General features: G+C 68.6%; 49 protein-coding genes and 3 pseudogenes (1 of these 52 only partly in view). 19 read left to right on the top strand and 33 right to left on the bottom strand.

Annotated features, from left to right (window positions below):
- The coding region (locus EOINJALH_RS32845; protein WP_310732320.1) for a TrbI/VirB10 family protein at positions 1-711 on the bottom strand (711 nt) is incomplete at its 3' end.
- Positions 712-763: 52 nt separating this feature from the next.
- Here EOINJALH_RS32845 and EOINJALH_RS32850 point away from each other — a divergent pair.
- A pseudogene (locus EOINJALH_RS32850) lies at positions 764-988 on the top strand (hypothetical protein); the annotation flags it as partial.
- A 274-nt stretch (positions 989-1,262) separates the two neighbouring features.
- Here the strand turns inward: EOINJALH_RS32850 and EOINJALH_RS19175 are convergent.
- The 14 genes and pseudogenes from EOINJALH_RS19175 to EOINJALH_RS19235 form a co-directional block, all read right to left on the bottom strand.
- Positions 1,263-2,177, bottom strand: coding sequence for a TrbG/VirB9 family P-type conjugative transfer protein (locus EOINJALH_RS19175; RefSeq protein WP_234413929.1), 915 nt, complete (start codon positions 2,175-2,177; stop codon positions 1,263-1,265).
- Between the two features lie 23 nt (positions 2,178-2,200).
- Positions 2,201-2,971, bottom strand: coding sequence for a virB8 family protein (locus tag EOINJALH_RS19180; RefSeq protein WP_088283017.1), 771 nt, complete (start codon positions 2,969-2,971; stop codon positions 2,201-2,203).
- Positions 2,972-3,008: 37 nt separating this feature from the next.
- Positions 3,009-3,704: a type IV secretion system protein gene (locus tag EOINJALH_RS19185; RefSeq protein WP_088283019.1), complete on the bottom strand. Its 696-nt coding sequence runs from the start codon at positions 3,702-3,704 to the stop codon at positions 3,009-3,011.
- A 26-nt stretch (positions 3,705-3,730) separates the two neighbouring features.
- Entirely contained in the window at positions 3,731-4,780 is a 1,050-nt protein-coding gene (locus EOINJALH_RS19190; protein ID WP_088283021.1) for a type IV secretion system protein, read from the bottom strand.
- Positions 4,781-4,794: 14 nt separating this feature from the next.
- Positions 4,795-5,223 carry a hypothetical protein gene (locus EOINJALH_RS19195; protein WP_088283023.1) on the bottom strand — a complete coding sequence of 143 codons (429 nt, stop codon included), beginning with the start codon at positions 5,221-5,223 and terminating at the stop codon, positions 4,795-4,797.
- Positions 5,220-7,715: a VirB4 family type IV secretion/conjugal transfer ATPase gene (locus tag EOINJALH_RS19200; protein WP_088283025.1), complete on the bottom strand. Its 2,496-nt coding sequence runs from the start codon at positions 7,713-7,715 to the stop codon at positions 5,220-5,222. Before EOINJALH_RS19200 ends, EOINJALH_RS19195 begins: the two co-directional genes overlap by 4 nt.
- The coding region (locus tag EOINJALH_RS32855; RefSeq protein WP_255407133.1) for a VirB3 family type IV secretion system protein at positions 7,699-7,875 on the bottom strand (177 nt) is incomplete at its 5' end. The genes EOINJALH_RS32855 and EOINJALH_RS19200, both read right to left, overlap by 17 nt.
- A 1-nt stretch (position 7,876) precedes the next feature.
- Positions 7,877-8,082, bottom strand: a pseudogene (locus tag EOINJALH_RS32860) (TrbC/VirB2 family protein); the annotation flags it as partial.
- A 50-nt stretch (positions 8,083-8,132) separates the two neighbouring features.
- Positions 8,133-8,627, bottom strand: a complete 495-nt coding sequence (locus EOINJALH_RS19210) for a lytic transglycosylase domain-containing protein (protein ID WP_088283027.1) — start codon at positions 8,625-8,627, stop codon at positions 8,133-8,135.
- Positions 8,628-8,645: 18 nt separating this feature from the next.
- Positions 8,646-9,008, bottom strand: coding sequence for a hypothetical protein (locus EOINJALH_RS19215; protein ID WP_088283029.1), 363 nt, complete (start codon positions 9,006-9,008; stop codon positions 8,646-8,648).
- 491 nt (positions 9,009-9,499) lie between these two features.
- Positions 9,500-10,579: a fatty acid desaturase gene (locus EOINJALH_RS19220; RefSeq protein WP_088283031.1), complete on the bottom strand. Its 1,080-nt coding sequence runs from the start codon at positions 10,577-10,579 to the stop codon at positions 9,500-9,502.
- 31 nt (positions 10,580-10,610) lie between these two features.
- Positions 10,611-11,393: a helix-turn-helix transcriptional regulator gene (locus EOINJALH_RS19225; protein ID WP_158219811.1), complete on the bottom strand. Its 783-nt coding sequence runs from the start codon at positions 11,391-11,393 to the stop codon at positions 10,611-10,613.
- A complete protein-coding gene (locus EOINJALH_RS19230; protein WP_144290092.1) occupies positions 11,350-11,655 on the bottom strand; it encodes a hypothetical protein in 306 nt (101 codons plus the stop codon). Before EOINJALH_RS19230 ends, EOINJALH_RS19225 begins: the two co-directional genes overlap by 44 nt.
- Positions 11,627-11,920 carry a hypothetical protein gene (locus EOINJALH_RS19235; protein WP_088283037.1) on the bottom strand — a complete coding sequence of 98 codons (294 nt, stop codon included), beginning with the start codon at positions 11,918-11,920 and terminating at the stop codon, positions 11,627-11,629. Before EOINJALH_RS19235 ends, EOINJALH_RS19230 begins: the two co-directional genes overlap by 29 nt.
- A 215-nt stretch (positions 11,921-12,135) precedes the next feature.
- On the opposite strand from EOINJALH_RS19235, the gene EOINJALH_RS19240 reads away from it, so the two are divergent.
- On the top strand, positions 12,136-12,435 hold the full coding sequence (locus EOINJALH_RS19240; RefSeq protein WP_088283039.1) for a hypothetical protein: 300 nt from the start codon (positions 12,136-12,138) through the stop codon (positions 12,433-12,435).
- 3 nt (positions 12,436-12,438) lie between these two features.
- On the opposite strand, the gene EOINJALH_RS19245 is transcribed toward EOINJALH_RS19240, so the two are convergent.
- The 3 genes from EOINJALH_RS19245 to EOINJALH_RS19255 form a co-directional block, all read right to left on the bottom strand.
- Positions 12,439-12,681 (bottom strand): AlpA family transcriptional regulator, encoded by a 243-nt coding sequence (locus EOINJALH_RS19245; RefSeq protein WP_088283041.1) that lies wholly within the window; start codon positions 12,679-12,681, stop codon positions 12,439-12,441.
- A 208-nt stretch (positions 12,682-12,889) separates the two neighbouring features.
- Positions 12,890-14,875, bottom strand: coding sequence for a KGGVGR-motif variant AAA ATPase (locus EOINJALH_RS19250; protein WP_088283043.1), 1,986 nt, complete (start codon positions 14,873-14,875; stop codon positions 12,890-12,892).
- Entirely contained in the window at positions 14,868-15,449 is a 582-nt protein-coding gene (locus EOINJALH_RS19255) for a toll/interleukin-1 receptor domain-containing protein (RefSeq protein WP_158219812.1), read from the bottom strand. The genes EOINJALH_RS19250 and EOINJALH_RS19255 overlap by 8 nt, the downstream gene beginning before the upstream one ends.
- Positions 15,450-15,789: 340 nt before the next feature.
- Between EOINJALH_RS19255 and EOINJALH_RS19260 the strand changes: the two genes are divergently transcribed.
- The 4 genes from EOINJALH_RS19260 to EOINJALH_RS19270 all read left to right on the top strand — a co-directional run bounded on the left by EOINJALH_RS19260 (position 15,790) and on the right by EOINJALH_RS19270 (position 24,939).
- Entirely contained in the window at positions 15,790-17,193 is a 1,404-nt protein-coding gene (locus tag EOINJALH_RS19260; protein WP_158219813.1) for a toll/interleukin-1 receptor domain-containing protein, read from the top strand.
- A gap of 65 nt (positions 17,194-17,258) precedes the next feature.
- Positions 17,259-18,245 carry a hypothetical protein gene (locus EOINJALH_RS31885; RefSeq protein ID WP_158219814.1) on the top strand — a complete coding sequence of 329 codons (987 nt, stop codon included), beginning with the start codon at positions 17,259-17,261 and terminating at the stop codon, positions 18,243-18,245.
- The gene (locus tag EOINJALH_RS19265; protein WP_158219815.1) at positions 18,229-21,420 is read left to right on the top strand and encodes a TIR domain-containing protein; all 3,192 of its coding nucleotides are present in this window, start codon (positions 18,229-18,231) and stop codon (positions 21,418-21,420) included. Before EOINJALH_RS31885 ends, EOINJALH_RS19265 begins: the two co-directional genes overlap by 17 nt.
- A 120-nt stretch (positions 21,421-21,540) precedes the next feature.
- Positions 21,541-24,939 carry an SUMF1/EgtB/PvdO family nonheme iron enzyme gene (locus EOINJALH_RS19270; RefSeq protein ID WP_144290094.1) on the top strand — a complete coding sequence of 1,133 codons (3,399 nt, stop codon included), beginning with the start codon at positions 21,541-21,543 and terminating at the stop codon, positions 24,937-24,939.
- Between the two features lie 73 nt (positions 24,940-25,012).
- Here the strand turns inward: EOINJALH_RS19270 and EOINJALH_RS19275 are convergent, their stop codons facing one another.
- Positions 25,013-26,212 (bottom strand): reverse transcriptase domain-containing protein, encoded by a 1,200-nt coding sequence (locus EOINJALH_RS19275; protein ID WP_158219816.1) that lies wholly within the window; start codon positions 26,210-26,212, stop codon positions 25,013-25,015.
- Between EOINJALH_RS19275 and EOINJALH_RS31890 the strand changes: the two genes are divergently transcribed.
- A complete protein-coding gene (locus EOINJALH_RS31890) occupies positions 26,199-26,471 on the top strand; it encodes a four helix bundle protein (RefSeq protein ID WP_158219817.1) in 273 nt (90 codons plus the stop codon). The genes EOINJALH_RS19275 and EOINJALH_RS31890 overlap by 14 nt on opposite strands.
- A gap of 134 nt (positions 26,472-26,605) precedes the next feature.
- Here the strand turns inward: EOINJALH_RS31890 and EOINJALH_RS33525 are convergent, their stop codons facing one another.
- The 3 genes from EOINJALH_RS33525 to EOINJALH_RS19285 are packed head-to-tail and all read right to left on the bottom strand — an operon-like array spanning position 26,606 to position 30,789.
- Positions 26,606-26,884: an SUMF1/EgtB/PvdO family nonheme iron enzyme gene (locus tag EOINJALH_RS33525; RefSeq protein WP_404872778.1), complete on the bottom strand. Its 279-nt coding sequence runs from the start codon at positions 26,882-26,884 to the stop codon at positions 26,606-26,608.
- Positions 26,885-26,908: 24 nt separating this feature from the next.
- Positions 26,909-30,274, bottom strand: coding sequence for an SUMF1/EgtB/PvdO family nonheme iron enzyme (locus EOINJALH_RS19280; protein WP_144290095.1), 3,366 nt, complete (start codon positions 30,272-30,274; stop codon positions 26,909-26,911).
- A gap of 38 nt (positions 30,275-30,312) precedes the next feature.
- A complete protein-coding gene (locus EOINJALH_RS19285; RefSeq protein ID WP_088283057.1) occupies positions 30,313-30,789 on the bottom strand; it encodes a hypothetical protein in 477 nt (158 codons plus the stop codon).
- Positions 30,790-30,956: 167 nt separating this feature from the next.
- Here EOINJALH_RS19285 and EOINJALH_RS19290 point away from each other — a divergent pair, with 167 nt between their 5' ends.
- The 5 genes and pseudogenes from EOINJALH_RS19290 to EOINJALH_RS19310 all read left to right on the top strand — a co-directional run bounded on the left by EOINJALH_RS19290 (position 30,957) and on the right by EOINJALH_RS19310 (position 37,940).
- Positions 30,957-32,147: a toll/interleukin-1 receptor domain-containing protein gene (locus EOINJALH_RS19290; RefSeq protein WP_158219818.1), complete on the top strand. Its 1,191-nt coding sequence runs from the start codon at positions 30,957-30,959 to the stop codon at positions 32,145-32,147.
- On the top strand, positions 32,144-33,103 hold the full coding sequence (locus tag EOINJALH_RS19295; RefSeq protein ID WP_088283061.1) for a hypothetical protein: 960 nt from the start codon (positions 32,144-32,146) through the stop codon (positions 33,101-33,103). The genes EOINJALH_RS19290 and EOINJALH_RS19295 overlap by 4 nt, the downstream gene beginning before the upstream one ends.
- Before the next feature lie 15 nt (positions 33,104-33,118).
- The gene (locus tag EOINJALH_RS19300) at positions 33,119-34,093 is read left to right on the top strand and encodes a CBASS cGAMP-activated phospholipase (protein WP_088283063.1); all 975 of its coding nucleotides are present in this window, start codon (positions 33,119-33,121) and stop codon (positions 34,091-34,093) included.
- Between the two features lie 90 nt (positions 34,094-34,183).
- Positions 34,184-34,432 (top strand): annotated as a pseudogene (locus EOINJALH_RS33530) (hypothetical protein); the annotation flags it as partial.
- Positions 34,433-34,469: 37 nt separating this feature from the next.
- On the top strand, positions 34,470-37,940 hold the full coding sequence (locus EOINJALH_RS19310; RefSeq protein ID WP_158219819.1) for an NACHT domain-containing protein: 3,471 nt from the start codon (positions 34,470-34,472) through the stop codon (positions 37,938-37,940).
- A gap of 182 nt (positions 37,941-38,122) precedes the next feature.
- Here EOINJALH_RS19310 and EOINJALH_RS19315 read toward each other — a convergent pair whose 3' ends face one another.
- The 5 genes from EOINJALH_RS19315 to EOINJALH_RS19335 all read right to left on the bottom strand — a co-directional run bounded on the left by EOINJALH_RS19315 (position 38,123) and on the right by EOINJALH_RS19335 (position 42,910).
- Entirely contained in the window at positions 38,123-39,301 is a 1,179-nt protein-coding gene (locus tag EOINJALH_RS19315; RefSeq protein ID WP_088283068.1) for a tyrosine-type recombinase/integrase, read from the bottom strand.
- 674 nt (positions 39,302-39,975) lie between these two features.
- Entirely contained in the window at positions 39,976-40,359 is a 384-nt protein-coding gene (locus EOINJALH_RS19320) for a VOC family protein (RefSeq protein ID WP_088283070.1), read from the bottom strand.
- 330 nt (positions 40,360-40,689) lie between these two features.
- Positions 40,690-41,793 (bottom strand): oxidoreductase, encoded by a 1,104-nt coding sequence (locus EOINJALH_RS19325; RefSeq protein ID WP_088283072.1) that lies wholly within the window; start codon positions 41,791-41,793, stop codon positions 40,690-40,692.
- 89 nt (positions 41,794-41,882) lie between these two features.
- Positions 41,883-42,482, bottom strand: a complete 600-nt coding sequence (locus tag EOINJALH_RS19330) for a DUF5655 domain-containing protein (protein WP_088283074.1) — start codon at positions 42,480-42,482, stop codon at positions 41,883-41,885.
- A 23-nt stretch (positions 42,483-42,505) separates the two neighbouring features.
- Positions 42,506-42,910 carry a DUF1761 domain-containing protein gene (locus tag EOINJALH_RS19335; protein ID WP_088283076.1) on the bottom strand — a complete coding sequence of 135 codons (405 nt, stop codon included), beginning with the start codon at positions 42,908-42,910 and terminating at the stop codon, positions 42,506-42,508.
- Between the two features lie 78 nt (positions 42,911-42,988).
- Here EOINJALH_RS19335 and EOINJALH_RS19340 point away from each other — a divergent pair, with 78 nt between their 5' ends.
- Positions 42,989-44,056, top strand: a complete 1,068-nt coding sequence (locus EOINJALH_RS19340; RefSeq protein WP_158219820.1) for a sensor histidine kinase — start codon at positions 42,989-42,991, stop codon at positions 44,054-44,056.
- Complete coding sequence (locus EOINJALH_RS31320; protein WP_158219821.1) at positions 44,053-44,823, top strand: LytTR family DNA-binding domain-containing protein; 771 nt, start codon at positions 44,053-44,055, stop codon at positions 44,821-44,823. The genes EOINJALH_RS19340 and EOINJALH_RS31320 overlap by 4 nt, the downstream gene beginning before the upstream one ends.
- Positions 44,824-44,889: 66 nt before the next feature.
- Here the strand turns inward: EOINJALH_RS31320 and EOINJALH_RS19355 are convergent, their stop codons facing one another.
- Together EOINJALH_RS19355 and EOINJALH_RS19360 are read right to left on the bottom strand one after the other, a co-directional pair.
- Complete coding sequence (locus EOINJALH_RS19355; protein WP_088283081.1) at positions 44,890-45,921, bottom strand: zinc-binding dehydrogenase; 1,032 nt, start codon at positions 45,919-45,921, stop codon at positions 44,890-44,892.
- Between the two features lie 240 nt (positions 45,922-46,161).
- Positions 46,162-46,749, bottom strand: a complete 588-nt coding sequence (locus EOINJALH_RS19360) for a hypothetical protein (protein ID WP_088283083.1) — start codon at positions 46,747-46,749, stop codon at positions 46,162-46,164.
- Between the two features lie 180 nt (positions 46,750-46,929).
- On the opposite strand from EOINJALH_RS19360, the gene EOINJALH_RS19365 reads away from it, so the two are divergent.
- The 5 genes from EOINJALH_RS19365 (at position 46,930) to mgtA (ending at position 53,054) form a co-directional block, all read left to right on the top strand.
- Entirely contained in the window at positions 46,930-47,928 is a 999-nt protein-coding gene (locus EOINJALH_RS19365) for a DnaJ C-terminal domain-containing protein (protein ID WP_088283085.1), read from the top strand.
- On the top strand, positions 47,925-48,233 hold the full coding sequence (locus EOINJALH_RS19370) for a chaperone modulator CbpM (protein ID WP_088283087.1): 309 nt from the start codon (positions 47,925-47,927) through the stop codon (positions 48,231-48,233). Before EOINJALH_RS19365 ends, EOINJALH_RS19370 begins: the two co-directional genes overlap by 4 nt.
- Before the next feature lie 112 nt (positions 48,234-48,345).
- Complete coding sequence (locus EOINJALH_RS19375) at positions 48,346-48,807, top strand: CBS domain-containing protein (RefSeq protein ID WP_088283089.1); 462 nt, start codon at positions 48,346-48,348, stop codon at positions 48,805-48,807.
- Positions 48,808-48,911: 104 nt separating this feature from the next.
- Positions 48,912-50,321 carry an OmpP1/FadL family transporter gene (locus EOINJALH_RS19380; RefSeq protein ID WP_158219822.1) on the top strand — a complete coding sequence of 470 codons (1,410 nt, stop codon included), beginning with the start codon at positions 48,912-48,914 and terminating at the stop codon, positions 50,319-50,321.
- 105 nt (positions 50,322-50,426) lie between these two features.
- Positions 50,427-53,054 carry a magnesium-translocating P-type ATPase gene (gene mgtA, locus EOINJALH_RS19385; RefSeq protein WP_088283093.1) on the top strand — a complete coding sequence of 876 codons (2,628 nt, stop codon included), beginning with the start codon at positions 50,427-50,429 and terminating at the stop codon, positions 53,052-53,054.
- A gap of 19 nt (positions 53,055-53,073) precedes the next feature.
- On the opposite strand, the gene EOINJALH_RS19390 is transcribed toward mgtA, so the two are convergent.
- The 4 genes from EOINJALH_RS19390 to amrB all read right to left on the bottom strand — a co-directional run.
- Positions 53,074-53,502, bottom strand: coding sequence for a universal stress protein (locus EOINJALH_RS19390; protein WP_088283095.1), 429 nt, complete (start codon positions 53,500-53,502; stop codon positions 53,074-53,076).
- 25 nt (positions 53,503-53,527) lie between these two features.
- Positions 53,528-54,844, bottom strand: a complete 1,317-nt coding sequence (gene glgC / locus EOINJALH_RS19395; protein ID WP_234413931.1) for a glucose-1-phosphate adenylyltransferase — start codon at positions 54,842-54,844, stop codon at positions 53,528-53,530.
- A gap of 172 nt (positions 54,845-55,016) precedes the next feature.
- Positions 55,017-56,117 carry an AmmeMemoRadiSam system radical SAM enzyme gene (amrS, locus tag EOINJALH_RS19400; RefSeq protein WP_088283097.1) on the bottom strand — a complete coding sequence of 367 codons (1,101 nt, stop codon included), beginning with the start codon at positions 56,115-56,117 and terminating at the stop codon, positions 55,017-55,019.
- Positions 56,101-56,368 carry the 3' portion of an AmmeMemoRadiSam system protein B gene (gene amrB, locus EOINJALH_RS19405; protein ID WP_088283099.1) on the bottom strand. Its footprint extends 1,175 nt past the window's final position, so only the last 268 of its 1,443 coding nucleotides appear in the window; its start codon lies beyond the right edge, outside the window — the gene reads right to left on this strand; the stop codon is at positions 56,101-56,103. The genes amrS and amrB overlap by 17 nt, the downstream gene beginning before the upstream one ends.

Below are 56,368 nucleotides of genomic sequence, written 5' to 3' on the forward strand. Positions count from 1 at the left end.
CTTGCTGGTGTTGGCAGTGGTCGAGGGCAGCACGATGGTGTCGGCCTTGGTGTCCGTGGCCTGGTTCTGGATGACCAGCCGCACCGCGTCGTCGATCAGCGACAGCAGCATGGCTGCACCGATGCGTTCGCCCCAGCGCTTGTCGACATGGCCGTCGATGCCCGATTCGCCGAGCGGGCCGGTGGCGGGCGAATCGATGTCGACGGTCACGCCATGCGGCGTGCGGATCCGCGTCCACAGCACCGGTATGCGCACCATGCCGGGCCGGACCGAGGCGATGCGGTACTCGCCGTCGAGGTGCGAGCCGCGCTCGACCAGCAGCACGCGGCCGTCGTCGCCGAAGACGTTTCGCTGCACCTGGCAGCCGACCAAGCCCGAGGTGGCGCTGATGACGCGGGTCTTCAGCGCACAGGTGAAGGCCGTGCCCTTGGGCAGGGTCAGGCTGCGGTGGCCGAGCATCGAGGCGGCGACGCGTGGGGTGGAGGAGGCCAGGAGCTGACCGCCGAAGAGGCCGGCGGTGGGGGAGGCAGCGACACTGGCGGCGTGGGAACCGGTGGCCTGGCCGCCCAGCAGTTGCGAGCCCAACGCGGCGCCCGATGCCAGCGGCTCGGTAGGCTGGCCGCTCACCGCGGCCGCGCTGCGGGTCAGCGAGTCCAGCAGTCCCTGCAACTGGTTCTGGTAGTCCTGCAGGTTGCGCGCGGTGGCGGCCATCGGATCGTTTGGGTCGATGGGCTCGGGTCGCGCGTCGACCTCCGCCTTCGGAGTGGCAGCAGGCGACTGGGCGATCGCAGCGCCAGGCCGGGTCGACACCAGCAGGACCGGCGCGTCCTCCGGCGCGATGGTCTTCGACCCACTCGATGTCGCAGAGCCTTGCCCGCTGCGCCGCACGCCGATCGGCTCGGCGACCTCGTCGGCAGTCGGCACCAGTGCCGGGATGCGCGGCGCAGTCGGCATCGCCGCGCTGGCCGCCACGGCGGCCGGCATGGCTNCGACGCGGCTCCGCCGTGGCGGCCGCAGGCCGGTCACGCGACAGCTTCGATTCGTCCGGCTCACCCGGCGTCTGTCTGCTGATCGCGAACCGTTGGAGGCCATAGGCCGCCATGGCGATCAGCGCGAGCGTCGGCAGCGCAACCGCCAGCAGCCCCTTCCTCGACATCGAGGCGCGCTTCGGCACGGCCACGTTTGGGATACCGGGCTCGCCGGGCAGCGGCGAGATCGCGTTGGGGTCCGGATCCGGTTCGGGGCTTCGGTCGCTGGTTCGCTCAGTCATGGCGTTGCTCCAATGCTGGCGCCGCGCGGCGCGGCAAAGCCCCGTCGGCCTTCACGACGCGCTCGACGCCCGGCACGGTGGTGCCACCACCAGGCGGCACGCCGTCGATGTCGAAGGCTTCGTTCCACAGGCCCACGACCGCAGAGCCGGCGCGCAGCATCAGCCGACGGCTGACCCGGTCGACGACCAACAGGTCGTCTTCCATCCGGGCGTTGACCAGGGTCTCGCTGCCGTCGCCGAGCACGTGGAACACCGCCGGCACCTCGCGGTTGCCCGGAAAGCGCAGGTAGGTGAACCGGCCGTCGTCGAAGACCAGCGTCGGCACGATGTCCTGCGATCCCTTGCCTTCGGCGATCGTGTAGTTCGTGTTCATCACCTGCGGGCTGGCCTGCAGGCGTTCGGCGACGAGTTCCTGGGAGGAGGGTGGTGGTGGCAAGGCCGGCAGCGCCCCGAGCGGCGCCAGGTCCCTGAGGCTCGGCCGCAAGGGCGAAACAGTCCGGACCTCGGGCGCCTTGACCCTCAGCCGGTACACCGGTGGTTTGGGATCTCCGTCCGCGAGCACCACGAACCGGAACGCATGCGTGCGCCGGTCGGTGACGACGGCCAGGTTGTTCGGTGCCGAGGCCGCGCGCTTGGCCTTGACGAAGAGGTTGCGCCCACCCGGCTGCGCGGCGATGCACCAGGCGGCGTCGGGCTTGCTGCAGTCGCCGCCCAGGCCCGCGGCGACCTCGGTGATGGCCTCGTCAGCGCCGAGCATCACCAACGTCACGACGCCGCGCTTGACCGGCACGGTGACGACGGCCTGCGGGTCGTAGGTCACTTCGCGGAGGCGAGGATCCGGAGTCGCTGGTTCGGCCGCTGCGGCCAAGGCCAACGCCATGGCGACGGTGCCGAGCGCGATCAGCACGGTCCATCGACCAGCGATCGCGTTCATGGCTTCGCTCCCGGCGCGGCCGTGTTGATCTCCGGGTCGGACCGGTACGCGGTGACGACGAACCCGAACGGGTTCTCCATCCGGTCGCGCTCCTTGGCCAGCACCTTAGGCTGGTACTGGTAGACGATGCTGGCCACGTGCCGGGTAGTCGCCTCGGGCAGATGGCGATCGGTGAGCCGCACGGCCTTGTCGTAGGTGACGGTGGCCTCGCCGCGGTTGCCGTTGCGGCCCGACGCCGCCAGGCGCACGCCGACAATGTGGATGCGCCAGTCCTCGCTGCCGGCGAGCCTCTTCTGCAGCGCCGTGTCGCCCTCGAACTGGCGGTTGTAGTCGGCAAACACCGCCGGCACGGCCATCCGCGCGACCTGGTCGAAATCGCGCTGCAGGAACATCCAGCTGTAGCCCTCGCGGGCGCGCACGAAGGTGGCCAGGTTGTGCTTGTCGAGTGCCTCCATTGGCGGGATGGTTTCGACGCTCAGCCGCTGCTGGATCGTGGCCTCGCCGGTGACGCGGTCGACGACGATCGGGATCTCGACGACGCGGCGCAGTGGCCCCTGGACGAAGACCGCGGCGATGCCGACAAGGCCCAACGCCAGGCCGGCAACGGCGACAGTCCATGCGCGTCGCTCGGAGCGTTCGAGCATCAGCGCGCGGTCGATCTCCCAGGCGCGGTTGCCTTCGAGCGTGTTCGGTTCCGCGGCATCGGCCTGGTCGCGCGGGCGATCGGGCCATGCAGCGGCTCTTCCTGGCGTCAGGACGGCATTCATGGGGTGACCTCAGGTGGACTGGGGGATCGGCGCCTGGCTACGGCAGGAAGTCCGACAACTTGCCGTGGCGGGCCAGCATCTCGTACTGGCGCTCGCGTTCGCGCGAGCGGGCGATGCGCTCCTCGCTGTCGGCCATGCCCTGCAGCATCTGCACCTGCGAGATCTCGTGCGCGAGCAGCGCGTTCTCGGCGCCGATGCGGGCCTGGATCTCCTGCACGGCCTTCTGGTCGACGGTGGCGTCGATCTGGCCCATCAGCGCCTGGATCTGCGCGAGGCGTCCGGCGGCCGACTTCATCGCGTCCTGCAGCAGGCCCTTCTGCTGGTAGGGCTGGGCCAGCACGGCCTGGCACGCGGTGCGGGCGCGTCCGGCCAGGTCGAGGCAGTTGTAGACCATGCCCGCATCGCGCAGTGCCTTCGCGGTGCCGTTCAGGCCCCCATAGCCCGCGGCGTCGACGGCGTTGAGGAAGGCGTAGGCCTCGGGGGGCACGTAGTTGCGCAGCAGCGGGTTGTTGAAGACATTGCCCAGGTTGCGCACGCCGTTGATGCTGTCGAGGTGGGTCTTCAACTGGGTGATCTGCTGCACCTGGTTCTTGATCTTGGTGACGTCGTGGATCACCTGCTGGATGGTCTGGATCAGGTTGGCGGTGTCGATGACCGGGATGCCCTGGGCTTGGGCAGTGCCGAAGGCGAATGCCACAGCGATGGCTGCGGAGGATTTGAGGATCGTGGGCATGGTGACGCTCCTGTGTTGAGTGAGGATCACGACCGGCGGCCCCGCAGGGCGGCCAGCTTGTAGGCAGCGATGCGGGCGGCGCCAGCGCCCTGGCGGGCCATCGCGCCGGTAGCCCGACCGGCGGCATAGGCAGGGCCGGCGCCGGCCTGGATGACGCCACCCGCCGCGGCACCACCGGCGGCTCCGCGCGCGGACGATGCCGAGCGCAGCCCCGACACCATCATCGCGTTCTGGATCATCTGGATGCCCTGCTGCACCGCCGCGCCGCCGGTCAGGGCCGAGGCCAGGCTCGGCGCCTGGAAGCAGATGACGGCCATCAGGGTCATCAGCACGCAGTAGCGCGTGGCTTCGCCGAGGACGTTGAACGCCGCACCGAGGAACCCGCCGCCCGCCTGGATGGCCACGAACATCTGATTGCCCACGAACGCGCTCAGGCCCAACGCGAAGAATGCGAACCAGGTGAGCACGACGGCGTTCAGCACCATCGACAGCCAACTGTCGAAGAAGCGCTGCGTTGGCCGCCACGCCAGGCAGAACACGAACAGTGGCCCGACGGCGATCACGAAGGTCAGGAACAGCTTCGACAGCGTGACCACGAACAGCGCGATGCAAAGGAAGACCATGGTGCCGAGCGAGAAGATCGCCGCTGCAAGCAGCAGATCGAGTCGGAACATGCCGGCCTCCTTCATGATGTCGGCCACCTGGGTGTTGGCGTCGTCGTTGAACTTGTCGAGCAGCGCGTATGGCGTGGCGATAGTGGCGGGGTCCATCCCGTCCGGCAGGAAGGTGCCGGCAACGCCCATCGCCAGCGCATCGGCCGAGTCCGCCACGTTGGCGATGTAGAAGCCGGACTGCAGCGCGAAAGCCAGGATCATCCCGAGCTTGAAGACCTTCCACAGGAAGCTGGGCACCGTCTCGGGCACCTCGTTGCGCAGCACGGCCCAGCCGTAGAGGGCCACCCACAGCGTCATCGCTGTCAACGCGATCGGCGTGATCGCGGCCATCAGTGCCGTCACCACGTCGAGGACATAGGTGTCGAGCACGTCATCGAACTTCGCTCCCATCCACGCAAACATGATCAGCCTCCGATCTATTGAACGGCGTCGTACGGCAGGTTCGACGGGGGGCGGGCGTGCATGTCGACGCACTTGCTGCCCAGATCCGGGTACTGGCACCAGAACCATGTCGACCCTTTGCGTGCGACCCACAGGCGCGCCAATCGGCGCGCGCCGTAGCTCGAGGATCGGCAGGTGGATGGCCGCGCGAAGGGCTCGGTGCACTCCCGAAGGCCGTCGCTCGTCTCGACCATGTGCCAGGCGCCGGCATGGCAGCCGTCATCGGCTGCACAAGGCCGGAACTGGCTGGCAGGGCCTGTGCTCGGCATGGGCGGCGTGTAGAAGCGTCGCGAGCCATCGGGCATCAGCCGGACAGCCTCGTTGCCCTTGATGAACTGGGCCGATGCGGCCGTCGCGGCCAGGGTGAGCACCGCCAGTCCGATGCCTTGTCGGAGGATGCTCATGGCACGCTCCTGGAAGCCAGCGCCTTGCGCTCGTGCACTGCGTGCAGCAGTGCTGGAAGCCATTGGGTCGGATCGTCCCCATGCCGCGCACGCACCGCATCGAGCAGCCGGACGTTGTCGGTGGTGGCCGACAGCACGGTGACAAAGTCGTCCAGCCCCGTGAGGTCCAGCTCGCAGATCGCGCTGGCGTGCCCCTGCTTGACGAGGAACCGGTGGCCGCCGTGGACCCCCAGGCCGCGCACGATCTCGAACTCGGCGGCGCTTAGGCCGAAGCCTTCGATGTACTCCTCGCGCACCGCCTCCGGGTTGGCCAGGAAGATCTTGGTCACGCTCTGCTCAACCATCGTGCGGCCGATCGGGTGGCGCAGCACGTCCGATGGGCTCTGGGTGTCGAAGATGCCCAGGCCGTTCTGCTTGCGGATGGTCTTCTGCTTCTGCTTGGCGAAGTCGCTGAAGATCTCGTGGTCCAGCGCCTTCCAGAACTCCGAGATCACGTAGATCAGCCGCTCGCCGGTGACCAGTTCCTCCATCACCTGCAGCAGCACCATCATCACCGGCGTGCGCACCTCGGGCAGGTCCAGGAACTCGGTGGTGTCGAAGCCGATCACTTGAGCCGACTCTAGGTCCCGCAGCCGATCCTCGGCCTGGGCGCCATCGCAGTCGAACACCCAACCCAGCGCGCCGCCCTGGCACCAGCGGCCCAGGCGCTCGAACAGGCTGTTCTCACCCGCCTTCGGCAGGTTCTGCCGCACCGTGGAGAAGCGTCGCAGCGGCGCCGGCATCATCGCCACCGCCCGCACGGCGTCGGCGATCGCCCGCTCGTCCACCGGCAGCAGCGGCAAGGCCGGCGTGGCGATGCAGGTGCGGATCAGCTGCTCCCAGAACTGGACGCGCGCCGGGGTCGGATCGCGCTGCAGCGGGTTCAGATGCGTCGGCTTGCCGGCTTCGAGCGTGAAGTACCGCCCTCCCAGCGCGCGGATCGCGATCTCGCAACCGCGGTCGAGGTCGAACAGCACCAGGCGCGGCGCAGGATCCCACTTGCGTGTCAACGTCAGCAGGAACATCTCGAGCGTCGTCTTGCCCACGCCGGTCGAGCCGATGATCAGCGTGTTGCCCGGCAGCTTCTTGTCAGCCGAGTCCTCGCCCTCGGGGCTCGAGTGCAGGTTCAGGTAGAAGGGCTGGCCGGAGGGCGTGCGCAGGAGGGCCAGTGCCTCGCCCCACGGGTTGCCGTCGCGCTTGCCGCGCGCAAAGTTGTGGCCGCTGGCCAGCGCCGCAAACGCCCGCGACGACAGCTTGGCGTCCCGCGGCCGCCACTGCCAGTTGCCCGGCATCTGCGCGAACCAGGCCGCGTCGGCGACCAGGTCCACCGGCGACATCTGCAGGCTCGACGCTTCACCCACCGCGCCGATGGCTTGGGCCGCACGGCGCCCGGCATCGGCGATGTCGTCGCCGAAGACGACCAGGCTGTAGTGGTACTCACCCATGCAGAACTGGCCGTCGCCCAGGTCGTTCAGTGCCACGTCCATGTCGGCCACCTGGCTGGCCACCACGTCGTCGCTGGCAATCAGCTGGTCGCGCTGCAGTTCCAGCGCGCGCAGGGCCTCGCGCCGCGGCAGGATCGAGAAGCTCTGCGTCTCGATGAACTCGCTGGCCTCATAGAGCAGGGCGTTCAGGATGCCGGGCTCGACTGCGTCGGCGTACTCCTTGATGTCGACCAGCGCGGCGTAGCGCCGCCGGTCGCCCTGGCGGAGTTCCAGCTTGTCGAGGCCAAAGGACAGGCGAGTGGTGGGCAGCGTGCGGAACAGCGGGCCGGCCGCCAGCGGCACCGGGCGCCAGCAGCCGTTGACCAGGTGGCCGAGGAACTCGGCCAGCTCAGAGTACCGGCGGCCGTGCTGCTCACGCACGCCCAGCAGTTGCGGACCGTAGCCACGCAGCACACGGGCGACCATCGCCGAGCGTTCTTCCATCACTTCGAGCGCACGCGTCTGCGCCTCGGCGATGGCGGCGCGCGAGCGGCTGGACGACTGCAGCGCGCGGCTGATGCGCGAGGGCTGCTGCCGGAAGACCAGGGTCAGGTAGAGCTCGCTGCCCATCATCCGCCGCTCGCCCAGCTTGCGCTGGTACGCGACGGCGAGGTCGCGCGCGAAGCCAACCTGGGCCGGCACCAGCAACGCATCATCGACGACGCGGTGCAGCCGGTGCGTCCAGACGGCCCACTGGCCGCCGGCCAGGTTGCGCAGCAGGCTGCACAGGGCCTCGTGCCGCTCGGCCATCACCGGCTCGTCGGCGCATTCGAAGGGCACACCGTCCAGACGCCAGACGCGCAGGTGGTCGCCGCCGCGGGTGATCACGTCGTGCGGGGTGAGCAGCGACGAGAACGGCACGAAGCGGGTCAGTGGGTTCTCCGCCTTTGCCTGCGCCCAGAAGCGCGGACGCAGCAGCGGGAGCGGGGACCGAGCACGGCCGGAAGCGGATCTACGCATGCCAAGCATCGCGGGCTCCCCGGTAGAGGGTGGGTGAGTAGCTGCGCGCCTGCCAGAGCCGGCGGTTACGGTCGTGGACCTTCAGCCTCGTGGCGAGGCAGACCTGCCGGATGCGCTGGTCGTCGCGGGCGGTGGCCAGGCGCATCCAGGCCAGCACCGGCGCGATGGCNTTGAAGCCGGCCCAGATGATGGCGATCGTGACCACGGCGATCGAGATCGTCACGAGGATCTCGTTGACGTTGGTGACTGTGGTGTTGATCTTGTCGAAGCCCTGGGCGCGGGCGAGTTTAGGCAGGAGCCCAGTGGCCATCAGGGCCAGTGCGGTGCAGGCCAGACGGGTTTGGTGCGGAATGGAGGAGCGAACGAACGTGGGCATGATGGAGACCTCGAAGGGGAGTGGACCGAAGGGCAGGGAGCGGCGCCGGCTCACGGCGGCACCCCGCTGACGCGTCGGCCTGTCGCGGCGGCCTGCATGACCCGCTGTGCCACCCGTTGCACGTAGCCGTGGCGGAAGCCGGTGACGAAGTTGCCGCTGTAGTAGCAGGACAGGGACTGCCGCAAGGCCGACTGTGGTGCAGCGCGCTGCGACGCTCGCTCGAAGCACTCGTCGAGCACGGCCTGCATCGCCCGCAGGTTCGCGCAGGGGTCGAGGGCAGTGGCTGGCGTCAGCCCGAGCCGGTCGAAGTTGCGCCGGTTGATCTGCGCGAGGCCGAGGCTGAAGTTCCAACCATCTGCCAGCAGCCGTTCCGCCGTGGCCAGGGCTTCGGCGCGGGTGCGCGGCTGCCGATCCAGCACACCGCCGACGACGCCGATGGCATGCGGGTTGAAGCGGCTCTCGACCGCGACGAGTGCGTGGGTGGTGCTGGCGTGCACGGCGGGTGCACAGGCCAGTGCCAGTGCGGAGAAGGTGGTCGCGTCCATGGCCGACTCGACAGTCGATCAGGGCTGAGCCGGCGCGGGTTGCTGCGCCACCTGGTCGACCGGGGCGGGGTCGACACCGGCGTCCCAGGCGCCGAGGCGGGCGCGCGCCGCCCGCGAGAACACGGTGACGGTCTCGCCATCGGTGTTCCACCAGGTGTGCGACCACAGCGCGCCATCGATTTCGACCGTGACCAGGCCGTCGTAGAGGCACGTGTAGACCCAGCCGCCCTCGGTCTCGTGGACGCGCGTGTACTGCGGCGGGCAGGCCTCGGGGGCGCTGGTCCAGAAGTGGCTGGCGGCATTGCCCGCGCCGGCCATCGCGCAGCGCGGGAAGGCGCGGCCGCGGGCCAGATCGCGCAGCACCTGGCGGATCGGCGGCACGCACTGCGGGATCGCCCGCCAGTTCGGCGCGGCGAAGCACAGCAGGACGAGGCAGCCGTCAACGGCGCGAGCTGGCGGAGCGATCGTCGACAGGCTCGCTGCAGTGAACAGGGAGAGCAGACCAGTGCCCACAGGCCCCGAGAAGGCTGATGAAGCGACGTGAAGGTGACGACGAGTGGAGTCGAGTCGGCGCGGCATGATCTGCTCCTGCTGTCTCACCGCGGTCCCGTCCCTGTCGGGTGGTTTGCGCGGTAGGCAGGTTCAATGTAGGCCGCGAAGTGCTCGGTGCTCGCGATGAAATCCAACTGGAAATCAGCAAGCTGCGCAAACCCTCTGATGACGTCCAAACGCTTGGGCGGCGGCAATCAGGCCGTGCGCATCGCGCCGACTGTTGCCACCGTTCGGCGACGCTGACAGGTTTCCGGGATGCTGGACACGGCTCCCTGGATCGGCCGCCGCAGTGCCGGCGCCGATCGCAGGCTCAAGGCCCCTCAGCTCTTGTGCAGACCGAAGCAGGTGAGGCGACGGCCGGCCGAGCGCGGATCCGTCGGGTGTGCCATCCAGTGGGCGTGCGCGGGCAGCATCACCAACTGCCAAACCTGCGGCACCATGCTGGCGAACATCAGCAGCACATAGCCGGTCGGCAGGCGTGGTGAATCGGGCGCAAGGGTCAGGCGATAGAACGGCAACCTGCTGTCCTGGTGGTGCCGGTCATGCAGGCTGATTGACAGGGTCACCCAGGCCTGGAACTGGCAGTCTTCTTCCCAGCCACGACCGAAGCCGACACGGTCGCCAACGTCATCGTCACCAAGACCCCAGTGCTGGATGAAGGTGATGAGCTGGATGCCGAAGGCCACGCCCGCTGCAACACCAAGGTACAGCAGTGCGCCACGCCAACCGCCCAGCAGCGCGAAGGCCAGGGCGGTGGCCAATGTCGTCGCCGTGGCAGCCTGGGTGCGAACGACACCTGGCAGCCCAGCTCCCCAGTGCCGTAGCGGCGATCGATGGCCGAGCAACTCGCCGACGATGCGCGTCAACCGACGGCCTGCGAAGTGCCACATCGATTCCGCCTTGCGCGGCACTTCGGCCAGGTCGGTGTTGCCGGGCCGGCCGTGATGGGCCAGGTGTTCCATGCCCAACGCCGGATAGCCAGTAAAGCCGACCAGCACATGGCCCAGCATGGCGAATCGCTTGTCGCGCCGGTGGATCAGCTCATGCGCAACACAGGTGGCGAAAAGCTGCGTCATCCAGAGGCTGAGGCCCAGTCCGACCCAGGCCACGACATCAGACCCCACTTGCTCGAGCACCGTGCCCATGGCGATGAGCACACTGGCAAACAGCGCTGGCACATAGGCCGCCGGCAGCAGATCGAGCGCGGTCGCCACGTGTTCGTGCCACTCGGGCGGTCCGTCCGCCGGCAACGAGCCAACCACCAGCCGCGCCAGCGGAAACACGAACACAACGACGCCGAACGCCAGCCAGGGCTCACGGATAAGCACCCCGATCAGGAAAAGTACTGGCATCAGGAAGATCGTCAGGTATCCCGAGGCCTGGATCCATTGGCGTCGCATGGTTGCACCTCCTCCGCAGTCGGAGTGATCGTCAGATCAGGCCGTACTCGGCAGCGAGCTGTGCCGCCGCCTTGCGGTTGGGCACACCGAGTCGGGCATTCATCCGCTGGAAGCGCGAGTTGATCGCGTGCGGCGACATGTGCAGCAGCCTCGCCATCGTCTTGGTGCCGATGCCGCGCCGTTCTTGTGTCAACAGGGCCAGGTCTTCGTCGGTGAGCCGCGCCGTCGAGATCACTTCGCGCTTGATGCGTTCTATCCACCAGGCATGCAGTTCCATGGCCAGGCCGCGAGCGACCAGTTTCAGCACCGGGTAACCGGCATCGTCGAAGAACAGAGGTGTCGACGAGCCCAGGCAGAGCACGCCCATGCGAGTCAGCTGGCCACTCGACGGTGCCGGCACGATCAGCGACGAGCGGAAGCCGTACTGCTCGGCCAGCGCCACGACGGCCTTCTGCCCCTCCGACAGATCCGAAATCTCGTGGTCTCGCGCCGGCTCGGAATGGTGCAGTGCGTACTGCAGCCACGGGTCGGCGTCGTACCAGGCCCGACGCTCGTACTCGAAGCACCAGACCGGATCGCACGCCAGCAGAAAGCGGAAGGACTCGTGGGAGTCGTCGTCGTGCACGAAGCTGACAAATGCCGCCGCGTCCAGGCCCATGGCCGCAGCCGCATCCGCCAGCACGGATAGGGCCTGCGCCTCGTCTGTTGCCGCGCTGATCCGGCCGGCGATGGCCGCCAGCCGCCCGGCGTAGTCCGGGGCGGCTGCCAGTTCAGCCAGAGTGGGCCGCGTGGGCGAGCATGTCGAAGAGGTCATCCCCATGGCGCGTCACCTTGTCGGACAGCAGGGGGTAGTTGAAGCGCGCGGCGTCGGCCGCACACCATCGATGGAACTCTGCGCGCGTGCCGAATCGCGCGGCCTGCATCACCCGCGCCGCGCCGGATCGTTGCACCATGCGGCGCACGAAGAGGCCATCCGCCGTGCACTGCAGGCTCACGGTCACCGTGCCGTCCGGACTGCACTCGGTGACGACCTCGGGTCTCTCGCCCTCAGTCCATGGAGCGAAGGTCGTCTTCATCATCGATCAACGCATGGTGGCAGCGCTGGCACGACAGCTTCTGCAGGTCTGATGCACTGGGTGTGATCGGACAGGTGTGCGCCGTTTCGTCGCCACAGTTCGGGCACTCGAGCACCAGGACGTTGAAGTGCTCGCGGCAGCCATCGCAGACCAGCCGAACCGACTCGCCCGGCGACAAGACCTCGTAGGCGTCCACGTCGACGGTGCCGCAGTACGGACAGCGGTAGCTGAGGCAAGACTGGGCGTCTGGCGTTTCGAGTTCCATGCGGCACCTCACTTTCTTGGGAGCATGCGCGGCAACGCGATATTTACGCCGGAGTCGGTCACCTGTCCAGCGGCGTGGCGGATGCCACCACAGGAAACAGGAGGTAACCATGCGGTACCAATCGGGGTCGGTCTTGTCGTAGGCTGGAAAGCCTGTGCTGCCGCTGGGGCCGTGACCTTGCCGTCACCGCGCCCCGATCGGCAAGGAGGTTGGACATGTGGATCCTCATCGCGCGAGCACCCCGTCCCGATGCACCGTACTGGCGCGGGCGGCGAACCCTGGCGCTGATCGATGCCGCCCTGTGGCCGATCCTGGTCGCCACTGCGTTGAACCACCTGCCGCTGAGCGCGGGCCTGGCCGGCTCGGTCCTGATGGCGGCATGCGTCTTGATCGGCGCGCGCTGCGTGTCGGTTGCCATGTGGGACGTCGGGCAGTACCGGTTCATCACGGCACGCATTGCGGTTCCCTTGGTCGTGCTGCTGGCCGTTGGCGCGGTGCTGAAACTCGCCGCGTAGCGCTCAGTGGCCCGCGGCGGGCAGCGATTCGCTCCACCGGTCCAGATCTGCCCGCCGCCAGCCGACGGCGCGGCCGGCCAGTCGCACTGGCGACGGAAACTGCTTGGCCGCGATGAGGCGGTAGATCGTGGAGCGCCCCAAGCCCGTCAGTCGAACGACGGCTGACATGCGGAGATGCTGCTGGGGAAGGATGTTGACGGCGGCTGCGGTGGCAGCAGCGGCGACGCTGGCGATGTGCTGAGGCATGGCGGCATCCTTGTCTCGTTGTCGGCAGTCTATGCACGGCTCTGGGCGTCTCGCGCGATGAATTGCAGCAAAAAATCGGCAGATGCTTTTTGAGGTGGGCGGGTGCGGAGTGGATCCTGCTGCCTTGTGCGCCCTGGCGTTGGATTCTGCGCGTGGCGGCAATGCGAATCGAGAAAAGTCCTGGGCGCTGCAGCACGGCGTCCAGTGGTCAGCGCTTCAACGGTTCAGAGACCAGCGCGCCGGTGCTCAGCTTGTCGATGGGGGAGACTCGACACACACGAAAGCCGACGCCGCCGCTTTGGTACTCGGGTGCGAGGACGTTGCGAATGGCTGCGCGCAGGCCCCCGGCGTCGCTGACCCAGGAGCCACCGCGCAGCACGCGCAAAGGACCCTTCGTTTCGCCTCCTGGGTCAGCCTGGTCGTCAACCCACTGCCAGACATTGCCCGCCATGTCGAAAAGACCCCAAGCGTTGGCGGGGTAGCTGCCCACCGGCGTCGTGCGCCCCGGCGCGCCTTCGCAGTCAGCGCAGTTGGCCCGTTGGCCCGGTGGTTCGTCGCCCCACGGGTAGCGCGCTTCCTTGCCTGCGCGCGCCGCATACTCCCATTCCGCTTCGCTCGGCAAGCGGTAGCGCTGGCCCGTAGCCCGGCTGAGCCAGGCCACATAGGCCTGGGCGTCGAGCCAACTGACGTTGATGACCGGCCGTTGGTGGCGGCCCCAGCCCTGGTCAGTTGGGTAGATGATCTTGCCGCCGCTGTCCCACACGTAGTGGTCGTACTCCAGAAACGTCACATCGAATCTGCCGATGTCGCAGGGCTTGTCTAGTGTCACCTCACGCGCAGCCGGCAGCCCTGCCTTCGCGCAGTTTTGACCGACTTCGACATCGCGCCCCGGCTTGCAGCCCATGGTGAATCGATTGGGCTTCAACTCGACGGTTTCCGGCACAGGCAGCGATCCCAGGGTCCACTTGATCGGCATGAAGACATAGGTGACCGGCAGGTTGTTGGACGCGACCCACCATAAACCGTGCACCGCAATGCCCAGAAGCGGAACGAGCACTGCCAACATCGTTGCCGCTGTGAACTTGACGCGCCTGCTTCGCGCCGTCATGTGCCGTAAGGCTTCATACTGGGCATGTTTCGCTTCAACCAACTGCGCTTCCAATTGCTTCTTCGCCAGATCGGCTTCGCGTGCAGCTTCCCGCTGGCTGGAGGCTTCGAGGCGGGTGGTCGCGAGTTCCGATTGCGAAACCCGCGCGTCCAGCGCTGACCAGTCCAGGTGATGCTCCAAGAGTGTGGCCAAGCGTGAGTAGGCGGCGCCGAGCGAAGTCGGGTCGGCACGTTCCCGCGGCCCTTCAAGCACAGGAATCGCTTCACCGAAACTCCAACTTGCAATGTACGGGATGAACAGGCGCAGCAATGCTTCCGCCGGTTCCACAGCCTTCGGCAGCCAGTCGCGATACAGCTCGCCAAACTCGTCGGCAAAGATCTTCTGCCAGGCTTGAAATTTCTGGGACTCGCGGTCACGTTCGTCGCGTGCCGGCACGGGCACGCCCAGGAGCTTGGACCGCTGTATCGGCAGCTTTGATCTCGCACGAACCGCCCGCGCCATCAGGCCCTTGATGCCTTCCACGTTCTGATAGTTCGTGACGAACATCAGCACCAGCACATCGGGCAGCAGCACCGTGCAGATGTCGCCGATGTCGGTGATGCCGGTGCGGCTGTCCACCAGCACGAAGTCGTAGGCAGCGCGCCAATCATTGCGCAAACGCTCAATGTAGTTGCCAATCTGGTGTTCGCTGAACAGGGTTTCCCAATTCAATTGCTGCACGCGGTGGCGGTAGTCGTCGTTCCGCTTGCCTGCCGAGATGATGTCCAGAGAATGGCCAACGAATTCAGCTTTCAGCAAACACTCACGCCAATCAAGCGGCCGCCCGTCGGCATGCGCCTCAAGAAGATCAATGACACCGTGGACCGCTGTAGGATCGCCCTTCAGCTTTGCCGAATGCCTGAAATAGGCCTCCAGGCCAGGTGCCTCCAGATCCCAGTCGATCAACAGCACCCGATGACCTGATGAGGCCAGGATTACCCCCACATTCGCCAGCGCCATCGACCTTCCCACTCCGCCCTTGTAGGAATAGAAGGTGTAGACGATGCCCGGGGCGCGTTCCCGGTCCGATTCAAGGCGCTCAGACATCGGCGATGCGTCCGATGGGCAGTTCCGGCTGGGTGTCGTGTTCCGAGGCGATCAGGACAGGGAACGCTTCGTCGTACGGCGGGGCGGCGCGGATCAAGGCCGCCAGATCACGAGCGAAGGGACGAAGACGCGATTCTTCAAACCGTACCGCCGATTCAGTGTCCCAAAAGCGTGGCATCGTAGACGCAAACTCGCTGAAGTCCAGAGTCTGAATGGCTTTGGCGGTGTCGGGGAAAGTCTCGCCATCGTGAAATGACGCCGGGATGATGAGCTGTGCCCCATAGTTGACCTCCCGCTGGAGGAAGCTTTGCCATTCCGACAAGCACCAGGACGAACGAAAGTACAGCGGCGACCAGACGCAGACCAAGCATTTTGAGCGCCGCAGCGAATCGGCAATCTTGGCGCTGAAGCGAGATCCAGTGCGTATCTCTTCGTCGTCGAAGAAGATTCTCACGTCTGTGCGGGCCAACTCCAGGCGCAGCCAATAAGCGATCTTGTCTTTGACGCGCCGATGCCAAGCGTCACTCTCCCGATCCCGCTTGTAGCTAAAGAATGCGTCGTATGCGTATGTCACGTGCTGCCCTCCCCAGTTCAGCGACCCGATCTGCGCCGTAGCATAGCCCGACGGGCGGGTGCCCTTGAACTCCCGCAATCACCTGCCCTTGAACAGAAGAACCAGCGCCACGCCGAATGGCGTGAAGTTGTTGACATGGCGCGTCACCACTGTCAAGCCCTGCAGTCTGGCGGTCACCGCGATCATCGCGTCCCCACGAACCGAGTCAGGCATCCGGTGCATCAATTGCGCTCACGCCCTGAACACCACCGCGCACTTCGGCAGCGTTGTAGGGCGTGGCGACCTGGGCATGGGCCTCGTGCGCGGCAGCGGTCATCGAGCGATTCTGTACGGACCGGGAGTGGACGAGCGCATCGGTGTTTCCCCCCCCAATTGGGGAGGCAGCCTTGGCCCGCAGGCCCCGCGGCTTGCCGGCGGCGCCCGCGGCGAGCGAAGATCGCAGGCGCCCTGGCCAGCGAGGAGCTCCACCTTGACCGACAGCCCGATCCCCGAGATCTATGTGCTCTGGCACCCGTGCTGCACCATCGGCGAAACGCTGGCGCGGAGCATCTACGCCTGGCTGCGGCCAGGCAATGGCCTGGGCCCCCAGGTGTACTACCGCAGCCTGACAGAACCCGGCGGCACCGCAGGAGGCCTGCCGTTGGCATTGCCCGGTGAGCAGCGCGCCGGACGAGCCACCCGTGAACCCGTGCCGCCGAGTTCGCGCCAAGTGAACCTGCAGATCGTGATCCTGCTGATCGACGACCACATGATCGCCGACATGACCTGGCGCCACTGGCTCACCGCCCTGGCGCGTGACAAACCCGCCGTGCGGCGGGCCTTCGTGCCGGTGGCTCTGGATTCGACCGCGTACAACGTGCCGGCGCCGCTTCGCGAGCTGAACTTCCTGCGGCCCGCGGGACTGCCCCTGACCGAGCCCGAGGGCGCCAGGCGCGACGCCGCGCTCGAAGCCAGCGTGCGATCGATGCTGAAGCAACTCACCGAAACCCTGTGCCGCACGATGCTGACCACCCCGACCGCACCGGCCACCGGTGACAGCGCAGGGCAGGGCAGCCTGCCCAAGATCTCGATCTTCCTCAGCCATGCCAAGGCCGACGGCACCACGCCGGCCAAGCGCATCCGCGACCACATCTACAGCCAGACGCAGCTCACGGCCTTCTACGACGAGAACGACATTCCGTTCGGCTCGGTGTTTGCGCAGGTGTTGCAGTCCAACGTCGCGTCGAAGCAGACGGCGGCCATGATCGCGGTGCGCACCGAGCGCTACGCCAGCCGCCCCTGGTGCCGGCGCGAACTGTCGCTGTTCAGGCGGCCATGGCAAGAACCGCTGCCCGCCGCCATGACGACCGAACACTGGCGCTTGCACCCTATGGTGATCGTGGATGCGCTCGAGCCCGGGCGCCAGACCCTGGGCGTGCCCGAATTTGGCAACGCCACGGCCGTGCGCTGGTCAGACAGCCTGCCCGACCAGGAGGAGACCATCGTGACCCTGGTGCTGCGCGATGCGCTGCTGGCGGCCTTTCATGCGGCGCTGGGCCGGTCGCTGAAGCTGTCGCCCGGCACCCTGGTCTTGAACTGGCTGCCCGACCCGACCACCTTGCTGCACATTCCCAAGGTGCGCGATGGCCTGGCTGAAGTGCAGTTGCTGCACCCGGGCCGCGGTTTGTCGGGGTTGGAATTGGCGGTGCTGGACGAACTGTTTCCGCGGGTGTCGTTTCATTGCTTCGATCAGGCGGCGGCATGAGTACCTCGTCCACTTCACCCAACGCCGTTGCCGGCGCCAAGTACTTTTCGCGCAGCAGCGCGAGATTGACCGTCGGCATTTCGGTGTCGTACGAGCGCGATCACCTGCTGGCCCGCGGCATGGGCCTCGAACATCTGCGCGAACTGCTGCTGCGCCTGGCCCGACCGCTGCTGCGCCGCGGCGGCTACATCGCGTATTCGGGCCACTGGGAAGAGGGGCCCGAGAACTTCACCTACGACCTGCTGCGCTTGATCAGCGCCGAGCAGGAAGACCTCAGCGTGGGTGATTGCGAAACCGAACAGTCGATTGGTCGGCTGCTGAACCACAGCGCCTGGCCGCACTACCTGAAGCTGTCGCCACGCATCGAGGCGCAATGGATTCACTGTTGCCGGGTCCTGCGGATCACCCAGCACATGGCCGGCATCGCCCCCGCGGCCCAGGTGGCCGATGACCAGGCCGGCGAGGGCGGTGATCGCGCAAGACTCAATTCCGCCATCTGTCTGAGCAGCCTGCGGCGCCTGGCAACGCAAGGGATGTTCATCGCGAACCCGGCTTTTCCAACGCAGGAGTTCATCGCCCCATTGAGCGCGCGCATCGTGCTGGGCGGCAAGACCAAGGGCTACAGCGGCTTCATTCCGGGCGTGTTCGAGGAGGCGTCACTGGCGCTGGAACGAGGCATTCCGCTTTACGTGCTGGGGGGCTTTGGGGGCGCCGCCGAGGCCCTGGCCGAAGCGCTGCTGGCGCCGGCCAGATCGCGGCAAGACGCCTTGACCGTGGCGTGGCAGGAGGCCGGCACGCCCGAACTGGCCACGCTGCGAACCGCCGCCTCTGCGACCGACTTACCTGTGGGTGTCATGTCGACGAAAGCCTGCCTCGATGCCCTGCACCGGCGCATCAAGGCGGCGCGACCGAAACTGGCGTCGAACCTGCACACCGGCTTGTCCAACGACGAGACCCGCGAACTGCTCGCCACGCGCGACATTAGACGGGCGGTGGAACTGGTGCTGCGCGGCATCAAGACGAGGCTGGGGTTGGATGAACTCCCTGCCTGACGAGCTGGCCGCTGCGGCGCCTGCGGAGGCGATTTCGGGTTCGGTTGCACAGACGGCACACGACTTCGACGCCTTCTTGAGTTACTCGACCCGCGGCGACTATTGGGTCAGCCGCCGGGTCGAATCGTTTCTCGAAGCCTTTCACGCCAGGTTGGCGCCCAGCGGCACCACCTTGCGACCGTTGAGGGTGTGCCGGGACGGCAGCGATTTCCGCCAGGTACTGTCCACGCCCTTGTCGGCTGACGATGCCATCTGGCAGCGCATCCAACAGTCGTTGCAGCGCTCGCGCCGACTGCTGGTGCTGTGTTCGCCGGAATCGGCGGCCTCGCCCTGGGTACAGCAGGAACTGGAATGGACCTTGCACCACAAGGGCGCGGCAGCAGTGCTGCTGGCCGTCACTGCGGGCGACGACCCCTCGGGCCATCCGAGCGGTGTGGTGCCTCCGGCGGCCATCCAGGCTGGCCTGCACCGCAACCATATCTGGTACGACCTGCGCGAATGGCGCGGCGTTCGCGGACCGCTGGTGCGCAATGCCGAAGACGAACTGGTTCGTCTGGCGCTCGACTTGCTGGAATGGCCGCACGATGCGCAATCCGATCTGGCAACCATCTGGCAGCGCGAAGACCTTTCGCGACGCAGGCGCCTGCTGTCTTGGGGACTTGCGGCGGCCAGTGTGTCGGTGGTTGGCGCTGCCGTGGCCGGCTGGCAGTTCCACGAAGCCACGGTCCGTGCCGAGGAAGCCGCCGCTGCGTCTCTGATCCGCATTGCCGATGCACAAGCCAGCGCGTCGCCGTTGACGGCCGCGTTGGTTTTTGCCGAAGCCGCTGCGCAGCGCGCGCCGGCCGACGCATTGGATGTGGGCCATCGATTGCTCGACAAGCCCATCGCACGCGCGCGCCTGCGCGGGCACCGGCATCGCCTGGTCACCGGCCGTTTGACGGCTGATGGCTTCGCCGTCACGGTGGATCAGCGGGGCCACGTGCTGCGGCGCGCCGCCATCGGCATCGGGCCCGATCAGGAACTGGCGTCGGCCGGGGCCGTGGCGGTTGCCGATGCGGTTGTCAGCGCAGGCGGCACGGTCACGACCCTGGGACTGAAGGATGGCGAGATTCGCCAGTTGCGGGCCGGTGGCCCTTCACGCGCATGCATGACGCTGGCCGACGATCCACGCTACCTGCACGTCAGCACCGACAGCCGTGCGGCGTTGATCACCGGCTACAAGGCACAGGTTTATGGGTGCGAATTTGACGATGCCGGCATGCCGGCCGCGCGGGTGCTGCGCACTGACTCCGCCATCGCCGCCGCCTGGTCGGCAGGCGGTGAACCGCATTCGTGGTTCGGCGTCAGCAACCTCGGCGTCTTCTGGCGCTTTGCGGTGCGCGAAGGCGTCGCCATGCGCATGCCAGACGAACACGTGACCGCGCAATTGCGTGACGCCGGCATCGTGCACGGCGCTGTCGCGGGCGCGCAGGGCGCCCTCGCGGTGCAGGCTGGCGACGCCTTGTTCGTGGGCGACATGGGCACCGACCGCGTGCGCCTGGAGCGCCTGCCGGGCAACGCCAAGGTCACCGCCGCGGCGTTCTCGCCCGACGGTGCGCGCCTGGCCGTGGTAACGGCCGATGGAGCGGTCACGGTCTACGCGCGGGCGGGCTTGAAGCTTCTGCGTGTGCTGGAACATCGGCTGCTGTTCTATCGGCTGGGCGCAGACCGCAGCAGCGCGCAGAAGTCTCCCGAATCGTTCGAGGTTGCGCACCTGGCCTGGTCGCCCGACGGGCAGCAACTGGCCACCTTGCAGCCTGGCCGCGGGGTTCAGCTTTGGCAGATGGCCGACGGCCGTGCCGAAGAGCCGCACCTGCTCACGGGCCACGACGGTGCGCAGGACATGGTGTGGTCCGACGACAGCCGGTGGCTGGCCACACCCGGTGACGACGGCGAACTGTTCGTCTGGACCGTCGAGCGTGCCGGCGCAACCGCCACCCGCGTGGCGGCCCGCCTGTATGCCGCCGCCGTCGATCGTCGAACCCGCACGCTGGCCCTGGGCACCGGGGATGGCCGGGTGCTGGTGTTCCCGCAGGGCCGGCTCGAAGCACAACCGGTCGAATGGAGCGCTGCCGACGAATGTGGCGACGACAAGCGGCCGCGGGCCATCGGGCTCTTGCATGTGGAAGCGGAAGGCGGTGCCTTCTGGTCCGCGAGCCAGGGTGGTTTGGTGCGGCGCTGGGACGAACTTGCCACAAGCGCACAGCCGGCCCCGCTGCGACTTTGCGCCGTGGGCACAGGACACGCCTTCAACCCGAAGCTGAAGGGCATGGTGTTCATCGACGGCCAACAGCGGCTCAGCTTGGCCGACCGGCAAGGCGTTCGGGTGCTGGATGCAGTGGCACTGCCCAGCCCGACCGAGGCCCTGGCCGTGTCTGAAAGCGGGCGCTGGATCGCCGCCGGGTTGACCGACGGCTCGGTGGTCCGCTGGGATCTGGCTGCAGGAGTCGTACAACGCAAGGTCCTGAAGGCGCACACCGATGAGGTCCTGTGCCTGGCCATCGACGACCAAGAGGGCCGCGTGCTGAGTGGCTCGAAGGACCGCAAGGCCATGTTCAGTTCGGCCTCGTTCGACGCCGCCGGCATGGCGGTCTGGCAGGGCGACGACGGTTGGATGGAAAGCTGCACGCTGCTGGGCGACCGGGCCTTGGCCGGCTCGTCCACCGGTCGGCTGTGGCGTCTGGACACCGCACACCCGGGCAGCAAATCGGCCCTGGCTGGACGCGTCGATACGGCACACATTGGCCCAATCGGTGCCTTGCACCTCGATCGCCAGGGCACGCTACTCGTCACAGGAGGCGGAATGGATGGGCGGGTTCGCGTGTGGGACGGCCAAAGCCGCAAGCAACTGGCCGACGTGCCGATGGAAAGCAGCGTGGTGGCCATCGTTCCCGATGCCGATCTGCCGTCGGTGACCGTGGTTGCCGAGAGCGGCCTGATCCGTCGTGTGCTGCTCACCGTGCCAGGCGTACAGGCCGCATTGCAGCGCGCCACGTCGGCAGCGCTGTCGCCAACCGAACGCGAGGCTCTGCTCAACGAGTCGGCCGACGACGCCTATTCGCGCTACGTCGAGCGCGAGCGTGCCCGGGACCGCACGCCACTGCCGCGCGATTGGCGCTTTGCCATCCCGTTCTGAGGCCGGCCATGCCCATGGTGCCTCGCGGTTTGCGGTGCGCTGCATGGCATCATGCCGTCAAACAAGGGTGACCACGGCAGGGCGAACGGGACGTCGCCACATGGCACCCCATGGAGGACCATGACCCGCCCGCGCCTGCGCATCTTTCTGGCATCGCCCAGCGCCGACACATTGGTGGCGCGCATGCATGCAGCCGCGGCCGTTCGCGAGGTCAACGCCGATCTGCGGGATGCGGAACTGGTGCTCTATCGGTGGGATGACCCCGACCCGGCCCGTCGTGCGGTGATGTCCGCCACCCACAGTGGCCAGATCGACGTTGTCGAGCAGATTGCGCACCCCAAGGACTGCGATCTCGTGATCGGCCTCTTCGGCCACACCATGGGCAGCACATTGGACGACCAGACGACCTTCGGCCAGTCGCCTGCGATGCGACCCTGGCACTGCACCGAATGGGAAGTCTCCCAAGGCCTGCTGGGGCATGCGGCCGGCACCGTGAAGGACATCTGGGTCTGGCGCCACGCGCAGCACCTGCCCATCGACCCCAGGATGACCAAGGCGCAGCAGGCCCTGATCTCCAATGACAGCCTGCGCGTGACCGAGTTCATCGAGTCGCTGAAAGGCCGCCCAAACTACTTCACCGACCCAGCCGATCTGGCTCTGCAACTGCGGCCGTTGCTGCGGAACTGGGTTCGCCGCCAGTTGGACACCGTAGGTCCAACCGGCACGTCCGCCATCGCCACGACGACGGAGCAATTGACGCCGACCCAGCAGGCCTTGCTGGCCGCCTTGCTGCAATCACCCACCGGAGGCACCACACCATCGCCCCTCACCGACGAGCAACTCCAGCCCCTGCTCACCGAGCCCGTCCGAGGCCTGCGCGGCCATCTGCTGCGCCGTCATGCCCAGTGGGCCACGCGCGAAGGCGGGCGGCTGGACCGGCGCTTCGTCAACCTGACCCTGTTGCTCGACAAGGGGCTCGAGTTCGACGGCCCGCGCTTCGGGCCCGATACCGGCAAGGGCGACCAGGGCCGTTACGACGACCTGGCCAGGCTGCTAGACGAGAACCCCGATGTCGCGGCCTGGGTGTTGGTGGGCGACCCGGGGTCGGGCAAATCGACCCTGTTGCAGCACCACGAACTGACGACGGCGCTGGCGGCCCTGGCGGCGCTGCAGCCCGGTGACCAAACCGATGCCCAAGCGGCGCGTGCGCCCGAAGTCTGCTTCTGGCAGCGCCTGTCGGAATACAGCAGTGCCAGCCCGCCGCCCGCGCAATGGCTGGCCGAACGCTGGGCCGCCCAGCACCCGGCCTTGCCGCCGCTGGACCAGATGCACAAGACCGTGCGCCTGCGCTGCCTGCTGGATGGCCTGAACGAGATCAGGGCCCCAGACCGCGACGCGCAGGTGCGCGCCGTCGATGCCTGGACCGACTGGGCCGCGCAGCAGGCCGCCGGCGCGCGGCTGGCGCCCCTGTTCAGCGTCCGCACGCTCGACCAGAGCCCGATGGCCAGCAGCGGGTTCGAGGTGCGGCAGATCACCGTGTCGCCGTGGACCCGAGACCAGATGCAGTCCTACTGCCAGCAGGTGCTGGGCGAAGGCAATGGGCTGTGGCCGGCGATCGCGGGCGACCCGCATCAGCTCAGCCTGTGCAGCCTGCCTTTCAACCTGGCCAGCCAGTGCGAACTGTTCCGCCACCTGCAACGCCCGGCGCACGACCGCGCCGAACTGCTCAGCGGCCTGTTCTGGCTGCGCCTGCGCAATGAGCGCGCCAAGGGCACGCTGACGGCGCCGGGCCTGCTTACCGTCGACGATTTCGGCCGCCTGGCCGGCGACCATTGGCGCAAGGCGCCGCTGGCCCTGCCGGAGCGCGGCTGCCTGGTGCCCTGGCTGGACGCCATCGCCCAGCAGATGCACCGCAGCGGCCGCGCCGTCAGCCTGGCCCGGCCGCTTTTGCTGGGACGCGTGCAGACCTTGCACGACACAGCCGTCGCCGCCGGCCGACCGGCGGTCGGGCCTGCCGTCTGGCTGGCTGCTGTGCACGCGCTGAACCTGATCGGCGAAGGCGATGTCGACGCCCACAGCGGCGAGCCCGACCTGCGTTTCACGCACCAACTGTGGCAGGAGTACTTTGCCGGCCGCGGCCTGCGCGGCCTGCCGCAGCGGCCGGCCGCTGAATGGCCACCGCTGCAGGCCCCTGCGCTGCCCGACCTGGGCGAGACCGTGGCGAAGCTGGGTGTGCAGCAGCCCTTGCCCGGCCCCGATCCCACGCATTGGGAAGAGGCGGTGAAGCTGGCATTGCAGTTCGAACGCGACCCGCTGCCCTGGATCGGACTGCTGCAGGGCCTGAATCTGCCGTTGGCCGGGCGCGCCGCGGCTACGGTGTTGCCGGCCCTGCAAGCTTCACCGGCCGGTGTGCAGGCACTGGCGCCACTGCGCAGCGCGCTGCTCGCCCGCAGCCGCGACCCGGCCACCGACCTGCGCCTGCGCATCGAAGCCGCGGAAGCCCTGGGGCCGTTTGGAGACCCGCGCTACGTGACGATGTACGGGCCGCAGGGCGACCGCTGCCTCATCCCTGGGCGAGCGCACTGGGTGCGATTTGCGGCGGGGACTTTTGCCATCGGCAGCGACTCGCCAGAGGAACCGGATGAGGGGCCCGCGGCGGACATCGAAGTGGCCCCATTCGAGATGGCCTTTGCGCCGGTGACGAACGCCGAGTACGCCTGCTTCGTCGAGGCTGGAGGCTACGCGAACGAGCACTGGTGGGTGGGTGAGGTGGCTCAGAAATGGCGGCGTGGCGAACTGCGCGACGAGGCGTCGATCGAGCAATACGCCCAGGTCTTCGCGGACCTGCGAACCGACTTTGGCGGCACTGTCGCGCGGTTTCCAAACCTCACCGAATCCGCCATCGATGCCTTTCGGACCTATGCGTCCTGGAGCGAACAGGAAGGCCTGGATCAACTGGATCGGTGGTATGGCGCGAAGCATTGCACCGAACCGCAGGAATGGCACAACCCCAACTTCAGCCAACCGCTCCAGCCGGTGGTCGGCATTTGCGTCTACGAAGCCGAGGCCTATCTGCGCTGGCTGGCCGCGCAAACCGGATTGCCTGTGCGTCTGCCAACCGAAGCCCAATGGGCGCGGGCCGCCGCGGGCGCCACGGGCCGAGGCTGGCCCTGGCCCGGCGATGCCGACCCTGACCGCTGGCAGATCAACGCCGACCCTGTGCATCTGCGCAGGACGAGTCCGGTCGGCGTGTTTCCGGGTGGCGACTCGGACGAGGGCCTCGTCGATTTGGCCGGCAATGTCTGGGAATGGACATCCAGCGCCTTCACCGACAGCATAGACGCCGATGCCGTATCTGAAGCTGCCAGCGATGAGGGTGCGCGGCGGGCGGTGCGTGGCGGCTCGTGGAGCGTCCATTCCACGTTCTGCCGCGCGTCTTTTCGCAGCTGGAGCACCCCTGGCGGCCGCAACAACAACCTGGGTTTCCGTGTCGTGTGCTGCCCCATTCATGAACCCTGATCCCTGGGTATTGGCTGTTGGCTATTGCCTTGACCGAGCGCGCACGGCGCACCGCCGATTTCTTCCGCATCGCTCACTTCCCCAGCCAGCACCCGTCCAATGCCAGCCCGCCCAGCACATGGCGCCGCAGGCCCCAGGTGTCGGCCTGGCCGACATGATTGATCCAACCCTGCACCGTGGCATCGAATTCGCCGAAGCTGATGTCGCCGCGCTGCCATGCCGCGTGGCTGGCGCGCAGGCGGCGCGTCGCGGCCACCACCTTGCGCGACTTCACGCGCTGATGATCGGGGTAGACCACAAATCCAAGCCAAGGGATGCCCGCCGCACAGGCCTGCACCTGCGCCGTGTTGTCGTGCACGCGCAGGCGCAGCCGCCGGGCCAGAAAATCCTGCACTGCGACGCCCCATTCGCGCAGCACGACCTTGTCGTCGTGGAACAGCGCAAAGTCATCGACATAGCGCAGGTACGGCCCGCAACGCAGCGTGCGCTTGACGAACTGATCCAGCGGGTCGAGAAAGCAGTTGGACCAGAACTGCGAAGTCAGGTTGCCAATGGGCAGGCCGCGCGGCCGGCACTGCGCCAGCAGATCGTCGCCATCGAAGAACGCGGCGGGCACTTGCTCGGCATGGATGCCATCGCCACTGGCCACGATGTGCCGGATGAGATCGCGGATGCCGGGTTCGGGGATACGGCGCCAAAGCAGATCCTTCAGGATGGCATGGTCGATGCTCGGGAAGTGCTGGCGCACGTCCAGCCGCAGCACATAACGGTGCAGGCGCGCGAATTGTTGCAGCCGGTCGACGGCACGGTGCGTGCCCTTGCCAACGCGGTTGGCATAGCTGTCGCCGATGAAACTGCGTTCGAAGCGCGGCTCGATCACGCCGCACAGCGCATGATGCACCACGCGGTCGGCAAAGGGCGCGGCGCTGATCCAGCGGCGTTTGGGCTCGTGGATGCTGAAGTGCACATACGCCCCCGGCCGCCAGGCTTGCGCCAGCAGTTGGCTCCGCAGGGCCAGCAGGTTTTCGCCCAGCCTGTAGCCAAAGCTCGCCACCGCCGCTGCGGCCTGCTTGCCGCGCGAGGCCAGAACCCAGGAGCGCAACAGATTGTCCCCATCCGCCACCGCCAGCAGTCCGCCCGTGCCGCCCGACGCAGGCGATTCAGTCGCCGCCACGATGGTGGTCCACACCCGGGCGCGCGAACTGCTGGAATGGCTGCTGCCGCATACCGGCAAGTTCCCGCGGGAACAGCGCCACCTGATGGCGAGGCACATTGCCAGCCTGGCCCTGGGCGTGCACGACGCGCTGATCGCGGCGCGCCATCTGGCACCGGGCCCGCGCGCCACGGCGCTGCTGGATGCCGACATCCAGCTCGACCAATTGCGCCAGCACCTGCACCTGGCCTGGCGCTGGCAGTGGCTGAGCGGAGGCCAGTTCCAGCATGTCAGCGGCCTGACCGATGAACTCGGGCGCCTGATCGGCGGCTGGAGGCGCGCCAAGCCCGCGCCACATGCACCGCCTGCGCGCCCTTAGGTGGGCCGCGCCGGAGCACGGGGCTCGAAGCGCGGCCCGGTTCGATAGGCGCCTGGGACAGAGCGCCCAGACGGGACCCACCCGCGCCATTCCAAAGGGCAGAAGCTCGGCGGGCCGACCGTGATCAGCCCGCATCACCGCCATGGCCGGCCGCACTGGCCGGCCCTGCCCCTGGGGATGTGGCAGCACACGACACGGAAACCCAGGTTGTTGTTGCGGTTGCCAGGGGTGTTCCTGTTGCGATAAGACGCGCGGCAGTTCGTGGAATGGTTGTTCCACGAGCCGCCACGCACCGCCCGCCGCGCACCTGTCGGGGGACCCCACAGCCGAAGCTGCGGGCCGAGTATCGGTGCGATGGCCCATCGCCGAATGACAAATTTCGGCGGCGCGCTGCGCGCGCTCGGCCAAGGCAACGACCAACAGCCAATGCCCAGGGATCAGGGTTCTTGAATGGGGCAGCACACGACACGGAAACCCAGGATGAGGTTGCGGTCGCCAGGGGTGAGCCTGTCGCGATAAGACGCGCGGCAGATCGTGGAAAGGTAGCGCCACGAGCCGCCACGCACCGCCCGCCGCGCATCACCGTCAACCACATCGCTCGTCAGCGCCTGGGCATCCAGGCGGTCGGTGTAGAGGCTGATGGTCCATTCCCAAACATTGCCGGGCATGTCGGTCAGGCCCGGCGTCGTGTCGGCGTTGGGGAACACGCCGACAGGACTGGTGCGGCGCAGATGCGCGGGGTCGGCATTCAATTGCAGCGCAGTGGGATCATGCATTCCCCAGGGCCAGCGGCGCCCGCCGTGGCCGCGCGCGGCGGCGTCCCATTCGGCCTCGGTCGGAAGGCGCAGCGGCTTGCCGGTCTGCACCGTCAGCCAGTGGGCATAGGCACGGGCTTCGAACAGGCTGATCCCCACCACGGGTTGCAGCGGCTGATTGAACCGGGCGTCGTCCCAATGGGCCGGTTGGGTTGCTGCATTGGCACCGAACGACGACTCCAGCCGGGCCTCGGCTTCGGCTTCAGTCCAGCCTGCGTAGGTTCGAAGTTGTTCGTCCACGTAGGCTTGCGTTTCGCCGGAAAAATACGCTTGAATGGCGGCATCAAAGTCTTGTCGCAGCGCAGCCAATCGGGGCCGCCAGTACTCGATCTCGGCATCGTTGCGCAGGCCCTTCTCGAGCCACTGCCGGGCCAGGCCAGGGTCCCACCACTGCGCATCTTCATAGCCCTTGGCGTCGATGAAGCAGGCGAACTCGGCATTGGTGACGGGCGCAAAGGCCATCTCGAAGGCGGCCACGGGCACCGCCGTGGCGGGGCCTTCATCGAGACGCTCGGGCGTATCGCTGCCGACGACGTGCCTGCCCGCAGGCACCTTGATCCATTGCTCGGCAATGGGCCACAAGAAGCGGGCACCCCCGGGACCGATGCCCTCGCGATAACGCGGGTCGCCCAGCAGGCCCAGGGCCTCGGCCGCCTCGATGCGCCGACGAAGATCGGTGGCCGGGTCGCGGCTGCGATCGAGCAGGGCCTGGCGCAAGGCCTGAAGCGCTTGGTTGCCGGTGGCCGAGCCCTGCAGCTTCGCCTTGACGGCCAGCGCCGAGCGGCCGGCCAGGGGCAGGTTGATCGCTTGCAGGCGGGTCAGCCAGGCCGCCGGGTCGTCGCTTAGCTGTACGGCCAGCTTGATGGCTTCTTCCCACCCGCACACATCCGGGCCGGGCAGCGGGTCCTTGGCGGCCAGGCGGGCCAGCGCCTGATTCATATCTTCCAGCGCTGGCGGGCTCAGGTCGGGCCAGGCGCCGGTTGGGTCGGCCGGCAGGTTGCGAACGGCGCGCGCGGCAAAGTACTCCTGCCACAACTGGTGGGTGTAGCGAAAGCGGCCATTGAGCTCGACCTCGGTGAGGTTCAAGGCCGCGGTGGCCTTCAGCCAGGCGCTGCGCTCGGCCGGCGTGCCAATCCAGGGCGCCACGGCCTGAGCGGGCACGCCCACTTCGGTGCCCTGGCCGCTGCGGTGCATGGCCTCGGCCTGGCGCGCCAGACCGGCGAGCAGGCTGCCTTCTTCGGGCAGGTCGGTCAGGTGGCTGCGCCAGTGGTCGGCGTCGATCAGCTGTCGGCGGTCGCGCGGGCTGAGCAGGCCATCGCCATCCAGTTCGTCGCGCTCGAAGGCGCGGCGCAGGCGCAGCCAGGCCAGCCCGCCGAACAGTTCGGCCCGGTCTTGCGCCGGCCGGCCCAGGGCCAGTGTCAGGTCGCACTGGGCCGCCAGGTTGAAGGGCAGGGCGCACAGGTCTTTCAACCTGGCGTCCTCGTCGAGACGCTGCCACAGCGCGTTGGCGGGGCCCAGGCGCAGCACGCAGTACTGCCGCATCTGGCTCGGTTGCCAATGGGCCAGGCGGGCCTGTTCCACCTGCAGCGTGGCGCTGCTGAGCGGCTCGCTGAATTCGAGCGTGCGCACGCTGAACAGCGGTGGCGCGTGATGGCCCGCTGCCTGTGTCAAGCCGGCGGCCCAGCCCGCCCAGCGCCGCACCGCCTTGCGGTAGGCGGCGGCATCCGGGGCCTGGATCTCGTTCACGCCGTCCAGCAGGTAGCGCAGGCGAAGGTTGCGGGCCAGTGTCTTCAACGGCGCCAGTGCCGGATAGAGCAGTTGCCACTGCGCATCCAGCCAGGCCTGAGGGTCGGGCGTGTCGTGGGGGCAGTCGGCCAGGCGTTGCCACACGCACAGCTCGGGCAGGGGATCGCCCGCATCCAGCGCACGCAGCAGGGCGCGCTGGGTCTGCAGTTCGTGGTGCTGCAGCAGGGTGGACTTGCCGCCGCCCGGGTCGCCCACCAGCACCCAGGCGCCCGCCTGGGGCCGTGCCGCAAACAGCGCCTGCAGGCTGGGGTAGCGATTGCGCGTGGCCCAGGTTTCGCCGGCCGCGCCTTCGGGGCGATAGGCCAACAGGTCGAGGTTGACGAAACGCGTGTCCAGTTCGCCATGGCCGGGGCGGCACCAGGCCGCGAAGCGGCGCAGGGCGTAGCTGCGCAGGTCTTGCACGTCGGCCTGCCAGGCCGACTCGATCAACTCGTCGTCCAGGGGCTGATCGTGGTCGAGCAGGATGTCGGACAGGCGCTGCTGGGCGCTGTTCAAGGGTACGTGGCCGGCGGAGGCCGGTGGGGGCGGTGCAGCAGCCGGCGGCACCGGCGCTGCCGTCAGCGCGTCGCGCCTTTGGCATTCATGTGTCAGCCATTTGTTCAGCCTGCGGGTGAATCCCGCCTCGAAGTCGCTCAGGCCATGGTGCTCGTTGATGCCGCGAAGGATCTCGTGCGTGCCCGGCTTCTTGCAGGCGTCGAAGAACGCCTTGACTCGCGCGTACTGCGCATAGGCCTGATCGTCTTCGTCGATGCTGGCGTCGGGATGGATCTGGAAGATGTCGAGGTCCCGAAACACCAGGATCTCGCGCACCTCGCCTCGCTTCGCTGCCTCCACGGCGCGGTGCAGTTCCCATTCGGTGCCGGTCCACGCGTCGCCATTGGGCGAGTGACCGAAGTCGTCGATCGGCAGAGGTGAACCGAAGGTGTGGCGGAACAGCGCGATCACCAGGTCGCAATGGCCCGGGTCGCCGGTGCTGGCAACCACGTCGTGCTGCGGGTTGCGCAGAAAGGAGCATGGCACCGGATGCTGGGGGTCGTCCCAACGCAGCAGGTCGATCTGCACCCGCTCGCTGAGCAGCGGGTTGTCGTTGATGCCGTCAACCACCCTGGCCACCACCTCGCGCGCGGCGGCCGTGTCCTTTGGCGAGGCCAGAAAGATGCGGACGCGGTGGAGGGCTGCCATCGGCATCGCTCAGGCCAGCAGGGTTGCGTCCGGCGTCCTCACTCCTGTTCCAGCCGGGTCAGGTCTTCAACCCCCGCCAGTTCGGACAGAATGCCCGCGTAACTCACCAGCACCTCCTGCAGCGCCGCCAGCTCGGCGCGGAAGCGCTGGCACTGGGCCGCGTCGGCAAAGGCCCCGGCCAGCGAGGCCTTGTGCCAGTGGGCGGTGAACGGCCGCACCTTCTGGTTGAGGATGACGATGGCCACCTTGGCGAACTGGTCGGCGTGTCGGGCACCCGTGGCGCGCAGCACGCCTCGGGTGATCTCGAACAGCTTGTGCACCGACGCCAGCGCAGCCGCTTCGTCGCCCTGGTCGACCGGCAGGGCCTGGGTGGTGACGCGGGTCAGCAGTTCGACATACATCGCCCAGGCTGCGTCCTTGTCCTGATCGTTGGGCTGGAACTCGACGTCGAGGAACCCGGCGTTTACCTTCAGCTTGGTGAGACTCCAGCGGTCGAACAGTTCGCGCAGTTTCATCGTCACCCGCCATGGTTTGACTGTGCAGACCAGTATATCGGCCGGCACCTGGTGGGCACCGTGACTCGCAGGCCACGCGGCTGCCACAGATGTCCCGCGTTGGATGCCAGGGTGGCGATCACAGGACAGGCTTTGACTTCGAGCACCGCAGATCGCAAACTTGCCCGATGGACCCCATGCGCCTGTATGTCGTCTTCGATCCTGGCTTCGAACCCGCGGGGTCGGCCTGGGTGAGTTGGCTGGCCGATGCCCTCAGCGGCCTGGGCATGCAGCGCGACGGGTGTCGGTTCGGGGTTCCGGTGCAATGGCGCTCGCAGCCCTGGGGTGCTGAGCAACCCGGCCTGCCAGGCGTGCAGCACCCCAGGCGAATCGCACTGGACGACGCGGCCAGCAACTGCGTGCTGCTGCTGATGGACGACAGCATGGGGGCTGTTCAACCAACCCGGTGGGTGGCCTACGTTGAAGAATTGCGCGCGCGCATGGCCCACCGCGCGGGGCGGGATCTGCTGGTGACGGTGATGTTGACGGCCCAGAAGCCGCTTTTCCCAGGGTTGCCGCACACCATGCGGGGCGCAGTACCCGACCTGCCATCGCAACCGCAGGCCGCCGTGCGGTTTCTCGTGCAGTTGCTCAATGCATTGCTGGTGCACCGCCAGCCTGAATCGGTGGTGGGCGCGCACCGGCCCGGCCATGGCATCTTCGTGTCGCACGCCAAGCGCGACGGCTGGCGCACTGCAGAGCGCATCGTGCAGGTGCTGTCGCGCGTGGGGCAGGGCGCCCGGCCGGCCTTCTTTCTGGACACCGACAGCCTGGTGCCCGGCAGCGACTTCGAATCCCGATTCGAAGCCGCCATCGGGGCCGGCAGCCTGCTGGCCCTGGCCACCGATGCGTACCACACGCGGCCCTGGTGCCGCTGGGAACTGCTCACCGCCAAACGGCTGGGGCGGCCCATCGTGGTGGCCGACCTCAGTTCCGGCCGCATCGAGCGCACCCTGCCGTACCTGGGCAATGTGCCGTCGCAACGGGTGCCGGTGGCGGTCGGCGATGACGACGATGACCTGTCTGAACCCGTGATCGAACAACTCGCGCTGGCGCTGCTGTCCGAGGCCCTGCGCTTCGACCTGTGGCTCCAGCATGCTCGAGAACGCATGGCCGGCCGCCATTGCCGCTTGATGGCGCGACCGCCCGAATTGACCGACCTGGCCGAAGCCGCCGCGCAGGCGAACGGCAACCCGCAGACCTTGCCGTGGATGGTGTACCCCGACCCTCCGCTGGGACGGGAAGAGGTTGACCTGCTCGGCCGCGCCTTTCCACAGCAGGGCGTGTTCAGCCTCAGCCAGGCGTTGGCACGGTCATGAGCAACGCCCCGCAGTCCCCCGCCGTGGGCAGCCGCCTGGCCGGCCGCTTGCTGGCCGTGTCTGTGTCGCCGGCCGACGATCTGCCTCGGCTGGGGCATCCGCCCGGTCAACTCAACCAGGCCTTGCAGGCGCTGCTGGTGCCGCTGGTGTCCGAAGGCGCGCGCATCGCCTACGGCGGGCGAGTCCATGCCCGAGTCCACAATTACACGCTGTTCATTTCGAACCAGCTTGCCGAAGCCTATCGACGCCTGGACCAGGCCCCGGGCAGTCGGCCCTTCGTTCACTTCCTGGCCTTGCACGTGTTCCAGAACACCCCAGCAGCCGAACTGTTTGCTCACCTGCAGCGGTTGGCGCCCTATGGCGAAATCTGGGTGACAGGCGATGCCGGCGTGCTGGCCACCCTGGCCGCGGTGTCGCCCGAGTCCGACCAGGTGGCGGCCTGCAGCGGCTGCGGGCTGGACGCCGCCACCGATCTGCAGTCGGGCCACGGCCTGGCCGGACTGCAATCGCTGGCCTCGGTTCAGGCACTCAGGAGCATGCCGGTGCCGCATCCCAGCGCCAGCTACAGCATCATGCGCCAGCAAATGGCCGAGCGATGCCATGCCCGGGTGCAATTGGGTGGCCGCAAGTCGGACTTTCGCGGCAGCATCTCGGGCCTGTGCGAAGAGGCCTTGCTCACCATCGCTGCGGGCCGCCCGCTTTACGTGCTGGGCGGCTTTGGCGGTGCCAGTCGCGACATTGCCGCTGAGTTGGGTTTGATCGACCAGGATGCCTGCGTGCCCCGTGTTTCCCAGCCCGGCGAAACCCGATATGCTGACGGCCTGCAACGCTTGCGCGATGTGCGCCCCGCCTTCGAGGCGCTGTTTGCGCCCCGGCAGATGCCGGCCCTGCGCGAACTGGCCCGCACCGAAAGCCTGTCAGATGCGCCCGAGTTGCTGATGACCTTGCTGACCTGACGAAAGGATGCCTCGATGTTCCGCATTCTCAGCATCGATGGTGGTGGCATCAAAGGAGCCTTCGCAGCGTCCGCGCTGGCCACCCTGGAAAAGGACCTGGACTGTCGCGTGGCCGATCACTTCGACCTGATCACCGGCACCTCCACCGGCGGCATCATCGCGCTCGGCCTGGGGCTGGGCCTATCGGCACAGGAGATCCTGCAGTTCTACATCGACAAGGGCCCTGCCATCTTCCCCGGCACCAGCCTTGTGCAACGCCTCAGTGGCAAGGTAAAGCAGTTCATTCTCGGTCCCAAACATTCCCACCAGGTGCTGCGCGATGCGCTGGAGCAGGTGTTCCAGCAGCGCCGCTTTGGCGAATCCAGTTGCCGCCTCGTCATTCCCACCTACAACGCCATCGGCGGGTGCATCTTCATCATGAAGACGGCCCACCACGAGCGCTTTCGCTACGACATCGACGCGCCGGCCGTGGACGTGGCGCTGGCCACCTCGGCAGCGCCCACCTATTTTGCCGCCGCGCGCTTTCCGCAGCACGACTACGCCAGCTACGTGGACGGCGGCGTGTGGGCCAACTGCCCGGTGCTGGTGGGCGTGACTGAAGCGCTGGCCTTTCTCGGCCAGAAGTTGGACGACCTCGACGTGCTCAGCATCGGCGCCACCACGGCACCGTTCTCCATTGCCGAGCATGCCGACTCCAGCGCGATGGACTGGAACGTGGGCCTGGTGGACCTGATGTTCGAAGCGCAGGTGCAGACCACGTTGGCGCAGGCCGGCCTGATGCTGCCCGGCCGACTGCATCGGCTGAATGCCGTGGTGAAGGACGGCACTTTCTCGCTGGACGATTCCCGCCCCGAACGCATCAAGCAACTGGTGGTGCTGGGCCGCAACGAAGCGGTGAAGAAGCAGAACCTCGAGCCCATCCGGCAGCGCTTTCTCAATGGGCAGAAGGCGGCACCGTTCGTGCCGGTGGTGGCGCTGAAGGCTGTGTGACATGGGCGCCGGCGCCGTCGCCGTCGCGGCCAGCCAGTCGGCGCCCTTGCCGGTCATCAGTCATGCCCACGCCCACAGCCCGCCGCGCGTCGCCCGGCGCGGCGCCTGCGTACCCACGGGCTGGACGGGTGGATGAACGAAGAGCGCCTGAGCAAGGGCGTGCAACTGGCACCCAGCATCGCCAGCCACCTGGCCGAAGCCGACGCCCTGGTGGTGATGGCCAGTGCGGCTGCGGCGCGGTCTGGCTGGGTGCGCCGGACAACCGCGTCGAGGTGGTGTTGCGGTTGGGTTGAGCGGACAACTTCTGCATCCACTAGTCCTGGCCGGTGCAATAGGTAGACTCGTCACAATGGTCCAGCCTGTCCGCCCCGCAGACGTGTTCGTGTCCTACAGCCGGGGCTCGAGCGACTTGTGCAAGACGGTCGTGGAGTTCGTCGAGGGCGCCCTCAATCTCACCGTCTTCCAGGACGTCGCAAACATCCACCCAGGCGTCCGCTGGAACGAGGCGATCGAGCGCGAGCTTCTGGCCGACCGACGCCCCACCGTGCTATTGCTCGCGACGCGCCCGGCAGTTGAACATCCCGAGTACATCGTGGGCGAGCTTGTTATCGCGCTACGGACCGGGCTCCATATCGTGCCGCTCGAAGCCGACCCAGGTTGCGCACGCCCCCTGCTGGAAATGGCGATCCGCGGCTCCGGGTCGCTTCCCGAACGGGTTCGCGTTCATCCCCAAGTGCTCGCCGTTCACGACTTCAACGCGAATCGCGCACGCCTTGAGGATGGCCTGCGCCTCGGGCTGTTGGGCCCGCGCCTCGTGGAGCTTCTGGCGCGCCGCAGCGGCGACTATGCTGCCTGGCGCGCCCACTTGGCGCGCACGCACAGCTTCTGGGTCGATGCGACCTCGCCGCACGCCGAGACGCTCGAAGCCGACGGCGGCCTTGTCCTGATCGGCCCGGCTGGTGCGGGTAAGAGCTCCCTCGCTGCCCACGTCGTCGATCGTCTAGTCGCCGACGCGCTGCACGCTCCGACGCGCAGCACAAGTGGGCATCCCCTGCTGCTGCGCCCGCTCCTGTTGCGCGAATCTGATCTGCGCGACCGCGGTGACAGCCTCGCACGCGAGCTCGGCGCGCGCAGCATCGACGAGCTCCAGGCGCACCTTGAAGGCTGCCGTGAGAGCTTCGGCGTGCAGCTCTTGTTCATCGTCGACGGTCTTGATCAAATGGCGCCGGACGTTGGACAGACGTTCCGCGGGTACGCCGAAGCTTTGGCGCGACTCTCACGCGTGGCGTCGACGCTCGTGACGTGCCGCCGCGAGGTCTGGGACGAGGCCTATCGCCGTGACGTTTCCCTGAGCCGCCACGACATCGAACAGCTTTCGCCCGAGACGGTTCAGCGCGCGCTGGAGGCGAAGTTTGGGGGACGCGCGTTCCAAATGAACACGCTGCTCCTGCGGCGCGCGCTTTTTCTCGACCTCCTGCTGACCCACGGGGAGCGCTGGAGCTCCGTCCCCGACGACGACCTGGGTTTCCTCCAGCAGCTCTGGCGGGACCTCGCTGGCGAGCAAAGTGTCCCGAGCAGGGGCGGACGCGTCTCCCATCGGCCGGCACTTATTGCTATGGCGAAGGCGCAGCTCGAGCTGTTTCGGTTCGACGTCCCATGGTCGATGCTTGCTGTATCACAGACGAACAACGTCGTTGCAGCTTTCGAGTCGCTGATCGAGGCTCGCATCCTGCGTCGCGTTGACGACGGGCGCGTTCGTTTCTCGCACGACTTGCTCGACGCGTTCAGCATGGCAGAGGGCCTCCTGGCGGCCCCGCACCAGTTCGACAAACTCGTCGAAGCGCTGGCTGAGGACGGCATGTGGTCCGTCGCCGCGACCTATGCCGGAATCGCGCGTCACCGCGCACCGGAGCACGCTAGAGTACTCTTCGAGCGATTCCTCGGCGTACTGGACGACAAGCCCATGGGTGACCTAGCGATGGCGCGAGCTTGGGCGGTCACTTACGCGTTGCAGGAGCGTTTCGAGGACTTCCTGCCGTTCATCCTCGAGTGCTTCGAGACCGATGAGCTTTTGTCGCCCGGTGCGCCCGCGCCAAAGAGCCGCCTCGCGCCGCCGCGTCTCACTCAAGCCGCTGCGAGCACGCTCGCCTCGGCGTTTCTAGCGCTCCGACGAGGGCGCGCCTTCGATGCGGCGCGTGTGCTCCCGCGCCTCAAAGGCAAGCTCTATACATGGCGGCTACGATTCCGCGTCGTTGACGCGATCGCCAAGTTCGACGCACCCGAGGCCCGTGACGCTTTGCTCGGATTCGCAGGCTGGCAACGTAGGGCGCTCGCAGCGCGCGAAGAAGTTTACGATGAGCGCGCGCTCGTAGCGAGCTTGAGTGCGCTCGCCGGCTACGACCACGGCGACGTGCGTGCCTTGTTGAGGTCAGTCGAACGGGACGACGCGCTGCACCCTCGGGTACGCCGAGCGGCGCAGCAAAGCCTCGGCCTCGGGCACAGCACGCTGGCCGAGCCGCTGGAGCTGACCGACGATGAGCTCGTTGAGGACCTGCGTCCATTCGAGCCCGACAGAGACCACCCGGGTCATGACCGCTACACCGATTGGCGCGGCGTCGAGGCTGCGGCCAAAGCGATTGAGCTGCGCATCCGGAAGAACGGCGGCCAACCCTCGGCGCGCGTCGTCGCCGCGCTGATCCGCGCGCTCGTTCACGACCAAACCGCGGTGCGGTGCACCGTTGCAGAGTGCCTCGCACTGGTCGACTCGAGCGACGCAGGTGTAGCGCTCGTGGCCGAGCTCGGTGAGGCCGACGTCCCGCCGCAGGTGCGCGGCGCGTGCATATCTGCGCTCGCGCGTATCTTGCAGCGCACGTCAGGAGTGCGGTTGCACGCCCTACGGCTCGATGCGGCGCGCGCCGCGGTCGTCGCTCGACGCCTCGGCCGCAACCGTGCGGCCGAGGCGCTGTGGGCACTCGCGACTGGGCACGAGGCTGCAGGAGATTGGCCGATCCTCGCTGGCGGGGCGGCGCTGACCCCGATCGGAGCGAAAGATTTCCACGTTATCGAGTCGGTCTCGGGCGCAGCGCCGCCAGTGGACTGGGCGGGAACGCTCCTTCATGCGAACGAGCTGGCCGCCGCGGGGCCAGAGCTAGAGGCGAAGTTTCGGTACACGGGAGTTCACGCAAACGGCGACGCGCTGACGCTCGCGGTTGAGCGCTCGAACTGGCCTGTCGCGCGGACGTTCCACGTCGTGGCGCGTGAGGCGCCGGAACGTCTCCTTCCGAGATTCCCCACTGCATCGCTCCTGCCTCGTCCGTTCGGCGGCGCAGCGGCTCCTGGCATCGCCTGCGTGCACGTCGTCGTGCGGACGTTGGATGGGCGGGTGCTCTTGGCGCGACGCTCGTCGAAAGCCGGCTATTGGCCCGGGGCTTGGTCGATCAGCTTTGAAGAGCAGGTCACGGCCCGGGCCAACGGCACGCCCGAGGACGTCGTTAGCGCCGCGCTGCGCGGCTTCGAAGAGGAGTTTGGCCTGACGATCGATGCGAGAGCCGCGACGGTCAAAGGCGCGCTGCTCGAACTCGACACGCTCAACGTCGCTGTTGTCGTGCGCCTCGACGTCCCGCACAGGTCCGCGGAGATCCACACCCGTTGGTCGACGGAGCCGCGCCCGAGACACCACCACGAGGCCGCGGCGCTTGAGTTCGTCGACGATGAGCGTGCCCGGATCGCCGAACTTGTCGCAGGGCGCTCTGAGCGAGAGCCACTGCACCCGACGTCGCGTCTGCGATTGGCCATGGCAGGGCTCGGCGACGGCTCACATGATCTGTTGGCGCCGACCGAAAACTGACACTGGGGGGCGGGCCGATCATCATGTGGGTGTTGGTTTGCGTCACCATAGTGGGAAGTTTCTCCTTGGCATGGCCGCTGAAGCGACCCCCGGTCCCCAGGATTCGTGTTCGGGCCCGCAGTGGCGCGCACGCTATCAATCGCTTCGGCGATTTGCGTCGGAGGTCGGAGCGCGCTGCTTGGCTACAGGGTCAGCCTTGCCAACGCAGCCGCCGCGTGGTCCGCACGCAGGTGCCCGTAGTGCCTCTCGATCATCGCTACGCTGGTGCCGCTGAGTTGCGCCACCGTCAGCAGATCGAGTCCGTCAGTCACCAGGTCAGTGATGACGCTGTGCCGCAATGCGTAGGCAGTGGTTGCCGGTGGCAGTTCGGCCGACGCCGCGGCGGCCTTGACGGGGCCCTTCCATGCGTCCTTGTTCCAGGCCTGGCCATCCTGACGGCACAGTAGCGGCGCGGTGAGTTCCCGATCTTTGGCATGCTGCTCGAATAGAGCGGCAGTGAGTTCTGGCAACTTGATCCGGCGATCACGACCAGCCTTGTCCTTGCCAATGGTCAGAACCGATCGACGAGCGTCAAAGCTGCCGACCGTCAGCGCCGCAACGGCACCCGGACGAAGTGGCACCAATGCCAGTGCCTGCAGCAGTGCGGCAAGATCCGTCGACGCGTTCTCGATCAAAGCACGCCGTTGGTCACGGTCGAGATAGACATCGCGCCTGCCGTCGGCGTTCTTGGCAGGTCGAAGTGCCACCCGCCACGCCATGTCGGTGGTGACGCTGCCAGCGTCGTGCGCGAAGTTGAAGGCTGCGCGCAATGCGGCCATGTCGCGATTGACGCTCGACGCCGCTCTGGACCTGGTGATCGGAACTTCGCGGTTGTCACGGTTCACTTTCACCGGCGTCTGGGTCATCGCATAGCGCCACGATTCGACGCGTGTCTTGGTCAGCTTGGCCAGATCCAGGTCCGCCAGCCCCCGATCGCAGAACACCCAGCGCTTGAAGCGCATGTCGAGGTCATCTGCCGGCGTGTCCCCGCGATTTGCTCGCACATGCTTCACATATCGCTCGCAGGCAACGCGCACGGTGACAGCCTCTGCCGCTCCCCCTTTGCCGAGGTGCAGGAACCAAGCCTCGGCGGCCTTCTTCGCCGCGTCGTATCGTTGTGAGGGAGGAATGTCGCCAAACTCACCCAGGCTCCGCTTCTGCTGTTTGCCTTGGTCGTCGCGGTAGCGAGCCAGCCAAGTACCTGTCGACGACGGCGTGAGCTTGCGGAAGCCGAGGAAGCAACCCGCGCTGAGCTTCTGCCAGTGCGGCTCGTGTTGGATCTTCAGCTTGTCACGAGACAGGACGACGCCCAGGGTCGGCATGTCGATCTCCTTCGAGATGCACCCATTCGTCCGGAGCAGACCGATAGGGCAGGGGATCAGGTGGGGAAAAAGTGGGAAAAACCTTGGTGGAATTCTAGAGACGATTCGGGACGATTTGTCTATGAAATGATCGTCCAGGGTCGTCCCACTTTGCACCGCTTACCGTCATTCACACGGCAGGGGTCGCAGGTTCGAACCCTGCACCGCCCACCAAAGTTCTTCTGTAGATTCAACACGTTGCGCCACCTTCGGGTGGCGTTTCGCTTTCTGGTACTGAAAAGGTACGGAAAAGCGCCTTTCCGGCGCAACCTCCGGCACCCGTTGGTCCTGCAGGTTGCACGTGGACTGACCCTGTACCTGTCTCAGCACCGTCCAGGCGTAGAAACTTCCGGCTCGGGCGCTCGAATCCGGCGCACCCAGGTCTGCCATCCCATCCTCGATCCTCCACCGACTTTTGTGGGTGTGCGAATGCCCGCCGATTCTGATCGGAGGTCTCGTCATCTCTTGTGCGCGCTGACCACGCCTGGCGATCGACATTCGCCTCGAGCAGCCGAACGCCGTCACCGTCGAGGCCACCCGTGCGTGCCACTGCGAGCAAGGCGTAGACCACCTGCCCGCACCGCAGCGGTGAGCCTGGCGCGCAGCCAGGTCACGCCGCGGCGGTGGCGTTGACCTCAGGCCTTGGGCAGGCGGTGCAGGCCGCAGAGCTTGTTGCCGTCGGGGTCGCGCAGGTAGGCCAGGTAGAGCTTGCCGGTGGCGCCTTCGCGCACGCCGGGTGGGTCTTCGCAGGTGGTGCCGCCGTGGGCCAAGCCGGCGGCGTGCCAGGCGTCGGCCTGTGCGGCGGACTCGCAGGCAAAGCCGATGGTGCTGCCGTTGCCCACGGTGGCCGGCTTGCCGTCGATCGGCACGCTCACCGAGAAAATGCCGGTCGGCGTGCGCCAGAAGACGCGGTGGCGGTCGACCGCCCCGGCGGGCACCCCCAGGGTGCCCAGCACGGCGTCATAGAACGCCTTGGCCTTGTCGAGGTTGTTGGTGCCGATCATGATGTGCGAGAACATGCTGCGAGGGTCTCCAGGCGGATGCGCGATGCGCGGGGGTGGGGTGGACAGGACATGGGACCCGCGGACCCTGGCCTCGCCACAGGGGCGAGCCGCAGGGCCGCGGCCGGTCGGAGAGGATAGGGCATGCCCGGCCGGCGTTGACTCCGCCTCCGGGTGGGTGAACCCTAGTGCAGTGTTCGACACGATGCAGCACATAAAGCCGCGTCTTTGCCGCCCTGGCGTTGTTGCAAATCCTCGCGATGCCACTGGGCATCGCTGCGGTTTGCGCCTAGCCAGGACGACAAATCCATCGGCTTTCCTAAGTGCTGCATAGCATCGAACACTGCACTAGTGTCCGCCGGCCACCGGCAGTTCGCGCCGCTGGGCCGCGCTGAGCGTGCCCAGGTCGAGCAGGTGCATCACGTCCAGCGCCTGTGTGGCCGGCACCGGGTTGGGGGCGAGGCCGCGCAAGGCATCGCGGATGGCCGCGTAATAATCCGGATAACGACCGTGCTGTGTCGGCCATGCTCCATCGACCAGCTCGTTGGGCGACTGGGGCGACGGCGCCGCGACGGCCAGGCGGCCAGCGCTGGGGTCGGCGCCCCAGTCCTGCGGCCGGGCGGGGTCGGGGCGGCGGCCGGCCTTCAGGTCGTCTTCCTGCCGGTCGAGGCCGAACTTCACCCAGCTGCCGAGCGTGCCGTGCAGCGCGAAGCGCGGGCCTGGCAGAGCGGCCAGCGTGCTGCCATGCAGGTCGGCGCGCAGGCCGTCGGCCCAGCGCAGGCGGGCGTGGAACAGGTCGGTGCCCTGGGCGCCATCGCGCACGCCGGCCAGGTCGGCCGCGATCGCCTCGGGCATGCCGAAGAGCTGCAAGGCCTGGTCGATCAGGTGCGGGCCCAGGTCCAGCCACAGGCCGCCGCCGGCCGCGTCGGCGTCGCGCCACCGCGACTGGACCACGGGGCGGTAGCGGTCGAAGTGCATCTGGGCATGCACCACCCGCCCCAGCGTGGCACTGCGCACCAGGGCCTGGGCGGTCAGCATGTCGCCGTCCCAGCGCCGGTTGTGGAAGACGCTCAGCAGCACCGCCCGCTCGTCGGCCACGCGGATCAGGTGCCGCGCCTGCGCCGCATCCAGCGTGAAGGGCTTGTCCACCACCACCGACCGGCCGGCCTTCAAGGCGGCCAGGGCCAGGGGGTGGTGGGTGTCGTTGGGCGTGGGGATGACGACCAGGTCGATGTCGTCCCGGTCGACCAGGGCCTGCGGCGCCGCGTGCACCTGCACCTGCGGGCCCAGCGCCGCGCGCACCGCGTCCGGCTGGCGACTGGCCACGGCCACCAGCTCGAGCCCGGGCGTGGTCGTGATCAAGGGGCCGTGGAACACCCGGCTGGAGGCGCCCCAGCCGATCAGGCCCACGCGGACCGGCCGATCGGGCAAGGGATGGGGTGGCGTGGTCATGGCCGGGCCATGGTACCGGTCGCACGAGCGAACGGTGGCGCGCTCGGGCCGCCGCACCGACGGGCCCCCCGTGCGGGCGGATCGCGCGCTCAGCCCGCCGCGTCGTAGGCGGCCCGCATCCAGGCGCCCAGCGCCGCGTCCACCTCGTCGGCATGGCCGATGCGGGTGGTCACGGCGCACATGCTGTCGGGCGGCATGGCCTTCAGCCGAGGGTGCGGCGGCAGCGTCTTGATGGCCAGGCCGATCTCCACCGCGTCGCGGGTGGCCGGCCCGATCGTCAGGAACTGCTTCCTGCGGCGCAGGCTGACATAGGACTTCTTCGGCGCCAGCTCGAAGTCGCCGAAGCCCTGCACCACCGCCATCACCGCCTCGTGCAGCGGCCGCAGGTGTGCCTTACTGCCGGTGTACAGCGTGTCGAGCGGATCGCCCGCGGCCGGCGCGGCGGCCGCGGGTGTCGCACCGGCGGCGGCTCCGTCGCCCAGGTCGGGCAGGGGCTTGTCCATGAAGTGCACCACCGTGTTGGCATCGCCATGGCCCAGCTTCAGGTGCGCCATGAGCCAGCTGCGGCGCTCGCCGTGCCGCACCAGCCCGGTGGCGTGCACGGCGGCGTGCAGCTCGGCGATGGTGCGGCCGGTTTTGGCCTGGATGTTCTTCAGCTGCGTCAGCAGCGCTGCGTGCGGATCGGCCATGGCGGGCAGCCCTCGTGTCAGTGTCAGGTCCAGGCGCCGAGGATGCCACCCATCGCCGTGTAGGCGACGACCTGGTAGCCGCCGTTGATGAGCCAGAGGCGCAGCGAGCGCTGCTCGAAGAGGTAGATCACCCCAAGCGACATGGCCACCCACCCCAGGCCCGTGGCGAAGCCGGCGAACAGGCCGAAGCCCAGGCTCGCCCTGGCGCCGATGAAGGCCGCCAGGTTGAAGGCCATGACCAGTTGCGCCACCGCCGACAGCGCGAAGATGCGGCCGACCGGCGGGTGCGTCACCTGGTCGTCGCTGAGCCCGGCCTCGCGCTGCCAGACCCTGGCGAACAGCAGCGGCGAGTACCAGAGCCCACCGATGAGGAAACCCGACAGGGCGGCCAGCAGCACCGCCGGATAATGGAACTGGATCGACCCCATGCACTTGCTCCTCCGTTGCCGACGCATCGTCGCGGCACTGCGGCGGCGCCGGCAAGCCACCAGCCACCGAAGCCCCCCATGCAGGCGCTGAACCCGGAGATTCCGCCGCTGAACCCGCTCGGCGCCCCGGCGGCCGCGAGCTTCGACGACCGTGCGCTGATGGCGCTGGGCATCCCCGGCTTCGGCCTGAGCATCCCCTGGCTGACCGGGCTGTGGGGCAACGTGCGACCGGGCGACGGGATCTTCTGGGTCGGGCAGGGCCTGTTCATCGGCCTGGCCGCGGCCATCTGGCTGGGCAACCGCTGGCTGCTGTTGAAGCAGCGCCAGCACTTCGACTGGTTCAGCCACCCGCTGCGCAAGCTGTCGATGCTGGTGACGGCCAACGTGCTGTACACCGCGCCGGTCACCGTGGGGGGGCTGATGCTGTGGTTCGCGGCGGGCGGCATGCCGGCACCGCGCGGCACGATCGAGGTCGTGGTGCTCACCAACGTCATCTGCGTGCTGTTCGTGACCCATGCCTACGAGACGATGTTCCTGATCCGCGAGCGGCAGTCCGACCGCCTGCGGGTGGAACGGCTCGAGCGGCTTCGCACGCAGGCCGAGCTGGGGGCACTGAAGGCGCAGGTGGACCCGCACTTCCTGTTCAACAGCCTGAACACCCTGGGCCACCTGATCACGGCCGACCCGCCGCGCGGCCGGGCCTTCTGCGACGCGCTGGCCGAGATCTACCGCTACGTGCTGGCCAGCCGCGAGCGCGACCTGGTGCCCCTGGCCGACGAACTGGCCTTCGCGCGGGTCTATCACCAGTTGCTGGCGATGCGGTTCGGCGCGGCCATCCGGCTGGACATCGACCCGGCGCTCGACGGCCTGGCGGTGCAGATCGCGCCGCTGGCGCTGCAGACGCTGATCGAGAACGCCGTCAAGCACAACCAGGCGGGCGAGGACGCCCCGCTGGCCATCACCGTGCAACCGGGCGATGGCAGCGTGCGCGTCGGCAACGCGGTGCTGCCGCGCCGCAGCCGGCTGCCGTCGGCGGGCCTGGGCCTGGCCAACCTGGACGAGCGCTGCCGCTGGTTGACGGGCCGATCGCTGCGGCGCGACGACGACGGCCAGCGCTTCGAGGTCGACGTGCCGGTGGTGCCGTGATCGCCCTGCAGTGCTTCATCGCCGAGGACGAACCGCCGGCCCGCCAGCGCCTGCAGGAGGCGCTGGCCCGGGTGGCGCCGCAGGCGGCCGTGGTGGGCCATGCCGACACCGTGCGCGGCACGGCGGCGTGGCTCGCCACGCATGCGCCACCCGACCTGCTGCTGCTGGACATCCAGCTCGGCGACGGGCTCTCGCTGGAGCTGTTCGACGGTGCGGGCTGCCCGGTGCCGGTGATCTTCACGACCGCCTACGACCGCTTCGCGCTGCAGGCCTTCCAGGCGCTGGCGGTGGACTACCTGCTGAAGCCGGTGGCCGACGCGGCGCTCGCCGGTGCCTTGGCCAAGGTCGGCCGGTTGCGCCAGGCCTTCGCGCCGGATGCCGCGCGCCTGGCCGCGGCGCTGGACGGCCTGCGGCCGACGCCCACGGCGTTTCGCCGACGGCTGGTGGCCCGCGGGCCCGGCCAGGCGCACGTGCTGCCGGTGGAGGCGGTGGCCTGTGTCGTGTCGCTCGACAAGACCAGCGTGGCCGTCGCCCGCGACGGCACGCGGCACCTGCTGGACGAGCCACTGGCCGAGCTCGAGGCCGCGCTGGACCCGCAGCAGTTCTTCCGGGCCAGCCGGCAGGTGCTGGTGGCCGCGATCGCGGTGCAGGCCTTCGAGGCTATCGGCCGCGGCCGCTTGCGGGTCGACCTGCAGCCCGATCCGGGTTTCGAGGTCGTGATCAGCCAGGAGCGCGCGGCGGTCTTCCGCGCCTGGCTGGCGCGCTGAGCCCTTGCGCGGGCCAGGGCGGCCGCATGGGCGCCGCCCGGGGCCGCCCCGTTCACCGCGGCGCGACTAGCCGATGTCGAGCGCGATCTTGCCGAACTGAGTGCCCGACTCCAGGTGAGTCAGCGCCTGGTGCACGTCGTCCAGGCGGTAGCGGGCGTCGATCACCGGCCGCAGGCGCCCCTGCCGGCACCAGGCCAGCAGGTCGCGCAGTTCGCCGGGGTCGCCGAGCGTGGAGCCGAAGATCTGCAGCTGGCGGATGAAGACGCGGCGCAGGTCGGCCGGCGGCTGGTCGCCTGCCGTGGCGCCGCAGGTGACGATGCGGCCGCCGCGCACCACCGACTTCAGCGCGGCGCTCCAGGCCGTGCCGCCGATGTTCTCGATGACCACGTCGACACCGCGACCGCCGGTGAGCTGCTGGACGCGCTTCGCGACATCCTCGGCGCCGCTGTGGATCGTGGCGTCGGCGCCCATGGCCGCGGCGCGTTGCAGCTTGCCCTCGTCGCGCGAGGTGACGAAGACGCGGGCACCGCAGGCCTTGGCCAGCTGCAGCGCGGCCAGCGAGACGCCGCCGCCGACGCCGAAGACGAGCACCGTCTCCCAGGGCTGCAGCCGGGCCTTGGTGAACAGCATGCGCCAGGCGGTGAGGTGGTTCACGCCCAGCGCGGAGGCCTCGGCGAAGTCGAGCTCGTCGGGGATCGGGAAGGCGTTGGCCGCCGGCACGGCCACGAACTCGGCAAAGGTGCCATCGCGGTGCTCGCCGAGCAGGCGCATCGCGCTGCACAGCACCTGCTGGCCGCGCCCGCAGAACTCGCAGCGGCCGCAGGTGATGCCGGGGTACAGCACCACCCGCTGGCCGGGGCGCAGCAGGGTCTCGGTGGCATCCACCTCCTCGATCACGCCGGCGCCGTCCACGCCCATGGTCTGCGGCAGCGTGTGCGAGATGCCGGCGCCGCTGTTGCGCATGTAGAGGTCCACGCGGTTGAGCGTGGCGGCCTTCAGGCGCACCAGCGCCTCGCCGCTGCGGCGCTGCGGCAGCGGCCGTTCGCCGACGGAGACCACCTCGTTGCCGCCATGGCCTGTCAGGTGCGCTGCCTTCATCGGTCGTCCTCTGTGGTCATCGGCGCCACTCTAGCGCGACGATGCGTGGCCCATCCGGCGCCCGGCCTCAGGCCAGCGGATCGCCCTTCATCACCATCGCGCCCCACGGGTCCATCGTGATCAGGCCGCCCGCCGTGTCGGCCCGGCCCTGGTCGCGCGCCGGCAGCATGCCCTGGATGGCGTCGATGCGCTTCCAGCAGACCGTGCGGCGCCTGCCCGGGCCGTCGCTGCGCAGGGTGCCTACTTGGCCTGGCGCAGCGCGACGCGGTAGGCCTCGAGCCGGGCCTCGTAGTCCTGCGCGTCGCCATAGGCCAGGAAGCGTTGGTAGCGGCCGTGCGTGCCCAGGATCTTGTGGGCGTGCTTGATGGGGCAGAAGTACTCTTCGGTGCGGCCGACGATCTCGCGCAGGTAGGCGATCAGGCCGTTGGCGTACTCGCAGTAGGTGCAGTGGAACTTCTCGATGAGGTTCAGGTACTCCAGGTGACGCCGGTCGAACACCAGGTAGTCGCTTCGCTTGACCTTGGCGATGCCGTAGATCGGGAAGCACGCCCATTGGTAGAAGCTGACGAACAGGTCCAGCATCAGCAACGGCAGCGCCATGCCGTAGATGATCGGCCCGGTGATCAGGTTCTGCGGCCGGTTGTTCACCAGCCAGCGGAAGAAGCCCTTCCTGAGCTTGCGGTGGGCATCGCGCACACCACGCTCGAACTCCACTCGCTTGCCGTTGATCTGGAAGAACATGCGGCTCTCCTGCTCGTGCACCGCGGTGCGCAGGTCGTCCTCGAGCCCCGCCATCTGGGCCAGTATCCGGTCGATTCGATCGTTCATGGGCGCAGCATAGACCCGCCGTCCGCCGCTGTCCGATGAAACTGACAGGTCGGCCGCCAGAGGCCGTCATTGACCCGTCTCAACGCGGGTGGACGGCCCAGCCTTAGGCTCGAGATCGGCGTTCGCGGAGTTGGGGCGACGCTGCGATGGCGAAAACAACAACACGTGAAGTGAGCGCACTTGGAGTTCAAGGACTACTACGCCGTGCTGGGTGTTCCGCGCGATGCCGCGGCCGGCGACATCAAGAAGGCCTACCGCAGGCTGGCTCGGCAGCACCACCCCGACGTCAGCCAGGCGGCCGACGCCGGGCAGCGGATGAGCGAGGTCAACGAGGCCTACGCGGTGCTGTCCGACGTCGAGCGGCGGGCGGCCTACGACAAGCTGTCCGCGGGCCACCGGGCGGGCGAAACCTTCACGCCCCCGCCAGACTGGGATGCCGGCTTCGAGTTCACCAACGCCGGCTTCCACGGCCCGACCGGCGGCGACTACAGCGAGTTCTTCAGCGAGCTGTTCGGCCGCATGGGTGGTGCTGCGCGCAGCGGCCGCCACCGGCCGTCGGCGGCGGACGGCCCGGTGCGCGGCGACGATCACCATGCCAGGATCCTGCTCGAACTGGACGACGCCTGGCTGGGCCCGCGGCGCATGCTGGACCTGCAGGTGCCGCAGGAAGACGCCGACGGGCACCTGCGCCTGGCGCGGCGCACGCTCGAGGTGAAGATCCCGATCGGCGTGCGGCCGGGCCAGTTGATCCGCCTGGCCGGCCAGGGCGGGCCGGGGCGGGCCGGCGGGCCGCCGGGCGACCTGCTGCTGGAGGTGCAGTTCCGGCCCCATCCGCTGTTCTCGCTCGACGGCACGACGCTGCACACCGGCTTGCCGGTGGCACCGTGGGAGGCCGCGCTGGGCGCGGTGGTGCCGGTGGCCTTGCCGGCGGGCCAGCAGTTGAACGTGCGGGTGCCGCCGGGTGCGCAGACCGGTCAGCGCCTCACCGTGTGTGGCAAGGGCCTGCCGGCGCGCCCGCCCGGCGACCTCGAGCTTCAGGTGCGCGTCGTGCTGCCCAGTGCCCTCGACCCCCGGGCCCGGCGCCACTACGAACAGATGGCGGCCGAACTGGTCGATTTCGATGCCCGCAAGGTCAGTGCCGCCGAGGCCGAGCGGCAGCGTGAGGAGTCGGCGACATGAGCTTTCGTCCATCACCACCTGAGGGGCCGCCCGAGGACAGCAGCCTCGACCTCGAGGCCCTGTGCCGACTCACCGGGGTCGATGCCGCGTGGGTGTTGCAGCGGGTGGCCGAAGGCCTGCTGGCGCCCCGCGCGGCGCGCATCGGCGAGTCCAGGCGCTTCGATGCCGCCACCTTGCATCGGGCCCGCTGCATGCTGTGGCTCGAGAGTGAGTTCGAGGCCGGCCCCGAACTGGCCGCGCTGGTGGCCGACCTGCAGGAGCAGATCGGCACCTTGCGGCAGCAGTTGCGCTTGCTGGGTCACTGAGCCTGGCTGGTGCTCGCCGGCATCGGGCCGTGCGTGGTGGCGTTGACTGCACTCAACGGTACACCGCAGCGGCGGCGACCCAATCGATGCATGCCAGCATCTAGGAAGCAGCATGGCTGAACGACTGAGCGCCGGGGAAGTCTGCACGCGGATCGTGAGCTTCGCCGAGCGGGGCATGGACATCACCGAGGCGGCCCGCCTGATGCGCGAGCACCACGTGGGGTCGCTGGTGGTCGTCGACGAGACCGCGGCCGGCCGGGTGGCCGTCGGCATGCTGACCGACCGCGACATCGTCACCGCGGTGGTCGCCAAGGGCGTCGACGCGACGTCGCTGCGTGTCGGCGATGCGATGGGCCCCGACCTGGTGTCGGCGCGCGAGGACGACTCGATGGTCGACCTGCTGGCGCTGATGCGCGGCAAGGGCGTGCGGCGCGTGCCGATCGTCGGTGCCGGCGGCGTGCTGGTGGGCCTGGTCACGATGGACGACCTGCTCGGCATCATCGCCGAGGAACTGCGCCTCGTGGCCGTGGCCATCGAGAGCGGGCGCCATCGCGAGGCGGGGCAGCGGCCATGACATCCGGCCCCGGGCTTCGCATCGATCGGGTCGCCTGAGCCCTGCCGATGGCCAAGGATCCACCTGCGGCCCGTCGTGGCCGCGACGATGAAGAGGAGATCACGATGACCTGTTCGTTCAAGCGCACGGCGATCGCCGTGGCCGCGGCCGGCTCGCTGCTGGCCATCGGGGCGCTGCCGGCCCACGCCGCCGGATTCCAGATCAACGAGAGCTCAGCCTCGGGCCTGGGCACCGCCTTCGCGGGCGGCGCGGCCGCCGCGGAGGACGCCTCCATCCTGTGGTCCAACGCCGCCGGCATCTCGCGGCTGCGTTCGCGCCAGGTGGTCGGTGCGATCCACCTGGTGACGCCGTCGCTGAAGTTCCGCAACGAGGGCTCGCTGCCGGCGGCCTCGCAGCCATTGGGCGGCAACGGTGGTGATGCCGGTGGCGTCAACGTCGTGCCCGACCTGTTCGTCGTCGCGCCGCTCGATCGCACCTGGACGGTGGGCCTGGGCGTCACCGCACCATACGGCCTGGTGACCGAGTACGACGACGGCTGGATCGGCCGGTTCCAGGCCATGAAGTCCAGCATCCGCACGCTCAACCTCAACCCCACCGTGGCGTGGAACCCGGCCGGCGGCCTGGCCTTCGGGCTGGGGCTCGACGTGCAACGCATCCAGGCCGTCTTCACCAACCGCATCAACTATTCCGGCGCGTTGCTGTCCGCCGCCGCGTCGCGCGGCATCGCGCCCGGATCGGCCACCTTCAACGCCATCGCGCAGGCCACCGCCGGGCTGGAATCGGCCGCCGATATCCGCGGCTCGGACAACGCCGTCGGCTGGAATGCCGGCGTGCTGTGGGAGATCGACGGTGACAGCCGCGCCGGTGTGCACTACCGTTCGCCGATCCGCTACCGCATCGACGGTCGCGCCACCTTCGCCAACCCGGTGCCGAGCGTGCCGCAGCCGCTGGCCGCCGTGGTCGGCGCGCTGGCCACCGGTGTCAACGCCGCCGTGTTGAACGACACCGCGGTGACCTCCGAGGTCAAGCTGCCGGCCATCGTCAACCTGTCGTACTTCACGGCGCTGGACCGCCACTGGGACGTGATGGTCGATGCGCAGTGGACGCAGTGGTCGTCGATCCAGGAGCTGGCCTTCCGGCGCAGTGATGGATCGCTGCTGCAGAGCACGCCCGAGCACTTCAAGGACGCCTGGAAGCTGGCCCTCGGGGTGAATCGCCGGATGGGCAGCGACCTGATGCTGCGCGGCGGCGTGGCGGTCGACCGCTCGCCGGTGCAGGCGAACCTGCGCACGCCGCGGCTGCCGGACGCCGACCGCCTGTGGCTGGCGGGTGGGTTCCAGTACCGCGCAAGCCCGTCGCTCAGCGTCGATGCCGGGGCGGCCTACCTGTGGGTGCGCAAGGCCACCATCTCGATCAGCGGCCACCCGTCCAGCACCTCGGCCTACGGCCTGATCGACGGGCGCTACGACAACCGCACGGTGATCCTCTCGGCCCAGGCCACGCTCGTGTACTGACGGGGCGCCGGCAGAGGCCGATTGAGGCGGCGCAAACCGGTCGGTGGCCGGGGGCGCACACTTGGCGTCGAGAGTCCCTGCGGGACGCCGCCTGCCAAGGTGCGAATGAACACCCTTGCCCCGGCCGGTGCCCGGGGCGAGGCCAGTGCCCGCCCCGGCGTCGAGCCGGCCTTCTGGAGCCGCGAGGCCAAGGCGTTGCTGGCCGACCTGGGCAGCGGCCCGCAGGGCCTGTCGTCGACCGAGGCCGCGCGCCGCCTGCGGCTCGACGGCCCCAACCTGATCGACGAGGAACCCGCGGCCGGTGTCCTGCGGCTGGCGCTGCGCCAGTTCCAGAGTCCGCTGGTGCTGATCCTGGTGTTCGGCGGTGCCGTGTCGGCGGCGCTGCGCGAATGGGTGGACGCGGCCATCATCCTGGCCATCGTGCTGGGCAGTTGCGGCCTGGGCTTCGTGCAGGAGTTCCGCGCCTCGCACGCCGTGGCGCAGTTGCGGCGGCGCCTTGCCTTGAAGGCCAGGGTGTGGCGCGATGGCACGCCGCGGCTGATGGAGGCGCGGGCGCTGGTGCCCGGCGACGTGGTGCAGCTGGCGGCCGGCCACTTGGTGCCCGCCGACGGCCTGGTGCTGGAGGCGCGCGACTTCCTGGTCAACGAGTCCAGCCTCACCGGCGAGTCGTTCCCGGTGGAAAAGCAGGCCGGCGTGGTGGAGGCCGCCGCGCCGATGGCCCGCCGCAGCAACGCCGTCTTCATGGGCACCTCGGTGCGCAGTGGCACGGCCACCGTGCTGCTGGTGCACACCGGTGGCCGCACCGCGTTCGGCGCAGTGGCGGCGCGCCTGCGCGACGTGGCGCCCGACACCGAGTTCGAACGCGGCGTGCAGCAGTTCGGCGTGCTGCTGGTGCGGGTGATGGTGGTGATGGTGCTGTTCGTGCTGATCGTCAACCAGTGGCTGGGCCGCCCCTGGATCGAATCGCTGCTGTTCGCGGTGGCGCTGGCGGTGGGCCTGTCGCCGGAACTGCTGCCGGCCATCATGAGCGTCACATTGTCGGCGGGGGCCCGCCGCATGGCGCGGCGCGGCGTGATCGTGCGGCGCCTGGCCGCTATCGAGAACCTGGGCGGCATGGACGTGCTGTGCACCGACAAGACCGGCACGCTCACCGAGGGCGTGATGTCGCTGGACGCGGCCGTCTCGCCGCAGGGCGATCCGGCGGTCGAGGTGCTGCGCCTGGCCTTTCTCAACGCCGCCTTCGAGACCGGCATCGAGAACCCGCTCGATCTGGCGCTGGTGGCGGCCGGCGAACAGGCGGGGATGGACACCCAGGGCTGGCGCAAGGTGGACGAGATCCCGTACGACTTCCTGCGCAAGCGGCTGACCATCGTGGTCGAACCGGCCGCGGGTGGGCCGCACCGGGTGATCACCAAGGGGGCCTTCGACAACGTGCTGTCGGTGTGCACCCAGGTGGACCGCAACGGCGTGCCAGTGGCGCTGGACGATGCCGAGCGCGAGCGGTTGCGCGCCTGGTACCAGGCCCAGGGCATGCGCGGCCTGCGCCTGCTGGGGCTGGCCACGCGCACGACGGAGCCGCGCGCCGCCTACGGCCACGACGACGAGCGCGGCATGTGTTTCACCGGCTTCCTGTGCTTCGTCGATCCGCCCAAGGCGGGGGTGCAGGCCACGCTGGAGCAGCTGGCCGCGCGCGGCATCGCCATCAAGGTGATCACCGGCGACAACCGGCACGTGGCCGCCCACCTGGCCGCCCGGGTGGGGCTGGACGCGCAGGCGATGCTGACCGGCGAACAGATCAACGCGATGAACGACGAGGCGCTGTGGCAGCGCGCCGGCGGCACCACCCTGTTTGTCGAGGTGGACCCGCAGCAGAAGGAGCGCATCGTGCGCGCGCTGCAGCACGCCGGGCACTCGGTGGGCTACCTGGGCGACGGCATCAACGATGCGCCGGCGCTGCATGCGGCGGACGTGGGCATCTCGGTGGACCAGGCGGTGGACGTGGCCCGCGAGAGCGCCGACGTGGTGCTGCTGCGGCGCGACCTGGCGGTGCTGTGCCAAGGCGTGGAGGAGGGCCGCCGCACCTTCGCCAACACGCTGAAGTACATCGGCATCACCACCAGCGCCAACTTCGGCAACATGGTCAGCATGGCGCTGGCCGCGCCGCTGCTGCCGTTCCTGCCGCTGGCGGCCAAGCAGATCCTGCTGAACAACTTCCTGTCCGACCTGCCGTCGCTGGCGATCTCTACAGATAACGTCGACGAGGAGCGCCTGGCCTTCGCGCAGCGCTGGGACGTGCACGACCTGCGCCGCTTCATGATCGTCTTCGGCCTCACCAGCACGGTGTTCGACCTGCTCGGCTTCTGGCTGCTGCTGAAGGTGTTCGACGCCCACGAGGCGCTGTTCCAGACCAGCTGGTTCGTGGTCTCGCTGCTCACCGAACTGGTCGTCGTGCTGCTGTTGCGCACGCACCGGCCGGCCTGGCGCAGCCGGCCGGGCACGCTGCTGGCGGTGTCGACGCTGGCGGTGGCGGTGCTGGCGGTGGCACTGCCCTATATCCCGCCGGTGGCGTCGATGTTCGGCCTGGAGCCGCCGTCGCCGCTGCTGTGGCTGGGCCTGGGCGCGCTGCTGCTGGGCTACGTGGTGGCCACCGAGGTGGTGAAGCAGCGCTTCTACGCGGCGCCGCCGGTGCGTCGTCGCGGGCGCGTGCGGGCCCGGCGCCGTCGCGCCGCGTGACCCCCGCGCGGCGCCCGTGTCACTTCGTCAGCAGCACCGGCACCGACGACAGGTGCACCACGCGCTGCGCGGCCGAGCCCAGCAGCAGCCCGCCCAGCGCGGTCATGCCGCGCGTGCCCATCACGATCATGTCGAACTTGTGTTCGGCCGCCACGCGCACGATCTCGGCGGCGATGGCGCCCACCGCGGCCATCGTGGTCACCTTCTGCAGGCCCTGCACGCGGGCCTGGGCGGCGGCCGATTCGAGCAGCGCCTCCTGTTGCACCCGCAGCGAGCGCTCGATCGAGTCATGGTCGATCGGCGGCAGCTCGCCGTGGTAGCCGGAGTCCTCGCGCACGTTGAGCAGCATCACCTCGACGCCTTCGGCCTGCGTCGCGAGCCGGGCGGCGGCCTCCACCGCATGGCGTGCGTGGTCGGACCCGTCGACCGCGATCAACAACTTCAGCATGTGTGCTCTCCAGGGTTGTCGGGGCTCAGCGGCGGGTTGGTGCGAGCTGGGCCAGCATGTCGGGCGTGACCAGCGTGACGCCCTTGTCGGTGACGACGAAGCGGGCGCGGTCCTCGGCCGGGTGCACGCCCACCTTCAGCCCGTCGGGCAGCACGCAGCGCTTGTCGACGATGGCTCGGCGCAGCACGACGTTGCGGCCGACGATGGCGTCGGGCAGCACCAGCGAATCCTCGACCAGGCTGCCGTCGCCGATGCGCGCCTTCGAGAACAGCACCGAGCGCCGCACCGTGGCGCCGCTGACGATGCAGCCGCTGGACACCACGGAATCGATGGCCATGCCGCGCCGGCCTTCGTCGTCGAACACGAACTTCGCCGGCGCCAGCTGGTGCTGCAGCGTGCGGATCGGCCAGTCGTCGTCGTACAGGTCCAGTTCGGGCAGCGGGCGGGTGAGGTCCATGTTGGCCTCCCAGTAGGCGTCGAGCGTGCCGACGTCGCGCCAGTAGGGCGCGTCGCCGTTGGCGCCGACGCAGCTGTTGGCGAAATCGTGGGCATGCACGTGGGCGTGCGCCACGGCCCGCGGCAGGATGTTGCGGCCGAAGTCGTGGCACGAGTCGTCCACCGCGGCATCGCGGTCCAGCTCGCGGTACAGGAACGCGGCGTTGAAGACGTAGATGCCCATGCTGGCCAGCGCCCGGTCCGGGCGGCCCGGCACCGGCCGGGGGTGCTTCGGCTTTTCCTCGAAGTCGATGACGCGGCCGAAGTCGTCGATGCGCATCACGCCGAAGTCCCGGGCCTGCTCGATAGGCACCTCGATGCAGGCCACCGTGGCGTCGGCGCCGCTGCGCACATGGTCGGCCAGCAGGGTGCTGTAGTCCATCTTGTAGACATGGTCGCCGGCCAGCACCAGCACGTGGCGCGGGTCGGACTCGCGCAGCATGTCGAGGTTCTGGTACACGGCATTGGCCGTGCCGCTGTACCAGCCCGAGTCGATGCGCTGCTGGGCGGGCACCACGTCGACGAACTCGCCCAGGCCGGCATCCAGGAAGCCCCAGCCACGGGTGACATGGCGGATCAGGCTCTGGGCCTTGTACTGCGTCAGCACCGCAACCCGCCGGATGCCCGAGTTGATGCAGTTGCTGAGCGTGAAGTCGATGATCTTCAGCTGGCCCGCGAAGGGCATGGCCGGCTTGGCGCGGCGGTCGGTCAGCGGGCCGAGCCGCGAACCGCGGCCACCGGCCAGCACCAGGGCGACGGTCGAGCCGGCCTGGCGCCGCGTGGTGATGGCGCGCCGCTCCTGCGCGCCGGTGCGGGGTTCGGGGCGTCTTCTGGACATGACGGTCATCGGTGTGTCCTTCGGTGACGGGTCGGGCGACCGACCCCATGGCGACGCCGGCCAGTCTGCGCAGGTGCCGTCCGTTGCGATTGCGCAGAATCAATGCGCGGCCCTGTGCGCCGCGCTGTTCCGCCGGGTCCCGCACTCGGACGCCCAGCCGGCCCGATTCAGTCGACCGCGTTCAGACCACCACGCGCAGCGGCATGCGCCGGTGGCCGGTGCGGCCGGCCAGCCGCGGGTCGAAGCGGCCCGCCACCGCCGTGTGGCAGTGCGGGCAGGCGCCGTGCTCGTCGAGTGCGTAGTGCAGCACCGCGTGCCAGTCGCGCTCGATCAGCGCGGCATCGCAGCCCGGGCAGCGGGTGGTGCCGCCTTCGACGTCGTGCACGTTGCCGGTGTACACGTGGCGCAGGCCGGCATCGCGGGCGATGCGGCGTGCGCGCTGCAGCGTGGCCGACGGCGTGCGGGGCAGGTCGCCTAGCTTGTAGTCGGGGTGGAACGCGGTGAAGTGCAGCGGCACGTCGCGCCCCAGGTGGTCGGCGATCCAGCGCGTCATGGCCTCCAGTTCCGGCGTGCTGTCGTTCAGGCCCGGGATCAGCAGCGTGGTGATTTCGAGCCAGCAGCGGGTGTCGTGCTGGATGTATTGCAGCGTGTCCAGCACCGGCGCCAGGTGCGACGCGGTCTGCTCGACGTAGAACTTGTCGGTGAAGGCCTTCAGGTCGACGTTGGCGGCGTCCATCCGCGCAAAGAACTCGCGCCGCGGCTCGGGGTGGATGTAGCCGGCGGTGACGGCCACCGTCTCGATGCCCAGCGCGTGGCAGGCGTCGGCCGTGTCCATCGCGTACTCGGCGAAGATCACCGGGTCGTTGTAGGTGAAGGCCACGCTGGCCGCGCCGCTGGCGCGCGCGGCCTCGGCGATGCGCTGCGGCGAGGCTTCGTCCTGCAGCCGGTCCATCTCGCGGCTTTTCGAGATGTCCCAGTTCTGGCAGAACTTGCAGGCCAGGTTGCAGCCGGCGGTGCCGAAGGACAGCACCGCCGAGCCGGGGTGGAAGTGGTTCAGCGGCTTCTTCTCGATCGGGTCGATGGCGAAGCCCGAACTGCGGCCGTAGGTGCTGAGCACCATCGCGTCGCCGCGGCGCTGCCGCACGAAGCACAGGCCGCGCTGGCCGTCGTGCAGGCGGCAGTCGCGCGGGCACAGGTCGCACTGCAGGCGGCCATCGTCCAGCTTGTGCCACCAGCGGGCCGGGTGGGACGTCCCGGCGGGTGTGTCAGGGGAGGCGGTCATGGCGCGGCTCCTCGAACGACGTGACCTGGTAGCGCTGCAACCCGATGTCGTGGGCCCAGAAGTCGCGGGGCAGGCCGGCCTTCTGCAGCAGTGCCTCGAGGAACGCCCGGCGCTCCGGCAACTGCGCCCACACCTGCGGCAGCAGCGTGCCATGGTGGCCGTGCCAATCGAGTTCCACACCGTCGATCCCAGGCCGCAGCAGGGCGGCCGCGTCGTCGGCGCTGGCGGCGCGGGGCAAGGGCTGCAGTGGG

Origin of the sequence: Ideonella sp. A 288, assembly GCF_002198735.1 — a bacterium.
GTDB lineage: Bacteria > Pseudomonadota > Gammaproteobacteria > Burkholderiales > Burkholderiaceae_C > Pseudaquabacterium.

What these genes read in the sequence shown, in the direction of transcription:
- EOINJALH_RS19180 (WP_088283017.1), bottom strand. Translation starts at nt 2,971, where the DNA reads ATGAATGCCGTCCTGACGCCAGGAAGAGCCGCTGCATGGCCCGATCGC.
- EOINJALH_RS19185 (WP_088283019.1), bottom strand. Translation starts at nt 3,704, where the DNA reads ATGCCCACGATCCTCAAATCCTCCGCAGCCATCGCTGTGGCATTCGCC.
- EOINJALH_RS19190 (WP_088283021.1), bottom strand. Translation starts at nt 4,780, where the DNA reads ATGTTTGCGTGGATGGGAGCGAAGTTCGATGACGTGCTCGACACCTAT.
- EOINJALH_RS19195 (WP_088283023.1), bottom strand. Translation starts at nt 5,223, where the DNA reads ATGAGCATCCTCCGACAAGGCATCGGACTGGCGGTGCTCACCCTGGCC.
- EOINJALH_RS19200 (WP_088283025.1), bottom strand. Translation starts at nt 7,715, where the DNA reads ATGCTTGGCATGCGTAGATCCGCTTCCGGCCGTGCTCGGTCCCCGCTC.
- EOINJALH_RS19210 (WP_088283027.1), bottom strand. Translation starts at nt 8,627, where the DNA reads ATGGACGCGACCACCTTCTCCGCACTGGCACTGGCCTGTGCACCCGCC.
- EOINJALH_RS19220 (WP_088283031.1), bottom strand. Translation starts at nt 10,579, where the DNA reads ATGCGACGCCAATGGATCCAGGCCTCGGGATACCTGACGATCTTCCTG.
- EOINJALH_RS19225 (WP_158219811.1), bottom strand. Translation starts at nt 11,393, where the DNA reads ATGACCTCTTCGACATGCTCGCCCACGCGGCCCACTCTGGCTGAACTG.
- EOINJALH_RS19230 (WP_144290092.1), bottom strand. Translation starts at nt 11,655, where the DNA reads ATGAAGACGACCTTCGCTCCATGGACTGAGGGCGAGAGACCCGAGGTC.
- EOINJALH_RS19235 (WP_088283037.1), bottom strand. Translation starts at nt 11,920, where the DNA reads ATGGAACTCGAAACGCCAGACGCCCAGTCTTGCCTCAGCTACCGCTGT.
- EOINJALH_RS19240 (WP_088283039.1), top strand. Translation starts at nt 12,136, where the DNA reads ATGTGGATCCTCATCGCGCGAGCACCCCGTCCCGATGCACCGTACTGG.
- EOINJALH_RS19245 (WP_088283041.1), bottom strand. Translation starts at nt 12,681, where the DNA reads ATGCCTCAGCACATCGCCAGCGTCGCCGCTGCTGCCACCGCAGCCGCC.
- EOINJALH_RS19250 (WP_088283043.1), bottom strand. Translation starts at nt 14,875, where the DNA reads ATGTCTGAGCGCCTTGAATCGGACCGGGAACGCGCCCCGGGCATCGTC.
- EOINJALH_RS19265 (WP_158219815.1), top strand. Translation starts at nt 18,229, where the DNA reads ATGAACTCCCTGCCTGACGAGCTGGCCGCTGCGGCGCCTGCGGAGGCG.
- EOINJALH_RS19270 (WP_144290094.1), top strand. Translation starts at nt 21,541, where the DNA reads ATGACCCGCCCGCGCCTGCGCATCTTTCTGGCATCGCCCAGCGCCGAC.
- EOINJALH_RS31890 (WP_158219817.1), top strand. Translation starts at nt 26,199, where the DNA reads ATGGCGAGGCACATTGCCAGCCTGGCCCTGGGCGTGCACGACGCGCTG.
- EOINJALH_RS19275 (WP_158219816.1), bottom strand. Translation starts at nt 26,212, where the DNA reads ATGTGCCTCGCCATCAGGTGGCGCTGTTCCCGCGGGAACTTGCCGGTA.
- EOINJALH_RS19280 (WP_144290095.1), bottom strand. Translation starts at nt 30,274, where the DNA reads ATGGCAGCCCTCCACCGCGTCCGCATCTTTCTGGCCTCGCCAAAGGAC.
- EOINJALH_RS19285 (WP_088283057.1), bottom strand. Translation starts at nt 30,789, where the DNA reads ATGAAACTGCGCGAACTGTTCGACCGCTGGAGTCTCACCAAGCTGAAG.
- EOINJALH_RS19290 (WP_158219818.1), top strand. Translation starts at nt 30,957, where the DNA reads ATGGACCCCATGCGCCTGTATGTCGTCTTCGATCCTGGCTTCGAACCC.
- EOINJALH_RS19295 (WP_088283061.1), top strand. Translation starts at nt 32,144, where the DNA reads ATGAGCAACGCCCCGCAGTCCCCCGCCGTGGGCAGCCGCCTGGCCGGC.
- EOINJALH_RS19300 (WP_088283063.1), top strand. Translation starts at nt 33,119, where the DNA reads ATGTTCCGCATTCTCAGCATCGATGGTGGTGGCATCAAAGGAGCCTTC.
- EOINJALH_RS19315 (WP_088283068.1), bottom strand. Translation starts at nt 39,301, where the DNA reads ATGCCGACCCTGGGCGTCGTCCTGTCTCGTGACAAGCTGAAGATCCAA.
- EOINJALH_RS19320 (WP_088283070.1), bottom strand. Translation starts at nt 40,359, where the DNA reads ATGTTCTCGCACATCATGATCGGCACCAACAACCTCGACAAGGCCAAG.
- EOINJALH_RS19325 (WP_088283072.1), bottom strand. Translation starts at nt 41,793, where the DNA reads ATGACCACGCCACCCCATCCCTTGCCCGATCGGCCGGTCCGCGTGGGC.
- EOINJALH_RS19330 (WP_088283074.1), bottom strand. Translation starts at nt 42,482, where the DNA reads ATGGCCGATCCGCACGCAGCGCTGCTGACGCAGCTGAAGAACATCCAG.
- EOINJALH_RS19335 (WP_088283076.1), bottom strand. Translation starts at nt 42,910, where the DNA reads ATGGGGTCGATCCAGTTCCATTATCCGGCGGTGCTGCTGGCCGCCCTG.
- EOINJALH_RS19340 (WP_158219820.1), top strand. Translation starts at nt 42,989, where the DNA reads ATGCAGGCGCTGAACCCGGAGATTCCGCCGCTGAACCCGCTCGGCGCC.
- EOINJALH_RS19355 (WP_088283081.1), bottom strand. Translation starts at nt 45,921, where the DNA reads ATGAAGGCAGCGCACCTGACAGGCCATGGCGGCAACGAGGTGGTCTCC.
- EOINJALH_RS19360 (WP_088283083.1), bottom strand. Translation starts at nt 46,749, where the DNA reads ATGAACGATCGAATCGACCGGATACTGGCCCAGATGGCGGGGCTCGAG.
- EOINJALH_RS19370 (WP_088283087.1), top strand. Translation starts at nt 47,925, where the DNA reads ATGAGCTTTCGTCCATCACCACCTGAGGGGCCGCCCGAGGACAGCAGC.
- EOINJALH_RS19375 (WP_088283089.1), top strand. Translation starts at nt 48,346, where the DNA reads ATGGCTGAACGACTGAGCGCCGGGGAAGTCTGCACGCGGATCGTGAGC.
- EOINJALH_RS19380 (WP_158219822.1), top strand. Translation starts at nt 48,912, where the DNA reads ATGACCTGTTCGTTCAAGCGCACGGCGATCGCCGTGGCCGCGGCCGGC.
- mgtA (WP_088283093.1), top strand. Translation starts at nt 50,427, where the DNA reads ATGAACACCCTTGCCCCGGCCGGTGCCCGGGGCGAGGCCAGTGCCCGC.
- EOINJALH_RS19390 (WP_088283095.1), bottom strand. Translation starts at nt 53,502, where the DNA reads ATGCTGAAGTTGTTGATCGCGGTCGACGGGTCCGACCACGCACGCCAT.
- glgC (WP_234413931.1), bottom strand. Translation starts at nt 54,844, where the DNA reads ATGACCGTCATGTCCAGAAGACGCCCCGAACCCCGCACCGGCGCGCAG.
- amrS (WP_088283097.1), bottom strand. Translation starts at nt 56,117, where the DNA reads ATGACCGCCTCCCCTGACACACCCGCCGGGACGTCCCACCCGGCCCGC.